Annotated in this window: 52 protein-coding genes, 2 riboswitches and 1 other annotated feature (2 of these 55 cut by a window edge); of the genes, 17 read left to right on the forward strand and 35 right to left on the reverse strand. The window is 45.2% G+C overall.

From position 1 onward, the window contains the following. From ACE3MQ_RS19180 to ACE3MQ_RS19195, 4 genes are all read right to left on the reverse strand, one after another. Window positions 1-75: the beginning of a hypothetical protein gene (locus tag ACE3MQ_RS19180; RefSeq protein ID WP_379395607.1), read on the reverse strand. 996 nt of this gene lie to the left of the window's left edge; only the first 75 of its 1,071 coding nucleotides appear in the window; it begins with the start codon at window positions 73-75; its stop codon lies beyond the left edge, outside the window. Beyond that, entirely contained in the window at window positions 53-2,449 is a 2,397-nt protein-coding gene (locus ACE3MQ_RS19185) for a C39 family peptidase (RefSeq protein ID WP_379395609.1), read from the reverse strand. The genes ACE3MQ_RS19180 and ACE3MQ_RS19185 overlap by 23 nt, the downstream gene beginning before the upstream one ends. A 41-nt stretch (window positions 2,450-2,490) precedes the next feature. Further along, the gene (locus ACE3MQ_RS19190) at window positions 2,491-3,063 is read right to left on the reverse strand and encodes a DL-endopeptidase inhibitor IseA family protein (protein WP_379395611.1); all 573 of its coding nucleotides are present in this window, start codon (window positions 3,061-3,063) and stop codon (window positions 2,491-2,493) included. Between the two features lie 359 nt (window positions 3,064-3,422). Beyond that, window positions 3,423-5,123, reverse strand: a complete 1,701-nt coding sequence (locus ACE3MQ_RS19195; protein ID WP_379395613.1) for a hypothetical protein — start codon at window positions 5,121-5,123, stop codon at window positions 3,423-3,425. 344 nt (window positions 5,124-5,467) lie between these two features. Between ACE3MQ_RS19195 and ACE3MQ_RS19200 the strand changes: the two genes are divergently transcribed. Beyond that, complete coding sequence (locus tag ACE3MQ_RS19200) at window positions 5,468-6,046, forward strand: Uma2 family endonuclease (RefSeq protein WP_379395615.1); 579 nt, start codon at window positions 5,468-5,470, stop codon at window positions 6,044-6,046. A 194-nt stretch (window positions 6,047-6,240) separates the two neighbouring features. On the opposite strand, the gene ACE3MQ_RS19205 is transcribed toward ACE3MQ_RS19200, so the two are convergent. Together ACE3MQ_RS19205 and ACE3MQ_RS19210 are read right to left on the reverse strand one after the other, a co-directional pair. Further along, a complete protein-coding gene (locus ACE3MQ_RS19205; protein ID WP_379395617.1) occupies window positions 6,241-8,691 on the reverse strand; it encodes a DEAD/DEAH box helicase family protein in 2,451 nt (816 codons plus the stop codon). Next, window positions 8,675-9,001 (reverse strand): phosphoribosyl-ATP pyrophosphohydrolase, encoded by a 327-nt coding sequence (locus ACE3MQ_RS19210; RefSeq protein ID WP_379395619.1) that lies wholly within the window; start codon window positions 8,999-9,001, stop codon window positions 8,675-8,677. Before ACE3MQ_RS19210 ends, ACE3MQ_RS19205 begins: the two co-directional genes overlap by 17 nt. 752 nt (window positions 9,002-9,753) lie before the next feature. Here ACE3MQ_RS19210 and ACE3MQ_RS19215 point away from each other — a divergent pair. Further along, window positions 9,754-10,095 (forward strand): helix-turn-helix domain-containing protein, encoded by a 342-nt coding sequence (locus ACE3MQ_RS19215; protein WP_379395621.1) that lies wholly within the window; start codon window positions 9,754-9,756, stop codon window positions 10,093-10,095. Between the two features lie 484 nt (window positions 10,096-10,579). Here the strand turns inward: ACE3MQ_RS19215 and ACE3MQ_RS19220 are convergent, their stop codons facing one another. The 6 genes from ACE3MQ_RS19220 to ACE3MQ_RS19245 all read right to left on the reverse strand — a co-directional run bounded on the left by ACE3MQ_RS19220 (window position 10,580) and on the right by ACE3MQ_RS19245 (window position 18,086). Then, the gene (locus ACE3MQ_RS19220; protein WP_379395623.1) at window positions 10,580-12,970 is read right to left on the reverse strand and encodes an NACHT domain-containing protein; all 2,391 of its coding nucleotides are present in this window, start codon (window positions 12,968-12,970) and stop codon (window positions 10,580-10,582) included. A 262-nt stretch (window positions 12,971-13,232) separates the two neighbouring features. Next, window positions 13,233-14,492: a tyrosine--tRNA ligase gene (gene tyrS / locus ACE3MQ_RS19225; RefSeq protein ID WP_379395625.1), complete on the reverse strand. Its 1,260-nt coding sequence runs from the start codon at window positions 14,490-14,492 to the stop codon at window positions 13,233-13,235. A gap of 59 nt (window positions 14,493-14,551) precedes the next feature. Then, window positions 14,552-14,782, reverse strand: a binding site (T-box leader). A 54-nt stretch (window positions 14,783-14,836) separates the two neighbouring features. Then, window positions 14,837-15,415 carry a hypothetical protein gene (locus tag ACE3MQ_RS19230; RefSeq protein WP_379395627.1) on the reverse strand — a complete coding sequence of 193 codons (579 nt, stop codon included), beginning with the start codon at window positions 15,413-15,415 and terminating at the stop codon, window positions 14,837-14,839. Window positions 15,416-16,010: 595 nt separating this feature from the next. After that, the gene (locus tag ACE3MQ_RS19235) at window positions 16,011-16,457 is read right to left on the reverse strand and encodes a GyrI-like domain-containing protein (protein ID WP_379395629.1); all 447 of its coding nucleotides are present in this window, start codon (window positions 16,455-16,457) and stop codon (window positions 16,011-16,013) included. A gap of 83 nt (window positions 16,458-16,540) precedes the next feature. Then, entirely contained in the window at window positions 16,541-17,443 is a 903-nt protein-coding gene (locus ACE3MQ_RS19240; protein WP_379395631.1) for a helix-turn-helix transcriptional regulator, read from the reverse strand. Between the two features lie 109 nt (window positions 17,444-17,552). Then, window positions 17,553-18,086 carry a CDP-alcohol phosphatidyltransferase family protein gene (locus ACE3MQ_RS19245; RefSeq protein ID WP_379395633.1) on the reverse strand — a complete coding sequence of 178 codons (534 nt, stop codon included), beginning with the start codon at window positions 18,084-18,086 and terminating at the stop codon, window positions 17,553-17,555. Window positions 18,087-18,255: 169 nt separating this feature from the next. Here ACE3MQ_RS19245 and ACE3MQ_RS19250 point away from each other — a divergent pair, with 169 nt between their 5' ends. After that, the gene (locus ACE3MQ_RS19250; RefSeq protein WP_379395635.1) at window positions 18,256-20,637 is read left to right on the forward strand and encodes a polyprenyl synthetase family protein; all 2,382 of its coding nucleotides are present in this window, start codon (window positions 18,256-18,258) and stop codon (window positions 20,635-20,637) included. On the opposite strand, the gene mutT is transcribed toward ACE3MQ_RS19250, so the two are convergent. Both mutT and ACE3MQ_RS19260 read right to left on the reverse strand, forming a co-directional pair. Next, the gene (mutT, locus tag ACE3MQ_RS19255) at window positions 20,621-21,004 is read right to left on the reverse strand and encodes an 8-oxo-dGTP diphosphatase MutT (RefSeq protein ID WP_379395637.1); all 384 of its coding nucleotides are present in this window, start codon (window positions 21,002-21,004) and stop codon (window positions 20,621-20,623) included. The two genes, ACE3MQ_RS19250 and mutT, sit on opposite strands and share 17 nt — an antisense overlap. Window positions 21,005-21,177: 173 nt before the next feature. Continuing rightward, a complete protein-coding gene (locus tag ACE3MQ_RS19260; protein ID WP_379395920.1) occupies window positions 21,178-22,152 on the reverse strand; it encodes an EamA family transporter in 975 nt (324 codons plus the stop codon). 83 nt (window positions 22,153-22,235) lie between these two features. Beyond that, a riboswitch (purine riboswitch) is annotated at window positions 22,236-22,348 on the reverse strand. A 259-nt stretch (window positions 22,349-22,607) separates the two neighbouring features. On the opposite strand from ACE3MQ_RS19260, the gene ACE3MQ_RS19265 reads away from it, so the two are divergent. From ACE3MQ_RS19265 to ACE3MQ_RS19280, 4 genes are all read left to right on the forward strand, one after another. Beyond that, window positions 22,608-23,204 carry a sigma-70 family RNA polymerase sigma factor gene (locus tag ACE3MQ_RS19265; RefSeq protein ID WP_379395639.1) on the forward strand — a complete coding sequence of 199 codons (597 nt, stop codon included), beginning with the start codon at window positions 22,608-22,610 and terminating at the stop codon, window positions 23,202-23,204. Between the two features lie 5 nt (window positions 23,205-23,209). Next, window positions 23,210-23,401 (forward strand): YvrJ family protein, encoded by a 192-nt coding sequence (locus ACE3MQ_RS19270; RefSeq protein ID WP_379395641.1) that lies wholly within the window; start codon window positions 23,210-23,212, stop codon window positions 23,399-23,401. Continuing rightward, entirely contained in the window at window positions 23,382-23,633 is a 252-nt protein-coding gene (locus ACE3MQ_RS19275; protein WP_379395643.1) for a helix-turn-helix domain-containing protein, read from the forward strand. The genes ACE3MQ_RS19270 and ACE3MQ_RS19275 overlap by 20 nt, the downstream gene beginning before the upstream one ends. Window positions 23,634-23,911: 278 nt before the next feature. Beyond that, a complete protein-coding gene (locus ACE3MQ_RS19280; RefSeq protein ID WP_379395645.1) occupies window positions 23,912-24,700 on the forward strand; it encodes a phosphodiester glycosidase family protein in 789 nt (262 codons plus the stop codon). Window positions 24,701-24,757: 57 nt separating this feature from the next. Here ACE3MQ_RS19280 and ACE3MQ_RS19285 read toward each other — a convergent pair whose 3' ends face one another. From ACE3MQ_RS19285 to pyk, 3 genes are all read right to left on the reverse strand, one after another. Beyond that, window positions 24,758-25,237, reverse strand: coding sequence for a hypothetical protein (locus tag ACE3MQ_RS19285; protein WP_379395647.1), 480 nt, complete (start codon window positions 25,235-25,237; stop codon window positions 24,758-24,760). 277 nt (window positions 25,238-25,514) lie between these two features. Next, window positions 25,515-27,686, reverse strand: a complete 2,172-nt coding sequence (locus ACE3MQ_RS19290; RefSeq protein ID WP_379395649.1) for a glycoside hydrolase family 88/105 protein — start codon at window positions 27,684-27,686, stop codon at window positions 25,515-25,517. A 224-nt stretch (window positions 27,687-27,910) separates the two neighbouring features. Next, a complete protein-coding gene (gene pyk, locus ACE3MQ_RS19295; RefSeq protein ID WP_379395651.1) occupies window positions 27,911-29,332 on the reverse strand; it encodes a pyruvate kinase in 1,422 nt (473 codons plus the stop codon). Window positions 29,333-29,715: 383 nt separating this feature from the next. Here pyk and ACE3MQ_RS19300 point away from each other — a divergent pair, with 383 nt between their 5' ends. The 4 genes from ACE3MQ_RS19300 (at window position 29,716) to ACE3MQ_RS19315 (ending at window position 32,374) form a co-directional block, all read left to right on the forward strand. After that, entirely contained in the window at window positions 29,716-29,979 is a 264-nt protein-coding gene (locus ACE3MQ_RS19300; RefSeq protein ID WP_379395653.1) for an AbrB/MazE/SpoVT family DNA-binding domain-containing protein, read from the forward strand. Continuing rightward, window positions 29,976-30,374 (forward strand): type II toxin-antitoxin system death-on-curing family toxin, encoded by a 399-nt coding sequence (locus ACE3MQ_RS19305; RefSeq protein ID WP_379395655.1) that lies wholly within the window; start codon window positions 29,976-29,978, stop codon window positions 30,372-30,374. The genes ACE3MQ_RS19300 and ACE3MQ_RS19305 overlap by 4 nt, the downstream gene beginning before the upstream one ends. A 172-nt stretch (window positions 30,375-30,546) precedes the next feature. Continuing rightward, window positions 30,547-31,098 carry a sigma-70 family RNA polymerase sigma factor gene (locus ACE3MQ_RS19310; RefSeq protein ID WP_379395657.1) on the forward strand — a complete coding sequence of 184 codons (552 nt, stop codon included), beginning with the start codon at window positions 30,547-30,549 and terminating at the stop codon, window positions 31,096-31,098. Continuing rightward, window positions 31,085-32,374, forward strand: a complete 1,290-nt coding sequence (locus ACE3MQ_RS19315; RefSeq protein ID WP_379395659.1) for a DUF4179 domain-containing protein — start codon at window positions 31,085-31,087, stop codon at window positions 32,372-32,374. The genes ACE3MQ_RS19310 and ACE3MQ_RS19315 overlap by 14 nt, the downstream gene beginning before the upstream one ends. A gap of 120 nt (window positions 32,375-32,494) precedes the next feature. Here the strand turns inward: ACE3MQ_RS19315 and ACE3MQ_RS19320 are convergent, their stop codons facing one another. Both ACE3MQ_RS19320 and ACE3MQ_RS19325 read right to left on the reverse strand, forming a co-directional pair. Further along, window positions 32,495-33,523, reverse strand: a complete 1,029-nt coding sequence (locus ACE3MQ_RS19320) for a Gfo/Idh/MocA family protein (RefSeq protein WP_379395661.1) — start codon at window positions 33,521-33,523, stop codon at window positions 32,495-32,497. A gap of 44 nt (window positions 33,524-33,567) precedes the next feature. Further along, window positions 33,568-34,464, reverse strand: a complete 897-nt coding sequence (locus ACE3MQ_RS19325) for a sugar phosphate isomerase/epimerase family protein (RefSeq protein ID WP_379395663.1) — start codon at window positions 34,462-34,464, stop codon at window positions 33,568-33,570. A 128-nt stretch (window positions 34,465-34,592) separates the two neighbouring features. On the opposite strand from ACE3MQ_RS19325, the gene ACE3MQ_RS19330 reads away from it, so the two are divergent. Further along, complete coding sequence (locus ACE3MQ_RS19330) at window positions 34,593-35,495, forward strand: AraC family transcriptional regulator (protein WP_379395665.1); 903 nt, start codon at window positions 34,593-34,595, stop codon at window positions 35,493-35,495. A gap of 161 nt (window positions 35,496-35,656) precedes the next feature. On the opposite strand, the gene ACE3MQ_RS19335 is transcribed toward ACE3MQ_RS19330, so the two are convergent. Together ACE3MQ_RS19335 and ACE3MQ_RS19340 are read right to left on the reverse strand one after the other, a co-directional pair. Further along, the gene (locus ACE3MQ_RS19335) at window positions 35,657-35,875 is read right to left on the reverse strand and encodes a hypothetical protein (protein WP_379395667.1); all 219 of its coding nucleotides are present in this window, start codon (window positions 35,873-35,875) and stop codon (window positions 35,657-35,659) included. Continuing rightward, window positions 35,827-36,168, reverse strand: a complete 342-nt coding sequence (locus ACE3MQ_RS19340) for a DUF1492 domain-containing protein (RefSeq protein ID WP_379395669.1) — start codon at window positions 36,166-36,168, stop codon at window positions 35,827-35,829. Before ACE3MQ_RS19340 ends, ACE3MQ_RS19335 begins: the two co-directional genes overlap by 49 nt. 179 nt (window positions 36,169-36,347) lie before the next feature. On the opposite strand from ACE3MQ_RS19340, the gene ACE3MQ_RS19345 reads away from it, so the two are divergent. Continuing rightward, the gene (locus ACE3MQ_RS19345; RefSeq protein ID WP_379395671.1) at window positions 36,348-36,563 is read left to right on the forward strand and encodes a hypothetical protein; all 216 of its coding nucleotides are present in this window, start codon (window positions 36,348-36,350) and stop codon (window positions 36,561-36,563) included. A gap of 458 nt (window positions 36,564-37,021) precedes the next feature. Here the strand turns inward: ACE3MQ_RS19345 and thiE are convergent, their stop codons facing one another. The 5 genes from thiE to ACE3MQ_RS19370 form a co-directional block, all read right to left on the reverse strand. Then, window positions 37,022-37,681 (reverse strand): thiamine phosphate synthase, encoded by a 660-nt coding sequence (gene thiE, locus ACE3MQ_RS19350; RefSeq protein WP_379395673.1) that lies wholly within the window; start codon window positions 37,679-37,681, stop codon window positions 37,022-37,024. Beyond that, entirely contained in the window at window positions 37,678-38,490 is an 813-nt protein-coding gene (thiD, locus tag ACE3MQ_RS19355) for a bifunctional hydroxymethylpyrimidine kinase/phosphomethylpyrimidine kinase (protein WP_379395675.1), read from the reverse strand. The genes thiE and thiD overlap by 4 nt, the downstream gene beginning before the upstream one ends. Continuing rightward, a complete protein-coding gene (gene thiM / locus ACE3MQ_RS19360; RefSeq protein ID WP_379395677.1) occupies window positions 38,487-39,332 on the reverse strand; it encodes a hydroxyethylthiazole kinase in 846 nt (281 codons plus the stop codon). Before thiM ends, thiD begins: the two co-directional genes overlap by 4 nt. A gap of 49 nt (window positions 39,333-39,381) precedes the next feature. Continuing rightward, window positions 39,382-40,071 carry a thiaminase II gene (gene tenA / locus ACE3MQ_RS19365; protein ID WP_379395679.1) on the reverse strand — a complete coding sequence of 230 codons (690 nt, stop codon included), beginning with the start codon at window positions 40,069-40,071 and terminating at the stop codon, window positions 39,382-39,384. A gap of 193 nt (window positions 40,072-40,264) precedes the next feature. Continuing rightward, a riboswitch (TPP riboswitch) is annotated at window positions 40,265-40,368 on the reverse strand. A gap of 334 nt (window positions 40,369-40,702) precedes the next feature. Further along, window positions 40,703-41,875: an SEC-C metal-binding domain-containing protein gene (locus ACE3MQ_RS19370; RefSeq protein ID WP_379395681.1), complete on the reverse strand. Its 1,173-nt coding sequence runs from the start codon at window positions 41,873-41,875 to the stop codon at window positions 40,703-40,705. 241 nt (window positions 41,876-42,116) lie between these two features. On the opposite strand from ACE3MQ_RS19370, the gene ACE3MQ_RS19375 reads away from it, so the two are divergent. The 3 genes from ACE3MQ_RS19375 to ACE3MQ_RS19385 all read left to right on the forward strand — a co-directional run bounded on the left by ACE3MQ_RS19375 (window position 42,117) and on the right by ACE3MQ_RS19385 (window position 46,484). Then, entirely contained in the window at window positions 42,117-42,944 is an 828-nt protein-coding gene (locus tag ACE3MQ_RS19375) for a methyl-accepting chemotaxis protein (RefSeq protein WP_379395683.1), read from the forward strand. Between the two features lie 282 nt (window positions 42,945-43,226). Then, window positions 43,227-45,761: a DUF2339 domain-containing protein gene (locus ACE3MQ_RS19380; protein ID WP_379395685.1), complete on the forward strand. Its 2,535-nt coding sequence runs from the start codon at window positions 43,227-43,229 to the stop codon at window positions 45,759-45,761. A 168-nt stretch (window positions 45,762-45,929) separates the two neighbouring features. Beyond that, window positions 45,930-46,484: a hypothetical protein gene (locus ACE3MQ_RS19385; RefSeq protein WP_379395687.1), complete on the forward strand. Its 555-nt coding sequence runs from the start codon at window positions 45,930-45,932 to the stop codon at window positions 46,482-46,484. A 1,045-nt stretch (window positions 46,485-47,529) separates the two neighbouring features. On the opposite strand, the gene ACE3MQ_RS19390 is transcribed toward ACE3MQ_RS19385, so the two are convergent. After that, window positions 47,530-48,411, reverse strand: a complete 882-nt coding sequence (locus ACE3MQ_RS19390) for a DUF6612 family protein (RefSeq protein ID WP_379395689.1) — start codon at window positions 48,409-48,411, stop codon at window positions 47,530-47,532. Window positions 48,412-48,629: 218 nt separating this feature from the next. Between ACE3MQ_RS19390 and ACE3MQ_RS19395 the strand changes: the two genes are divergently transcribed. Further along, window positions 48,630-49,262 carry an SLOG family protein gene (locus ACE3MQ_RS19395; protein WP_379395691.1) on the forward strand — a complete coding sequence of 211 codons (633 nt, stop codon included), beginning with the start codon at window positions 48,630-48,632 and terminating at the stop codon, window positions 49,260-49,262. Between the two features lie 82 nt (window positions 49,263-49,344). Here ACE3MQ_RS19395 and ACE3MQ_RS19400 read toward each other — a convergent pair whose 3' ends face one another. From ACE3MQ_RS19400 to htpG, 8 genes are all read right to left on the reverse strand, one after another. Beyond that, on the reverse strand, window positions 49,345-49,845 hold the full coding sequence (locus tag ACE3MQ_RS19400) for a CYTH domain-containing protein (RefSeq protein ID WP_379395693.1): 501 nt from the start codon (window positions 49,843-49,845) through the stop codon (window positions 49,345-49,347). A 23-nt stretch (window positions 49,846-49,868) separates the two neighbouring features. After that, on the reverse strand, window positions 49,869-50,468 hold the full coding sequence (locus tag ACE3MQ_RS19405; protein ID WP_379395695.1) for a response regulator: 600 nt from the start codon (window positions 50,466-50,468) through the stop codon (window positions 49,869-49,871). Continuing rightward, complete coding sequence (locus tag ACE3MQ_RS19410; protein WP_379395697.1) at window positions 50,465-51,601, reverse strand: sensor histidine kinase; 1,137 nt, start codon at window positions 51,599-51,601, stop codon at window positions 50,465-50,467. The genes ACE3MQ_RS19405 and ACE3MQ_RS19410 overlap by 4 nt, the downstream gene beginning before the upstream one ends. Window positions 51,602-51,758: 157 nt before the next feature. Next, window positions 51,759-52,814: a Delta(5) desaturase DesA gene (gene desA, locus ACE3MQ_RS19415; protein ID WP_379395699.1), complete on the reverse strand. Its 1,056-nt coding sequence runs from the start codon at window positions 52,812-52,814 to the stop codon at window positions 51,759-51,761. Window positions 52,815-53,086: 272 nt separating this feature from the next. Further along, the gene (locus ACE3MQ_RS19420; protein ID WP_379395701.1) at window positions 53,087-54,256 is read right to left on the reverse strand and encodes an aminotransferase class I/II-fold pyridoxal phosphate-dependent enzyme; all 1,170 of its coding nucleotides are present in this window, start codon (window positions 54,254-54,256) and stop codon (window positions 53,087-53,089) included. A gap of 61 nt (window positions 54,257-54,317) precedes the next feature. Next, window positions 54,318-55,766, reverse strand: coding sequence for an aminotransferase-like domain-containing protein (locus ACE3MQ_RS19425; protein ID WP_379395703.1), 1,449 nt, complete (start codon window positions 55,764-55,766; stop codon window positions 54,318-54,320). 291 nt (window positions 55,767-56,057) lie between these two features. Next, the gene (locus ACE3MQ_RS19430) at window positions 56,058-56,945 is read right to left on the reverse strand and encodes a putative RNA methyltransferase (RefSeq protein ID WP_379395705.1); all 888 of its coding nucleotides are present in this window, start codon (window positions 56,943-56,945) and stop codon (window positions 56,058-56,060) included. Window positions 56,946-57,235: 290 nt separating this feature from the next. Then, window positions 57,236-57,671 carry the 3' portion of a molecular chaperone HtpG gene (htpG, locus tag ACE3MQ_RS19435; RefSeq protein ID WP_379395707.1) on the reverse strand. It continues 1,445 nt past the right edge of the window, so 436 of the gene's 1,881 nt are visible here — the last part of the coding sequence; its start codon lies off the right edge, out of view; its stop codon occupies window positions 57,236-57,238.

The raw sequence follows: 57,671 nt of genomic DNA on the forward strand, positions 1-57,671 counted from the left end.
ACAACCCGTTAAGAGTATTATGAATGTAATAATAATTAATATTAAACGCTTCTTATCTTTCACTATAGAGTTCATTATAATCTGCCACCGTCCAACCCTTATATTTAGCTCTTTTTGCTGAGCCATTTTTAAGCATATTCTTTAAAGATACCACTTCACCGCCAGCAGGATTAACAATTAACATATCTTTATTTGTTTCGTCATAACCAACTGCAAGTACCCAATGACCCGAACTTGCTTTCAACTGATACTTTGGTTCAGTAATATTAAGAAGCACGGGATTTCCTTTGTCTATGGATGTTTTAGCATAATTAAATAGAACTTCTACACTTTCAGCAGGTGTTGTTTTTTCCTTAAATAATGCTTCATTTCCCATATGACGATCAAATTGTATATTTGGAACAGATTCCATGTATAAACTTGCACCCGAAAAAACTTTCTTCTTTCTCAAATCTTTGTTCAATTGGGATGGATCGATTATTTGACCGTTTTTCCACGATTCTGCCATCGCTATTGCAACCAACGTACACCCTGCCTGATATATATTGGTATTCTTGCTATCACCAAGTTTCTCGTAATACCAACTAGGCGTTGTCCCATCCAAATATTTGTCCTGAGAAAAAATTGGCATCGATTCTAAATTTGGTATCGTATGCCATTGGGTGATACCAACGCTTGCAACTGACTTATACGATCCTAAGTCAGTTTTCTTAGGATTCACAGAAACCTGCTGATCTTTTGTGTCAGAAGTAACTTGATGATCTTTTACTTCAGAAAATACTCCCAATAAAATAGCCGCAATCCCGGGCTGAGCATCTTTTGCATCTTGATCATAATTAAAATCAGAGGTATATTTCCCTGCTGAATTGATAGTAGTTTGATTGAAAATATAAGTTGAGTTCTTACCTTTTAAATAATATCCGAAACCATTATATAACTCAGCAAACACCATCATTGCGGCTAAATCCTGAGAATCATAGGTTAATTTGACTCCAAAATTCATTTTTTTCAGTTGATTCTTTAACACTCGAATTGACTCTTCTTCAAATGTCGTTCCCTTTGGTATTTTATTTTTGCCATCCTGTATTGAATACTCAAATGCTTTACCATTCGAAAAATACATCTGACATTCTCTATAATGAATTGCAAATACTAACTCAGGAGGAATATCGAGTTCTCGACCAATTTCTTGATAAATAGAGTTATATTTTGACCACCATTCTACTAGTAAGGTTCTACTTGAAGCAGATAAATTACTTTTTAATTGTCCCGAATTTAACAGCTCGTAATTCCTTTTATAAGCTTCCCCCGGTTTCGAGTTTGATTTAACTGTGTCTTGGTATATTGTAAAATCAAATCTCGTAATAGTTTGAAGGTTGTTTTTCTCAACATTTGTAAAAGACCGTCCCGCAGGCCCCGCTCCCGTCCACAAATGCTTATAACCCACGCCATCAACCATCGCCGAAGACAAGCCATACTTGTCCTTCAGAATCCCACGAACCTTCTCCGCATAGGCGTGAGCCCCGTCCATTTCTTTCGTCATGCCCTTGGCCTTGTACTCATGCCACGCGACTTGGGCGCGGCCGATTTCACCTAGCTGCTTATGTATTTCATCCAATTGCTTTTGAGCCCATGCGCCTTGAGCTCCGCCCTTCATGACCAAGCCAAGTAAATATTGGTACTGGTTATCTTCCGGCATAAGAACCTGCACGAACTTTCCATCCTTCACGATCTGCATCGAAGGATCGTACGAGCACGCCTCAAGCGGGCTTCCCTTAAAATACTCACTTATATTCACTTTTTCCCCGTAAAGCTCTTCACTAATGCCGTACCCCTTCAAAATCCCCCGCTGCTTCATCGCTTCTTTATGTGCTTGTTCCATCAAATATGTATTGCCAAACGCCTTGTATACGGAATAGGCCACCTGGGCACGAGCAATCGTGTTTCTCGCCTTGAAGATCGCATCAAGCTTCTCCTTGGCCTCCTTCTTCTCTTTCTCCGTACCATGAAGGGCTAACTGATGCAGCTTCTGAACCTCGGGATCTTGAAATAACGCATCCTCTAAATAGCTCGTCAGTCCTTCTCCAGTAAGCCCGCCACTTGCAGAATAATACGTAGATGGGGGGACTGGCTGATACCTCTGCTTCTTCGTGCCTTTTGCGGTCTCCTCATCTTTTCGATAACGTGCCGCGGCCTCTGTAAGTACCTTCGCCTTATCGCGAAGCTCTCCCGTGATGCCTTCCGCTTGCTTCCGAATCTCCCTTAGCAGGCGCTCTACCTCGTTCAGCTCACTCCTACCGTACAGCTCCGGATATTGGCTCTGTGTCTCACGTATTAGTTGGGATATGGTTTGGTAGACGTTCCGCTCCTCCCTTTCAACGAATTCGCCGAATCGTTTCGTTTGTGCAGATAACTCATCTACTTTTTGGGGATCAACCTTAATGCTCATCCATAGCTTCCTTTCAATAGAATCTTATGGCTTCTGGCAATCTAGATGTACTCCCACGGGGCGGTATCCAGCTTCCACTTATCATCGATAGCCTCATATACGGCATCTATAGTAATAACTTCTGTCTCTCCATCGACATCAGGCACTTCAAACGTAATTTCACTCTTTTCCTCAAAATCCATAATGCCAATCACCCTGGCCTCTTCCCATTCACGCAAGGAACCCACTTCATATGGCAAGTAAACAAGCTTGTCGTTGATATTTTTGATCGGGTAGTTATCCAGCATCTCTCTGACCACAGATTCCGTATAGCTCGTCCTAAGATAGGCCGTGATCTTCTCCTTCGTATCCAGATCAATGCAGAAATAATAATAATACTCCTCTGCATCAGCCAACCTCTCCTCTAGAGAAGCAGTGCATTGTTCCCCACCCTCTGCGAGAGCCGTGTATAATTTCGCAATGGCCTCATCTCGCAGTTGAATAGCCATTTGATCATTTAATGAAATCGGCTCACTCTCTTCTGCATCCGTTACAGGCTTGCTGGAATTACAACCTGATAAAAATAGGACCGAGGTCAACCCAATTATGTATAAAAGATTAAACAAACTCCTCAAGCAAATCCCTTCCTTTACCGTTTCACTTTCGATTTGGTGTATAACGAATCGGCCTGCTTTACCACTTACTCTAACTGGAACGTACCATAATTATTGTAAAATATATCATATATTCCTGAGAGTGATTACAATTATTTTCATTAGCAATTCCTTGGTCCCAGGACTATTTTGTCATTTAGGAATAAGGGCTTTTTTTATTGAAAGGCAGCTTTTCAACAAATAAGAAAAAAGTCGCAAATTCTAGATTAAGAATTCACGACTTAAGTTAACTGTTTATTCCCATGACTCGAAGTTCCTTTCGATCATGTAATGAATAAAAAGGCCATAGTCACCATTTCGGTGCTATGACCTTTTCAATTTTATAGCGGAATCGTATAGAAAATACGCTTGCCTTTTTTATCCGCAAACCAAACAATCTTATCATCCATAATGATCGGGTCGCATTCGGAAAGCACAAATTTAGAAATACTGTTAATTTTACCAACAGCATTACCGCTGCCGTCAACTTCTACATACTTCACGCCAAGCGGCATATGCTCATGATCAAATTCCTGCCACAGAACTACGAAACGATCATCGTCCACTTTTACTAATTTGGGGACAGAGCCAATATGATCAGTATCTGATGTATATTTCGCTATAGTAATGTTATTAACTGCACTTCCGCTCAAATTAGAACGAGGAACTACAGCAAGCATGATATCACGAACATCCTTATCAAGCCCGACCATCTCGAAATTAGTATATGATTGCACCTTAGAGTGGTCAACCTTGTTATAGGCAGTTATATAGTGCGTAGAGGAAATCTCCAACCCCCCGAGAGAAACTCCAGTCATATTAGCACCAATACTTCCAGGAATACGAAACAAATCTACTTCTTTATACTGTGAACCGTTCCCTTTATGAAGCACAATCGACCGGGGATACGCATCACCATGATCCACCAGGACATGTTCTTTCCCATCGTATTTAACAAACTGGTCAAAAGAATGGCTCACATGATTCTTCTGAAATTCTCCTGTTGAGTTAGTTATGCTCATATTGGACGTATTAATAATTAAAGTGAGCTGGGATTGATGATTCTTACCATCGGATGCTTTATATCTCAATCGTGACGTATGCAATACAAGTTCATCGCCATTTTCAGCCATCCTGGGGGCTGCTGAACGAAACGGCTCAACTGTAAAACTCTTTCCACCCGTGAGTGAGACACTATCGATCCTTTTAAAATTTTTATCATAGCGTACAACTCGAATTACTTCCTTGCTGTCGTTCTCTTCCTTATTATCCTGTCCATAAGCAATAAAGTTGTATTTCTCCCCACTATAAAAGGCTCCATAGTATTGCAATTCAAGTGGAAGCTCTTTGCTTGATGTTACTTCATAGTCCTTGTTGTATAACTCAATACGCACATGGCCCTCATCTACAGTTATACTGCTGAACGTACCGTCACTATTGTTTATTAAGTGGGAACGGATCGGGTCGCTCCATCTTGAGAAGTAAGACTCAACAATATTATCTTCCCCCACCCCTGTACCTACCGCTTGATATGCATTTTCAGGCAGGTATGGATTTACAACAATACTATTTGTTCCTGAATCAAATGAAACATCAAATTTTAATACCTTTGCCAAATCCCTTAATTGAAAATAGGTATTGTCTTCAATATTATATGCTTGTATAGAATGCAATTTCCCGTCAATAACAATCTTTGCCGTTGATAACTTGGCTTCATACAATTGGTCAGAACTAAAATAAGGGGTACGGAAAGACTCATTGACTGAATAAGCCTTATCTGTAGTTAATTCAATCGCATTCAGTTCCTTATTCCAGGTAATATCAAATCGACTATCCGTTTCTGCCAAATGACTTGCCAAGTCACGTAACCCAAAATAATTGTAATTCTGAATATTAAAGCCGACGCTGCGAACAACCTTCCCATCAATAATGACTTGACTATCGCTGACCGTGGCTTTTACATTCTCTTCTGCATAACTCGCCGATACCTCTATGAATAAAAAGAGACATAGCGCTAACAACAATGTGCAAATCTTTCTCATCTTGGCCTCCACTTTTAAACTATTGTACTCACTATGTAACCATTCGCAGATATTCTGCTCTCCAGTTCTATATTCTCCCACCTCTTATCTCTCAGTCCCTTAGACCTATTTTAAGTTACAATTAGTTCTATCATATCACTATATTATGGATATATCTGCTTGTTTTCGACAAGGAAACTCAAAAAAAGATAATTCGGAAATACGTAATCAGAAGTGTTTCTTAAAACGGAAATTAGCTCATCATACAAGATAATAGGTCGTAGAATAGGGGAATAGCATATTCGCATATTCACTATTCCCAGCCTATAATGGGAATATCAAAATCAGAGGGCGGTGCTGGTGCTATGAGCGAGGATAACAAATCCGATAAGTCCATCACGAGGATTAAAGAGAACCCAGATAATTACATTGTCAAAGAGCGATTTGAAATCATTGAAGGCGTTCGTTATGATTTCCTGTCTTCTCCCAAAATCAATCATCAGATTCTCGTTTCCGAGCTAACAACAGCGATAAATATAACATGCCACACTGAAGGATTGATTCTATTTGCTCCTTTGGACGTTCACTTTGATGAGGCCAACATTCTGCAGCCCGATATTATTTTTATCCGGAACGAGAACCTTCATATTATCAACGACGGATACATCAAAGGCGTTCCCGACCTGCTGATTGAAATTATGTCTCCAAGCTCTGGTGCTATCGACAAGGTGAAGAAAAAAGCCGTCTATGAACAATTCGGAGTAAGTGAATACTGGATCGTCGATCCCCACTATGCCACGGTTGATCAATTTCTTCTCGTTGATGATAAGTATCAGTTAGCCGCAACTTATGATAACTCGGGGAAGGTCGAATCGCCTCAACTGGCTTGCCTGTCTGTGGAGCTTACCAAGATGTTTCAGGCGGCGAATCGGTTTGGGGGTTGAATTTAAATCTTTTTTTGTTATAAATTTTTAATAAAGACCAAGTGTTTTCACACTTGGTCTTCTTTCACATTTTCAGTGAATGGTTACCGTAGCTTCTGCCAAATTCCCCTGTAACAAATACCCAAAGTATCTTTAAATAATATACATTTTCTCTAGCAACTTCCTTTGATCTCGAAAATACAGTGCAAACAGCCTTAATCCCCTACTTTCCTATGCTCTCTCCGTTCAAAATGTACATGCAGCCGGAATTTACAAATATCCTCTGTCCATGCATACAATATCGCCTTGTCCTGTTCCCTCACATCGAACGCAAGCGAGAACACACCGTTTTGGAACCGGGTCATACTCCCCTTGGCTCCAGCCCATTTACTCATAGGCATCTCAGCAATTAGCTTAGATAGCTTGTGCTGCGTAGTCTCATTATGTTCCCATAATTTACGTGAATCTTTATCAGAGAAATCAATACGGCGTCGATATTCCTTTTCCATCAAATAACTGTAGAAGAAAGGAGCAACCTCCTCTGGCGTCACTTGATCACACCAATGTATTACACTTTTTTCCAGCATATAAAGCAGTACAATCATCTTATAACTCTTGGTCATAACCGTTTTCTCTACATCACGCAGCCATGATTCATAACGCTGATATATCTCAACTTCAGACTCGGACAATAGCTCTGCCCAATATAGAAATCCGATATACGAACCAAACTCGTTCCGATACGCGTGACTAGGAGATAAACCGAATAAGTGCAGCTCTAGATAGGATGGAATTCGACCAAGCTCACGTTTCAGCTCCATAAAGTCGTGCAGCAACTTCTCTCGATGCGGAAGTCTTTTTCGACTCAACTCATTCAGAAGGTTAACCACTTGCGTATCAAGCGTAATCTCACAACCCGATGGCACACTTGGCATGATTTCCTTGAACTTGCTCCGAGCACCGTTCACATCATCTTCTTCAAAAAGCCGCAGCTTCACGTCCGCATTTCGATAGTTACCGATCAAATCAATAATAACGCAATGCGTTTTTCCTTCTGATAACCGAAGTCCCCGCCCTACTTGTTGCGTGAACACGGTCAATGATTCCGTTGGACGGACAAACAACAAAGTATCCACACTTGGTATATCTGTCCCTTCATTGAACAGATCCACAGTAAAAATAACCTCAAGACGCCCCTCCGAAAGACGACTAATAGCTTCAGCACGTGACATTTCCACTGTACGTGAGTGTAGGCTCAATACCGAAATTCCACGCCTGTGGAATGCATCAGCCAAGAAATCAGCCTGCCGAATAGACGAACAGAACGCAATCGTCCTAGTTTGTTTATTCTTCATCCATGCCTCATAAATCCGCTCGGCCTGTGACTCCTGAAGCTGTGCTGATAATAATTGCTCTTCATCATAACGCGTACCTAGCCAGCGAATAGCCGAATAATCCGTCTCATCGAACACGCCATAATATTGAAAGGGAGCTAGCCACTGCCGCCGTATCGCCTCGATAAAATGCATCTGGTAAGCTACGTTCCCATCACATAGCGCATACACATCTTTGCCATCCATCCGATCTGGTGTCGCTGTAATCCCTAATAAGAACTTGGGTTGGAAATAATCAATCACCGACAAATAAGAAGCTGATGCCGCATGATGGAACTCGTCCACAATTATAAGGTCGAAAGCATCTTGTACAAAGGACTCACGGTGCTTCCGCATTCCCAGTGTAAAAATTGAGGCAAATACACAGTCTGCTTCCCCTTCTTTGTAATGCCCGTTGAAGATTCCAAGTGAACGTTCAGGCATGACCCGCTGAAAGGATTGACGTGCCTGATGCAATATTTCCTCACGATGGGCAATAAATAGTATTTTGGAGAAACGCTCAGCAAAAAAGCCAGCCAAATAAGTTTTGCCAAGCCCTGTTGCCATGACAACCATTGCCTTGTCGTATTCTTCCTCCAATGTTCGCTCGAGAGCTTCCAATGCTTCTTCCTGGGCAAAGCGTGGACGAATTGACTCAGGTTCCTGTGTTTCTTCATCCAATCGAGGCTCAGTACTTAAGCCCAAATCGGCTTCAGATTCCTCCATCTCCGTAATGCGCTGAATCAGCTCTGGATTCCTCTGATGATACTGGAGATACTCCTCTTCATACATGCGGATAGAATCAGAATTTATCGAAAGCGTGGTTTCGTGATAGAAGCTTTCCATAAACTTATCTAATGCCATTTGAAACGTATAGGGCTCGGCCTGTGCATTCATAGCTAAGTTCCATTCATATCCTGTACGAAGCGCCGAAAATGAGAAATTCGACGAACCTACAATAAGCAGACCTTCGCCTTGATCATAATCAAACAAATACGCTTTAGGATGAAATGAGGAGCCCATACTCCGCCACAATCTTGCCTCAATCCGTTCATCAATGCCGATCAATTCAAGCAATCCCTCTGGCTGAGTGATATACAAATAATCCCCTGCCAGCATTTTAACTTCCGCTCCCCGTTCCAAGGCATTTTTTATATGCGGAGCCAACAGCCGTACACCGGACTGCATGAGAAATGACGTCATAATATATATCCCAGAAGCACTTTGAATGCCAGCAATCAGCTCATCTGCCAAATTATCGGTGATGAGCTTCACATTAAGCTTCGTCGACATCGATCAAGTACACCCTGTCTTGAAATCCGCCCCGTTTCTCGGCCTTATCTACCCGGATTTTCTCCAATTCTGTTGGACTAGATCCGTGAGCTTCCGCCAATGCCCGGATTACTTCCAGCATATCTGCAAGCTCTTCCAGAGCCTCTTTATCATCAGCAGCATTAAAATATTCTTCCGTTTCTTCACGCAGCTTAGTTCGCAGCTCCTGCAAATACTCCTCCTTATCCAGAATCCGTGACCGATATGCCTTTCCATCAGCGGCAATAATCTGTGGAATTTTGTCCCGAACTAATTTGTTATATACAGGCATAAATAGCACTCCTTCTCTTCCTCTTTAGAGAATTATATATGCCGTCATTATATCATTTTCTGGTAGAGAAGAACCGTTCATGGCATTATTTCTAGGCTTAGAAAGCTATTCTATTTAAAAATAGAGTTGTACATTTCTGTAGTTGAGCTAATAGCCCTAGGAGATAGTTTGCATAATAGTTCATCCACCTTTCGGATAAGCATTTGCAAGTGAGGCTTGCTGCATTTCAATACTACGTTATTAGAACTTGTTGAGTTCGCAAGAAACTTAATAGACTGAACTAAGCATAGAGCCTCTATATCAACACCAGATTCATAGCGAAGGAGATTAAGTAAGTCTTCAAGCCACAGAGTGTATGGTGGAAATATGCTCTCACGCTCTTTGACATAAATCGTTTTAAGCATGCTTTCCAGGGCCCAGTCGCAGAGAATAAAGCAAGGCTTGGGAAGGCTATGATTGAGGAATATCGTGGTGAGGTTCATGTAGATTTGGGGAGGATTCTGCCATTTATAAATACCTATTAGTTCAGTTCGATTTAAGCTAGTGAACTTCATATCCTTTGGAGCCATTTGATTATTTGACAGATTAAACACGGCATCCAACACCTCTTTATTTTCTAAAATATTGAAAATGATAGCATTAATACCATTATACACACATTTGATACTTATAGATATTAATTTTAATAATCAAGTATCCATGTTTGCTACTGTCAAACTTGTCTACACTTTTAAGATAGAGAGGTGTGGACTATGACCGAGAAGGATATTCTAAAACTCGTTGGCGCTCGAGTAAAAGCCTTAAGGAAAGAACTGGGTTTGTCACAAGAAGCACTTGGAGAAAAAGGTGGGTTCCACTTTTCATACATCGGACAAATCGAAAGAGGCGAAAAGAACATTTCTTTGTTAAACTTGGCTAAAATAGCCGCTACACTGGATGTCAGTGTCGCCCAACTTTTTGCCTATATTAATGAAGATAGCGAACTGACTAACGCCGACCTTAAAGATATTGTAATGATGCTTAGGAATGCTAAGCCGGAACAAGTTCGTATGGCGAAGAACGTAATTCGGGAGATTGTGAATCCGAAGGGGTAAAACAAGGAACTTAACTGACTCTGGATCGCTTGAGGTATATAATGTAATATTATATTTAAAAAAAATAAATAAGGGACTGGCGGCAGCCAATCCCCTATTCCACAACTTTTAGTTGGATTCCCCTATGGTACTTATTGAATGCTATAACCACACACAATGCAGCTAAATAGATAACTTGAAATGTCAGATATTATACCTTAATCTCTTAACACTCTAAGAAATCAATGTTATGCACAATCGTAATACTAAATTACACTAGAAAAATGATATAACTTATCCTTCACAATATTACGTCCTTGTCATAGAACAACGTAAATTGGAACGATGATTTCACTATAACTTATTTCCCTCCCCCTCAATCTTTTAAATCTTTATTCGAATTCGAATTAGATAAACTTGCTCTTTCAGCAAATTACTAGTAACCCCTCCCCAGTATTATAAAGGATACTTTTTTTCCACTTTATATTTAATGTTGTAATAATTATTAACTCTGTACAAGAGAAGACTTTACTATTTTAGAATATTCTTTTTTTACGAAGCGTCGGATTAATTTTTCATCTTCAGTATCATGTATCTTAATTCTGTTGAAGAATAACTGCTCAATTGTTTGTAAATCATATTCTTCCGCTATTATCATATATATTTTTTCTGTTCCAATAATATATCTCAAATGAATAAATAAATTACTCGGATAGTAAAATCCTTTAAATAAATGAGAGGAGGTAAAAACTTTATCTAAAATTAAGTACAACATTTGAGCTGAAACCAATTCATTTTTGTATAATTCAAAAAATTCTCTTTTTTCAAGTATTCCCTTATTATCTGCCAACATTAAACAATTAAAGATAAACTGAGAAGATCCAGCTTGATCAATTTTTACTAGAATTTTATTAGATTCCATAATTTTTTTCAAAAGTTCATTAAGACAATAAACTTCATCTGATGCATATATCATAATACAACATTTCAAAAAATCTTCTTGATTAAATTTTTCCACCGTATTGCCTTTTAAAACTTCTAATATTAAATCTAAAAAATCATAATAACGATCATAGTGATGGAGCTTAATGATTAAAGTAGTGAGTTCAAACATTTCTGAATCTATATCAAATTTAAGTAGTTCTTTTAGTAAAGATAAGTTATCTGAGTATTCCTTAATGATACATTTAGAATAAAAAAACTCAAAAAATGATCTGTGGTAAAACTTATAATCCCCATCTTTACTAGCAGGTACATACAATTCAGTTCTTTGACTACAAAAATTCAAAAATTCATCAATCGCATTTATAGTTTCATTTTCAGTTAGATAAGATCTTCTATAAAGTGTTGTTAATAAAGGTTTTATCCTATTTTCATTAATCTCAATATTATTGGGTCTTGCTAGCCAAGCCAGCTTTTCAAAGCTCGTGTTATTATCTAAAATTGAACTCATCAATTTGAAATCAAAATTTGTCTTTTTTTGATCCTTTTCACGTTTTTTCGAAATATATTCTATACATTTTTCATACAAATCAATTTTATTCATAGGAAGTTCTTTTTCGGCTTTAAAAATATTAACTAAAAGGGAAACTTGTAACAAACTAGTTAAAAATTGATTATCAATTAATATTATACATTGTGAGATAAAGTCTGCAATATTACTCTCATCGAACAAACCTAATCCACACATTTTTTCTAAATATTCTTTTATTTGTTCAATACTAACCTGACTTACTTGAAATGTAACTCTTGTCTTAGAATGAAAACCAAGTGCTCGAGAGGTAATACAAACTTTATTATGTTTATTAGAAGCTTCAAAAAAGCTTGTTATTAAATTATTTATTTCTTCTCTATCTTCCTTCTCCACCTCATCTAACGCATCAAACATTAAAAGACACCTTCCTGAACTAAGGAAGTAATACAAAAAGTCTCTATTTATGATTTTATTATCCATTCCCGTATAATTTATAATACTGTCAACGAGATAAGCTTCTAGAGAATACGATGAATGCTTCTGAGAAAAAATCTTATATTGCTTCAAATCACAATAAATAGGTAAGAGTTTATCAGACTCAAATATGCTTAAATCTTCATGTTTATTAATTAAATTTTTTAGAAAAAGAGATTTCCCAAAACCTGGTCCTCCAATAATTGAAACAACATTTGATTCATTAAAGATATTAGTCCATGAGATTGGCTTACGCGGGCGTTTCTTTTTATCCTTTTCAAATATCTCAAATGTAGGAAATACATAGAATGAATATAAATCTAATTCATCTATTCCGTAAACATGACTTCTTTTGTTTCTATTTCTAATAATTTTAATATAGTCTTTTCTAGTGTTTTCATAATTGTCATTTTGCAATTTAATAGGCATCTTTAAACTTTGCAATATTCTTTCTTCCATCTCAATTAGACTGTGATTCAGAAAATAAAGAATTACAAAACTATCTTCAGATAATTTGGACACCAGCTTGCTTTCAATGATATAAAGCAATTTATCAAAATAACTAGTTACCAAGCTAATAGATATTTGCTTTCCAACATCAAGTTTTATAAAATCTACAGCATTATTAGCTATTTCTTTAATAAAATCTTCTCGTGATAATTTCAATATAATATTAGTCTTTTCTAGTCTATTTTTGTATGTTGTACGATAAACTATATATTTAATATATTCTTTAAAATTCAATGTTGTTTCAGGCCTTTGGAGAAATTTCACAAAGCTACCTGAGTCTATTTCTGAATCGATAAAAATATCAATAAAATCATTAACATCCTTTGAAATTGTTTTGTCCCAAGGTCTTTTTCCAAAACTTCTAAACAAATCTGTAAGAAAAGTACATGACACATTAACTAAACCAGGCAAAATTAGGTCATCTACGATACTAACCATCCCAAGACTACCTCCATTTTCCATATAGTCATAATTATAGTCTATCAGAACTAGGCATATTGTTCTATCTATTTGCAATAAATTGTCCCGCTTCAGAATTGTTTCTTTTGTAATTATGATAGATACTTTGACTTGTTGTTTTTGTAAAATTAGTTATAACTCATCCACTTTGTTTTGTTTGACCTATATAAACATAAAATTCTAAAACAAAAAAGCACAGCACCCTCCCGCAGGAAAATGCTGTGCCTTATGCTCTTTACTCCTAAACCAGCTTCACCAAATGATACTTCTTCTTCCCTTTGCGGACGATGATGAAGCGGCCTTCGATCGCCAGATCGACCGAGATCTCGAACTCAAGTTCATTTACTCGCTCGCCGTTCAGAGAGATCGCTCCGCTCGTAATATCCTCCCGCGCTTGGCGCTTCGAGGGTTCGATACCTACGTCAACGAGCCAATCGACGATGTTCTTGGATTCCTTGGCCGCTTCGAAGGTCGGCATTTCTTTGAAGCCTTGTTCGATTTCATCGGCGGTCAGAGACTTAATATCCCCGCTGAACAGAGCGGCCGTGATTCTCTTGGCTTGATCCAACGCTTCCTCGCCATGCACGAATCGGGTCATTTCTTCAGCCAGTGTAATCTGCGCCTCGCGCTTATGCGGCTCGGTCTGTACCTTCTCGGCCAATGCGTCGATCGCCTCTTTATCCAGGAACGTAAAGTACTTCAGATATTTCACAACATCTCGGTCATCGGTATTCGCCCAGAATTGGTAGAATTCGTACGGCGTCGTTTTCTTCGGATCAAGCCAGATCGCACCGCCGGCCGTTTTACCGAATTTTGTACCGTCGGCCTTCAGCATCAACGGGATCGTTAAGCCGAAAGCTTGAGCTTCAGGGCCTTCTTTTTTACGGATGAGATCAAGCCCGCTCGTAATGTTACCCCATTGATCGGAGCCGCCAATTTGCAGCTGCACGTCCTCTTCTCGGTAAAGGTGCAAGTAGTCCATCGACTGCAGAATTTGATACGAAAACTCCGTGAACGAAATTCCGCTCTCCAGCCGGCTAGCTACAATATCTTTGGCCAGCATCGCATTGATGCTGAAATTTTTCCCGTAATCCCGCAGAAAATCAATCACGTTCAATTTATGCGTCCAATCGTAGTTGTTCACCATTCGCAATTGATTGTCCCCGTCGGTCAAGAACAGCTTTTTCATTTGCGCGGTTAATGCGTCTACGTTAGCCTGCACCTGTTCCATCGTCTGGAGGGTACGCTCGGATTGACGTCCGCTCGGGTCGCCGATCGTTCCGGTCGCTCCGCCAATGAGAATGACAGGCTTATGCCCTGCCAGTTGAAATCTTTTCAGCATGATAAAAGGAATCAAATGCCCGATATGCATGCTGTCTCCCGTCGGGTCAACCCCGCAGTACAAGGAGATCGCTTTCTCCTCGGTCAGCTTACGAAGTCCCTCTGCATCCGTCTGCTGATTAATCGCCTCACGCCATTCCAATTCATCGATAATGTTCAACCTGTTCAGCCCCCTATAATCTCATAAAATAAAAAAACGTCCCCTAGTCTTTATCAGACTACAGGGACGATTAAATTAACCGTGTTACCACCCAAATTGTACGATGATACTAATGCCGGCCGGCTTCATCATACCACTCTCAGCTCATTATCGTGAGCCAACCCGCTTGGCTTTACCCAAGATACTCCGGAGTGTAATTCGCAAGGTTCAGTAATGTTGCCAGGTTCCATCAACCCCTGGCTTTCTGAGAACAGTGACTGCCCGCTACTTCGTTCCTTCATCGTAATTGACATATAAGTTTACAGAAAGTATAGTGAATTGATTTTCAATTGTCAAATGGTTTGTTAAGACTGCTTGCCGTCAATCGCACATAACAATACGCTTGCAGCAAGTCCAAGGCGGCGATCAAGCGTATGAGACGGGTCGCTGGAGAAATCCACATTGATTTTCGTGACAAACGGATTGAAGTTCTGCTTAAAGGTAGTCACTCTGCTGCCATTCATCTCTACATTATAGCTCTGCGGAATCAAGTTGCTGAGGAACCGGCGCAGAAATGCAAGAAGTCTGCGATCCTCCTTAATCCTTCCGATCTCGGCTTCACCCGCATTCATAATGATCCATTCATCCTTCAAAATAGACTTCAAGCCTTTTCTCCGCAGAGCTCCGACATGCTCGCCCGTACGCGCATCATAAACATCATAAGTCGCTGAAAAATCGATCACACTACGCGCCTTGATCGTCAGCAATTCCTCGCTCATACTCTCATCGCTGTACAGCCGAATGTCCTCCTTTAGCTTAAAGGCCTTCATTTGAGAATACATGACCAGCTCTTGATTGGCATTATAAATATGAAACTTGGCCCCCAATACGGAGATTATCTTTTGTCTAACTAAATATTGATCATAACTGAATTTATTATCCACTTTTCCCGATGGCCTCCTACAAACTTTATTATTTTTTATAATACGGCAAGCTTGGGACACTGTATATAGAACCCATTACCAAATGAAAACAATTCCCTAATTTTCCTTCTAAATTACGAAATTGAATTTCTACAATTTTGTTCTTTAATGGTGGACTATTTTACCAAAATGTCTTTCAAATAGTGGACACTTTTCTGTTCTAGAGATATATTTTCATCATCTGAAAACATCTATATGTAGCATTCGATTATATGAAAATCACAATATGCAGTTCATTCAATAAATTGATTAATAATCTTCTTAGTGTCCACATTTGTATGGACATTTATTGCAAATTCGTCCACGATGAACGTACAAAAACCATATAAATCATTCATAATGAACAGGTTCCTACCCAGCGTCTAAATATCCTCCTTTCCATGAATTCTAGGTAACCTATATGCTAAATCAGCAAAAAAACTGACTACAACGAGCTGCCGTTATAGTCAGTTCATATTTAGTTGGTACGGTAAAATCGTAGCCCTATTCATGTGGTCAATCGACCGCCGTCATGAAGCGAAACTCCGCGCGCCAGGAGCTACGCACGGTGCGAGAGTTAATTCAATGCTATATAAATGTGGATTTCTGCGTTCTCCATGTCTCCACCGCTTTGGTACTCTTCAAAATCACTAGTGAATTTTCTATCCAGCTCCATGGACCACAGCTTCGTCCAAAATTCAGCGACTGCCTGCTGCACATGACCTTGCACAATAAACTTAGCATATTTCCCAGCGGGGATCGTTTCTTTTTGAATCTCTGCAGAGCTTTCAACTTCACAGCATACCATCACATCATATGCGCCGTTAACATCCGTCTCATAATGGGTGTATAAGCCAATGCTTTTATCATTCCGTTTGCCAGGTATAGAGTAATAAATTCCATCCTGATAAAACCGCTGCCAGAGCTCGCCTATGCTTCGGCTCATATTCGGGTCATTGTTGCTGGTTCTGATCCGGAGTCCTGCAACTGTTTTTTCTTCTACATGCACGATTTCATAATTCATGTGCTATACCTCTTTTCATATTATCTTGAGGTCAGTATAGCAGTACTAATTAGACAACAGCGTGTCATATTATAAAAGCCAGCTCATAAATATTTTCGTAAACTCGCCTCCAGCTTTTTCTGTATAATATCCCGAACATGCTCGGGCTCTATAACCTCTGCATCATTACCGTATGACAAAATATAGCCATACACCCACTCATCCTCGACATAGTTCACCCGTACAATAAAGCTCCCGTCTGGATTTTTAGCAATACTGTCTTGATCAAATTCATCATAAACCCTATACGCCATTCTAGACTCGATTTTTAAAACAAGCTTCACCGTTCTATTGTTCATGTCCAGAGGATCGCTCCAAATATCCCCTGGTATCTCTCTTGCAAAAGTTTCCATAGAGCAAGTTAAATTTTTGATTCGGGTCACTTTAAACATTCTAAAATCATTTTTCGACCTGCAAAATCCATAAATATACCAGCCTTGCCCTTTAAAAATCAGCTTTACAGGCTCTACGATTCTCTCGGTTTTTTCTCCATAGGAACTAAAATAGTCAAAGGTCACTACATTTCTATTTAAAATCGCCGCTTTCAGCATGTTGAACTTTTCCTGCTCCGTAGAATCAGAGCCCCACCTGGAGAAATCGACATCAATCCAGCTCGTGGAATTTTTGTTGAAGATCGCAGCGAGTTTATTCAGCACGGGCTCAACATCTGGAACATTTAAAGCATTCAAGCCTTGAAGTGATGAGAGAATATCCATCTGCTCCTTGTCTGACAGCATCGATTTGCCCAGCACAAATTGATCAAGCAGACGAATACCACCACCTTTTCCTTTATTCGTATACACGGGTATTCCCGCCGCGCTCAGTGCATCTATATCCCGATAAATCGTCCGCTGGGATACTTGAAACTGCTCCGCTAATTGTTTGGCGGTTACCTGCTTTTTATCCAATAAAATATATACAATTTCAAGCAGCCTGTTTATTTGCATCTCTACCACCCCAGCTTATTTTACCAAAATGTATGATACAGACTACACTCAAAAACGCACGCCAATTACAGACAGTATCCCCCGGGAATTTAGGACAGGATGATCCTTATCATTTCTTCGCTAATATACTTTTAACGTTTCTCGACAACTCTTTAGATGTTATTTGTACGATCAATTCCTCAATAGCCGAAAGGCTTGCTACAGTACACATGATAACTCCTAAAATATTAATATTTATCCAATCGAGAAAAAAAGGAACTCCGAACAAAAGCAGCCCCGTTACTTTATTTGCATATGTATGAAGACTAGCAAAAGAACAATATTTATAGAATCCTACTAATAATGCCGCAACTCGAATAACCCCAATCACTGCTATCCATATGTATATTCCTATAGAGATCGATAATATGGGAACAAGAACTACTATCATTACAACGACAAGCACCATATCGGCAATACTATCAAGCTTTTCTCCAAGCTGACTTGTTAAGTTGAACTTTCTTGCAAGATATCCATCGATCATATCGCTGAATCCACAAATGAAATAAACAACCCATAATGTAATGCTAAAAGGCTTTACAAAAAGCAGAAATACAGATAAAAGAAGTCTTAATATGGATATCGAATTGGGGATGTTTTTCATCTCATACCTCACATATTAAAAATTATCGATTTAAAGAAATACTATTTAGCAAACAACATTTTGGCAATATATTACTCCGCATCACGATTTGTAACCAATAAATTTCTTTCACGTATAAAGATGTAATCATAATCTGTTAATCAACCATAGAAATTGAGGGGATCCAACGATGATTGAGGAAATTACGGTTCAAGCCAATATATGGTACCAGAAGGCGGAGCAAAAGGCAGCTCAGTATTTGGCATCCCTCCAACAGCGGCTTATCGAGCAAACTGCTCTGCAAACCCTGACAACAGATATTCAATTGTGGAAAAAGAACCATATTCATCACTTCTGGCATGCTCTGCTCCCACGTGGCAACAAGACTGCCGACACCTTGGGCTATCACAAATATATCGGATGGCTGAATCATACTGGCAAATTGGACGATTATCTGGATCGAAGCATTTCCTATATTTACATGCGCGATCTGGGCAAAGCTCTGGACTCTCCCGATACCCGAGCCCGCATTGAACGAACAACGGCGGATGTTAAAAAATACTTGCTTCGTTCCACCGGAGCAAATCAAGGAGACCAGCCTGACTTTATGAATTTGGCCGGGCTGTATCGGTGGGCTCAGAAGGAAAATATCGAAAGCGCCATAATCTGGCTGATCAACAAGCTGAACAATGTATCCTCCCACATTCCCGAGGGAATGGACGCAGAGCATGCCCAGAGAAAGTTGATGAAGATCATCCTCGGAGTAGTTCTTCATGTTATGGAAGAGATGAACGACAGCCTAAGGCCTGACGAGCGCTCCAGGCGACTGGATAAAGCGATCCGGCTCGGCTACTCCTATGGCTTGACCTATCCTTTTATAGACGATCTTCTGGATTCCGAAATTTTGAATCCCCAAGAGAAGGAACAATATTCCCATATGATAAGAACCGCGCTGCTTACCGGCTCTGTTCCAGAATCAGGAGAGTGGAGCGGAGAACACAGCAATTTCATCCATTACGTGTATTCGGAGCTTCGGGATGCTTTTGAGTATATCAGGAGCTGCCAGCCGCCAGAAGCAATAAATACTTTTTTTGAGCAATCCTATGTGTTTTTTCATGCTCAGGATCTGGATCGCGTCAAGGAGCTCTCGCATTCGGCATACACCAACGAGGAGATCTACCTGCCTGTTATTTTGAAATCCTCATCTTCCCGATTGATTGTCCGTTCTGTCATCAGTGCACCCGAGGATGAAGGCTTTGAGCAGCGAACGTTCTATTATGGGATCTACAATCAGCTCGCGGATGATTTTGCGGATATGTTCGACGATATGAAGGCCGGAGCGGTAACACCTTATACGTATTATTTAAAATACCGTGAGCAGCGTCCGGATCTGATCAATCCCTATGAATTATACTGGACGGTCATTTCCTACCTGATCCATCACGTGTATCGTTCCGATGCCAAGACCCGCGAGGTCATCCTGGATCGTGCCATTAACGGATTAAAACGCTGCAAAAAACGCCTTGGGGAAGAAAAGTACAACGAGGTCATGGACATTTTTGCCTCCGGAAATCCGGAATTCAATCGGCTCATCCAACGTATCGTTCAAAAAGCAGATGATGTGGATTTCCTTGACAAGCTGCTTCGGGATCAGGTGGTCACCGTTCTAAGAAACAGCCGCAAAGAGAAAGAGAGCTTTATCGATACGATCCATTCTGTCCGTCAGCAGATCAATCAACAATTGCAAATTTCTAAATCCGACGGGATTTCACCCGTCACAGAGTCGCTGATTGATGCTGCAAATTACAGTCTTCAAGGCGATGGCAAACGCCTTCGGCCCATTTTAACCTGGGTCATGGGTGTACACGAATATAAGCTGCAGGCTTCGGCGATCATGCCGCTGCTGAAATCATTGGAATATATGCATACGGCTTCCCTGATTTTCGATGATCTGCCTTCACAGGATAATGCGTCTACCCGCCGGGGGCGACCGACGCTGCATCAGGTTCATGATAGTGCCACCGCGGAATTGACGGGTCTCTATTTGATTCAGAAAGCCGTTGAAGAGCAATCGTCCCTGAGCGGATTCAACGCCGAAGCCGTCCTGGCCTTGATGCGCTATTCCTCCCAAAAAGCAGGCGAAATCTGCCTGGGGCAGGCGATGGATTTGGAGTCCAGAGGGAAGGCATTAACGCTTGAGCAGCTGAATACGATATGTTTTTACAAAACGGGGATCGCCTTTGAAGCTTGTCTCGTCATGCCTGCCATACTCGCTCAGGTCAAGGAGACGGAAATTGCGTCTTTAAAGAAATATGCCTATCATGCAGGCATCGCCTTTCAAATTAAGGACGATTTGCTGGATTGGGAAGGCGAAATAAGCTTATTAGGCAAACCCGTCCGTCAGGATGTTGAAAACAATAATTCGACTTTTGTAACTCTGCTCGGTCATGAAGGGGCCCGAAGAGCGATGTGGGAGCACTACTGCCAGGCCATGGAAACCTTGAATGAAATGCCGCGAAACAACGTTTTTCTTAAGCACTTATTGAATTATATGATTAGCAGGGATAAATGAGGCGTACAAACACCTTATCTGCCTCGGCAAATGCAAATGAGTCCAGCTCACTCTTCCCTACCCAGCGGTATTCATCATGATCGACTAAGGTTATTGTCCCAGCCGTGTATCTTGCCTTCCAGGCAAACAGCCGGATATGCAGATTTCCGTACCAATAGTCATTCGCGCCAACAAATTCGTACGGCTCAATCTCAATATTCATTTCCTCTTTAAGCTCTCGACGAAGGCACTCCTCACCAGTTTCGCCTTCTTCGATCTTTCCGCCTGGAAATTCCCACAGCCCTGCTTGAGATTTTCCTTTTTTCCTCCGTGCAATCAGCAGATGCCCTCGTTCATTCTCGATTATTGCTGCCGCCACCTGGATCATGCTGCTCTCACCTCACATGAATTCTGGGACAAGTGTAAGTACTATTCATAGTGTCACTTTTCCTGGCTTTCAATGCAAATAAAAATACGGGCCACCTCAACAGCAAAAAGCACACCCTCCTCCAATCGAACCAGCCGATCTAAAGAAGGTGTGCCAACATGTGCAAGAAAACGCTAAGTCAGACGCCTCGCCGTTCTTGCTCTCATTTTATAAAGCTCCGGCAGCATGACTCCGAACAGAACGATGATAACGCCGCCCCATTGCAGCATCGTTACGTGCTCGCGAAGAACGAATGAGGAGAGCAGAACGGCAACCGGCAGTTCCGCAGCTCCAAGGATTCCCGCCATCCCCTCGCCAATATGAGGGACGCCGACCGCAAACAGCACCGGTGGGATAAAGGCTCCGAACAGGCCGAGCAGGAAGCCGAATAGCAGCAGCTGGCTCCACAACAAGCCATTAAACAAGAAGTACGGCGGAAACAATATGAACACCAGCACCAGCCCGCCTGTAATCATCCAGGCACTTCGATATGCCGGGTGAACCGACGGTATCGCTTTACCGCTGAATAGAATAAACAGAGTGTAGCTAACAGCCGATAGCAGTCCCAGTGCAATGCCGATCATTGGAAAATTAGCAGCCTTCTGCTCCATAAGGCCAGCGGCAAACAGCGTACCTCCGAGCAGCAGTACCAATGTCAACAGCATGATCCCGTTCGGACGCTGCCGTTTGCTGACCGCTTGAACCAGGACGCTGATCCACGTAAATTGAAAAAGCAGCACGATCGCCAGCGAAGCCGGAATATAACGCAGCGAATGATAGTAGAGCAGCCCCGTGATCGCCGTCGGCGTCCCGGCCAGCATCAGCAGCAACCGATGCTTCCAAGTCAGCTTGGACGAACGGTTCGCTGAAGCCCCCGACTTTGCCGAACCTGCTGCTGGGTCTTCCGCCGTCCCTGATTGCCTGCCCTTGTTGCGCCGCTCTTTCCATGCGGTATACATCGCCAGCAGCCATGCCAATATGCATCCCGTCAACAGCTGCGTCCCGACTACTTCGCCAAGCTGATATCCTTGGCTATAAGCGAGTACAACGATGGTCGACAACACGCCATAGCTGCTTGCTCCAATTAATACGGACAGTAGGTATTTCATTTTCATTCCTTGCAAATCCTCCTCAATTCAAACCGAAATAATCCCAGAAACGCAAAAAATCCTAGCTACGAAATAAGAATTTATAAAATCATTCTCATTCTCGTAGCTAGGAAGTTACGGCTTCCAGTAGAAACCCTCGCACCGTTCTATTATGCTAATTCAGCGAGGTTATACGAAAATCTATGTGATTGTCACACTCGTTCTTGGCAGCTGCAGCAAACCACAACGAAATAGCCAAGACACATCTTACACGACAACCACGACGCTGTCAATCCTTCGGGCTAGATCTCATACTCTCTCAATTATAGAATAGGAACTATTTATCTACAAAAATGGTATAATATGCACAAGAACGCAAGTTCCTATTTTGGAAAATATTTCAACCAGGTTGATTTCAGGACTGGAAAATACACTTTAATTGTAAATGGGATTTAATTAAAGGGGGGCGGAGGTTGATGTCAGAAAAACAGATACGTAATTTTGAAGAACTTAGTAGTAAATATAAGTCAATTTTTTCTAATCGAATAGTGCGAGACTTTTTTCAAAATACTGAAAACATCGATTTATTGTTAAGGGCACTAGATGGTCACGAAGATAGTAAGCGAATACTTGAGGATAATTTTCGAAGACATTTTTTCCGCATACGCTTTGTGAAGTATCTTAGTTCTACAATAAATTATAGTTCAATTGATTATATGCGTATCACTCAAAAAAGGACTTATCGCAATCCGCTTATTTTTGACAGTCCAGTTTCTTACGATGGAAACTTATCTACAATCGGCGATTTGTTAATGAATCAAAGAGAATTATTAATTGCTGAAAAGGTCTATTCAGATCCGATAAAATTTCAAGATTCTATTAAAAATGAGGATCTAGCTCTTGCTTTTAGTTTACTAACTCATAAACAAAAGTTAATAACTACTCTATATTATGCGATGTGTTATCAAGATAATGAAATCGCCAATTTACTTGGAGTATCCACACAAGCCGTTTGTAAAACCAGAAACATGGCTTTAAAAAATCTTAGATTGGCAATGAAGGAAGGGAGGTGATTCACTTGGACAATTCCCAATCCCTGACCTATTTATTAACTGCAATCAGTCAAGTTGGTTTTCCTATTGTTCTTACTGGCTATTTACTCATCCGTTTTGAAAAAAAACTCGAAATTCTAACAGAATCAATTTTAAAGCTAACGGAAGTAATTAATAAAAAGATGAGTGGGGATATTAATGAAAAAAGAGCTATTTGATCTAGTATATCATGCCCAAAATGGAGACCGCGAGGCTCTATACCAGATAATAGTAGCTTTTACGCCAGCTATAACAGGCGCTCGACAAAAAGTAAAATATGACAGGCAAGAAGATCTTGAACAAAGTATTATTGAAATCGTTATCAAAAAGATATTGTCCTATGATTTAGATCAAGTTCCAGACTTTTCAAAATTTTCTTCTCTCTTTACAAACTTAGAACGGGTGAACTAGTCCTATATGTTGAAAATAACTGACCCTGATGGAAAAGAAGCATTATTACTTTAATAGCTTCTTTTCTTTTTTCATTATTTACATAGAAAATTCTTGCCTGCAAATAAATTAAAAAAATAAAATGGGTTGTTTAAATGAATACAATCTTCACTTTAAATAATAAGACGCTGACGATAGAGAAATTTAGAGAATTGGGAAGATGTTCACTAAATTTCTTCACTTCCCTTTCTCAGTGTCAATTTAAAAAATTTTAAAACAATTATAGTGAGGTGTTTAAAATGTCAGAAGCGAAATATGTAAGTACTACGCATAACAGTAAGGCTGTACGTTATATTGAGGCCGATTTGGACGCAATAAAGGTGGAAAGTATCAGTGGAAAAAGCGTTGAAGAATCCGGTAAATACGGTATCAATGGTACTTTTTTTTCCGGTACCACCTTAACGGGTATAGCTGTTAATCGAATGGCTAACGGATTGAGTGCAAAGGTTGCTAATAATGGCGATACTACCACTGGGGTAACTTATGAAGGATCGGTTTATTCTTCACAGAGGGGAACAATGTACTATTTTGATCCTGCGGCAGGTATCCATTTCTTTGATACGAAACCCGTTAAAAGTTATCTGGATTATCCAAATTCCTCCACAAGTAATGTGGTATGGGCAATTGGAGGATATAGCTTGCATCCAACAAAAGCATATAGTTCATCGGATGACTACTATAATGATATTAATGGCAGTGGGGCAGTTGATAAAAAACCTACTGCTAATTCCGAAAATGCTTATCGATTCTCTCCAAAAAGCGCAACTGCAAGAACCGCAATTGGATATCGATATATTAATCAAAAAAGAAAAATTATCCTAGCAGTATTCGACAATCAAACAGCTTGGGCTGTAAGAGAATTTATGGCAGGTCTTGGTTGTACTTTTGCAATCATGTTGGATGGTGGAGGGTCATCTCAGATTCGTTATAAATCTGGGGGATCAAATGGATTTTGGTGTCCAAAACCAGATACCACAATGCGAAAAGTGCATAGCATGGTTACTGTAAATGCTACAACTTGGCTATAAAAAAAATACAAGCAGAGGGCCCTCCCTCTGCTTGTATTTTCTTATTCAAAGTGCAGCTTAATTTTGAACAGATAGAATTTTCCACTCGTTATTTTCTTTTACCATATTATAAAGCTTGGTAGTCGACGATACGGTTGCTTCAGGATCATCTACAGTAATTTGGGATTGATCGATAAAGACTTCTGCACTAAAATCTGATAGGAAATTAAATTTTGGAGAACCGAGGGATACAATAATACTCAGAACTTTTTTATTCTCTGTGTTTTCATATTTACCTGGATGCTCAAGCGACAATAAGCTTTTGTAACCATCTAAATTATTATCAAGAGAGTATTTCATTGCTGTGTTTAGAGTTCTAACAATCTCAGATTCATCACCTGAGTATTTTGAAGCATCTATAAAGTTAGGAAACACACCAGCCTTATTTAGAATTTCTTGAGAAAAAGAAGATAATTCTTGAGGCATTTGACTTTGACTCATAGTATCACACGCTGTAATAATAAATAAACAAAGTATGACACTGATAATTTTTGACATCATAATACCGCCTTTATTGTAGATTTATAAAACTGAAGCTTTCTGTTAAGGAATGTTGTACAACTAAAGTATACCATTTAATTCTTTTTATGTAATATTTTATTTCCGACAGTATGAAGCTTTGAATATCCATTGCAAAACTTAAGTAAGCCTCGCAACGTTCTATCATAAAATAAAGACATGACAAATAAAGGAGCTTCCATCTTTGGCATTACGATGTGAGCTTATAATACATCACCAATGAAGAAGCTCCTTTAGATTATTTTATTCCACCCGGTTATTCCACGCCCGTATCCATCCATTCCATCAGTCGCAGCAGCTCCACGCCGGCCAGCATAACAATGCCAATACCATGCGTATCGTTCAGCTGCGGAAGCAAATCATATTTATAATAATGGCTGGAATGGGAATATCCCGATCCCCGGCAAACGCCGTACAGATTCCCTTGGACATCGATACTATGGCGGGTCAAGCCTTCCCATGCACGAAATGTACTTTCCGTAAACGCAGACCGATCTGTTAACCAGCCGTTCCGGAGGCCGCGAGCATAAGCGTAAATGAACATCGCGGTACAGGATGTCTCCAGGTAGGCATCAGGTTCGTTGATGACCTGACGCCATAAGCCTTCTTCACTTTGGTGAACAAGGTACCCTGCGCTGAGCGTTCGGAACATTTCCAGCAGCGCCTCTCTGTCTGGATGCTGTTCTGGCAAGTACGTCAATAATTCGGATAAGGAGAACAGCACCCAACCGTTGCCTCGGCCCCAGGGCACTCCCGTTGCCAGTCCTTGCTCAAAGTCGTACACATGAGACATCAGCTTCTCTTCAGGGATGTAAAGATATTTGCGGAACAGCAGGAACTGACGGGCTGCATCATCGATATACCGAACTTCACCAGTTAACTGGTAATATCGGCATAGAAAAGGAACGCTCATATACAAGTCATCCGCCCACATCGTATGCTCACCCTGGGAGTGTTTTCGATAAAAAGCTCCATCAGGCAGCCTCTCCTGAACTTCCCTAATATAAGTCCCAATCTCGTGCGCAAGTGATTCCACATCTGTCATTTGCTTGTTATCCCGGTATATCTCAAGCATGGTGGATCCAAATGATCCGCAGTCGTCCAGACTGTCGATATCTGCAATCGACTGATTAATGCCTGTGGCCTTATACTGATCATAATCCCATTTCGTATAGGAATACCACTTCACGGCTTGAGCTACATGTTCCGCTGCATAAGCAACAAGATCCGGCCGCGACAGCATTCTTCCCGTCTCCGCCAATCCGTACAGCGTCACTCCTACAGGGTAGTTCCATTTCCCGAACAGCGGAGCCTCCAGGTAAGGACGAATCCATATTCCCGGCAAATCCCCACGCCAATACGTTCCTTCCCCGCCGTCAGCGTGAACCCGGGACAAATCCGCAAGTTCGCCTACCTCGGGAAGCCGCGCTTCATCAAATGAGCCTATATATAACCATGCTCCCGTATACCCTCGAACAGGAACCGGTGGCAAAAAGGGAACCCTCTCGTCTCCCGACCATACCGTTGCCGTAGTCCCCCAGGATGGCCCATACGTATCACGAATCATCAACTGATGCGACCCGAAGGATAATTCCACCTTGAACTCAAATTTTCCAGGTTGTTCGGAATGATACACCTCTTCCCCATCCAGGAACAGAGTGGTTGGACCAAGATGATTTCCTGTGATCCGATAAATCCGATCCTCCATCCGGCTAGCGTGAAATTTCGTCCATGCAAAGGCGGTTTGTCCATGAGCCGTACCGAACAATCGCTCCATCGGCGTCAAAAGCTGCTGCTCGTCTGTCCAGTCCGGTCGCGGACACCATTTCAGTACTCCGTCTCCGTCATATTCAGATTGCCCGGCTTGCGGCAGCTCTTTCACCGCTTCATCCAATGGCTCGCTAAACAGCCAGCCCTCTTGGCCGCTTCTCTCTTGAGAGGCTATAATGGCGTTGAAAATCACCCATTTGCTGCTCGTCGTTCCAAATCGCCCGCCAAATCCGGCCCGCGTCTTCGTAAATTTCAGCACGATATCATTCCAGCCTTCGCTTAACAAGGCACGGCATTCCCTGTTAACCTTAGGCCGTTCCTCCTGGGGCAGCGAGCGGTAAATGCTGCGGCCGTTCACGAATACTTCCAGCGGCCCCCATGCCGTGGCGAGCCAGGTCATCTCCGCCTCTGCCTTGTCGCTCCACACCATCCCCCATGCGTAGCAAATTTGCCCCACTTTCGCTTCAGGAAACCGCTCCGCCAAATCGAAGACATAACGAAAGTCATTGTCTCGCTGGATACCTTCCCGATTAAAAGCGCGATAACTGAACGGCGCTGCAGGTTGGTCAGCTACATACCGATTCGCAAGCGCTTTCAATACAGAATTGATATCTGTTCCTGTTCTCTCATAAATACTGTTCTCATGTTGTTTAAACATCGCACTCATTCTCCTAATTCAGCTAGGTTTTACTAAAATCGTAGCATAAGCTTACAGAGAGTGTGAATGCGAATAATGCGCAAATGTTTTCAATTTATTATGAATCCGATTAAAAATCCCCCAAGACGTACACTGGATTCTAAAACCAATGCCTCGCCTTGGAGGATTTGCAATTTGCCTGGAATAATTCCTTCATGCACCATCCAGGCTTAATGAAGAATTCATCAAGCCTGAACCTGCTGAATCTGAAGCAGGTTGGTCGTACCTGCCTGACCCAGCGGCAATCCGGCAGAGAGTACGATGGTGTCGCCCGGGTTCACATAACCTGTCTTCAGCGCCCGCTGAATGGCTGTTTCGACCATTTCATCCACAGTGGCTACATGCTCTCCCAGGAAGGGAAAGACGCCCGACAGCAGGCAAACCGCAGGCAATACATGCCGATCATAGGTAATCGCTAGAATCGGGGCCTTGGGACGATACTTCGATACCATCCGGGCCGTAAAGCCGCTCTCGGTCGAAGTAATGATCGCTTTGGCATCGAGCTCCAGCGATGCGCTTACAGCGCCTTGACTGATGACCTCCGTAATGTTGGTGGCATGCTGGGCTCTTTTCCGGTTAAATTGCTCCCGATAGTCGATTGTAATCTCTGCCTGCTGAGCCACCCTGGCCATCGTCTGCACAGACTGAACCGGATATTTCCCTGCCGCGGACTCTCCCGAAAGCATGACCACGTCCGCACCTTGAATCACCGCATTGTAGACGTCGCTGACCTCAGCGCGCGTTGGGCGCGGATTGACCTGCATCGACTCCAGCATATGCGTGGCAACGATAACCGGTTTGCCGGCCAAATTGCATTTGTCGATCATTTCCTTCTGCATCGCCGGGACGTTCTCCACGGGAACCTCTACGCCGAGATCGCCCCGCGCTACCATAATGCCGTCGGATGCCTCAATAATATCATCCAGCTCTGCGACGCCCTCTTCGTTCTCGATTTTGGAGATAATCTGCACGTGCCCGGCGCCGCGCTCCTCCAGGATTCTCCGCACTTCACGGATATCATCGCCCTTGCGGACGAAAGACACCGCGATCATCTCGATCTGCTGTTCCAGACCGAAGCCGATATGGCGAATATCCCTTTCCGTCACCCCCGGCAGAGTCGTATGAATTCCCGGCAAATTTACGCCCTTCCGCGGTTTAAGCAGGCCCCCGCTCTTGATAAGACAACGAATTTCATTTCCTTCAACGTTGATCACGCTCAGCTCGATCAGGCCGTCGTCAATCAGAATGCGGTCATTCTTCCGCACGACTGAGGGCATTTCCGCATAATTGACCGAAATCCGGCGCGAATCGCCTTCCATTTCCTCGGTCGTCAGGATCAGCTCCTCGCCAGCCGTCAATGTGCAGGACGCTTCCTTCAGCTTCCCGATGCGCACCTCTGGCCCCTTAATATCCATCATAACCGGGATATACGCATTCAACGCCTTCGCTGCCTCGCGAAGGCGCTGGATCCTGCCCGCATGCTCCTCCGGATCCCCATGCGCCATATTCAAGCGGGCCACGGTCATGCCAGCCTGAATCATTTCCTTCAAAGTCTCTATCGTATCGCAAGCCGGCCCGAGCGTACAAATGATTTTTGTCCGCAGCATGAAATTCCTCCTTCTTCTGAAATTGCCATATTATATTCATTACCCTAAAAACCCCTGCTTTTGGTCGCTAACATGCCTAATTTCGCCTCTTCTTTGTTCGGAGTACCTCAGACAAGCCGCGCTGTGCTCTCCCTAAATTACAAATGAATTAGGCATAGTATTCCGCCGCGAGGGGTTTTCATGAATTATAATGAAGAAATATAGTAGGTTACTCCTCAAGCTTAATGATCCGGTTTGTCCTCTTTCCTGAAGAGACAGAAGATTTAACCCTGGATCAACTGATTATAAGCGATCATTTGCTCTAAAAGTATTTAATTTTGGTAATTATTAAAGTATAATTGTTATAACAATTGAATAGTATAATAAGGAGGGAAAAACACAATATGAGCAAGGTGAGTGACATGGAGCGGAAAGTAACCAAATTCGGAAACAGCCTCGGGATTACAATGACAGATGCTCTGAAACAAATCGGGCTTGAGCAGGGTGATACCGTACAAATCGACGTTAATCAAGATCATGGCGAAATCGTAATTAAGAAGGCCAATAAAGTCGCCTTACCGGAGGGAATCAGCAATGATTTCTTTGATCAACTGTCGGAGGTAATGAGTGAGTACGACCAAACCTTAAAAGGGTTAAAAGATAGATGAATCCACGCTACTTAACCGTTCAAGAGGTTATAGCCATTAACATGGCCATGATCCAAAAGTATAGTCCAGGAGAGAAAATTGGCGTCAAAACCTCCAATTTGCTCGAGTCAGCTGTCCTTCGGCCTATGTCCTCAGCATTTGGCGAAGACGCTTATCCTTCGATTTGGGACAAAGCGGCGGCGTTATTTGAATCTCTTGGTCAAAATCATCCCTTCCATAACGCTAACAAGAGAACAGCTTTTACGGCGCTTCTTATCTTTCTCAGATATAATGGTTATCACTTCAAAATGGATCAAAAAGCCGCAGAAGATCTAACAGTAGATATGGTCAATCATAAATATTCCTTTGAACAAATCGCTGCTATCATTCAAGCCCATTCCATTAAAGTTGAATAAAGTAGAAAAAGCGACATGAAGGTCTCGAGTGATTGTCATCAAGCGCCTCGACTTCAAAATATCCGCAGCCCCATTGGGTTGTGGATTTTCTACATTTTCCACAATAATTTGTCCTAATCAGAATGAACTTTTCCCCGGGGTCATGACTCTTATAGGGGAGTGAGGTGAAGCAATGAATGCGGTTCGATACGTGAAAAAAGCAAAAAAGGGGAACAAAGAAGCGCTGCTCCAATTGATTATGGCCGAGAAAGACGACTATTACAGGCTTGCGCTCACCTACATGGGAAATTCGCATGATGCGATGGACGCCATGGAGGAGATGATCGTCAGATTATACGAGAACATCGGCCAGCTCAAGAAAGCGGAATCCTTCTATAGCTGGAGCAGAACCATTCTGGTGAATAGCTGCAAAGCGTTGCTTCGCAAGCGGCAAAAGCTGGTGCTGCTGGACGATGTCGGGTCGGACGGCGAATCGGCGATGGATCATGCCCCGCCCAGCGATCCCTATCGGCGCAGCGATCAGCAAATGGATATAAGGCAGATGCTGCTCCGTTTAAACGAGCAACAGCAGGAAGCCATCCAATTGAAATATTGGCATGATCTCGATTACCAGACGATCGCGGATATTACGAACGTGCCCGTGGGAACCGTGAAATCCCGGATTTTCCAAGGATTAAAGAAGCTGAGAGAGCTCTATGGGGGTGAGGCTGATGAATCACGTTGAAGAAAGATTAACGGAAGAAAAAAAGCGTATAGACTCCATAACCGCACCGGAGGAGTTGGAAGCGAAATTAAGAAGCGCTCTGCTTGTGGCTCGTCCGACAAGAAGACAACGGATTGCCCCGGTCTGGAAGGCTGCGGCAGTCGCTTTATTTTTGATCGTGATCTTTGGATATCATTACAATGCTTTTGCTTATTACGGCAAAAAGCTGCTTGGATTCGATGAGCTGATCAGCGGCACGCTGCAGGAGCTTAATGAGCAAGGCATGGGACAGGTCGTAGACAAGAAGACGACCCTAAGTGACGGGACGGAGCTCACCATTAACGGAATCATGGCCGATGCGAACCAATTGATTATGTATTACACCTTAACGAATCCCAAGGGGATCAAGGATGACGGCGGTCATATTTTCTGGCCAACAAAAATTACCGGTTTCTTGACGAACTCCAATCCGGAAAGCGGTACATCGCTCCAAAATGAGGAGCATACAGAGGTAAAGGGAACGATGTCCTTCGAGCCCGTAAGTCCTTTCTCCAAAAAGCTGACTCTAAATTATTTTGATAAGAACCTGAACGAACAACTTATTGAGCATAGCATCTCCTTTCCCTATGATCCGAACCAAGCGATGCAAACCGAAGTGAAGCAGTCGATTCGTAAAACGGTAAAAGTCGACAAAGGCACGGTGAACTTCCAGTCAATCACCGCCACACCAACGATGACCATGATTAAGGGAAAGCTAAACGTTGATAACTTTGATCGGCTTCCTTCAGCATTAGACGGAATAGAATTAATCGCGAACGGAATGCCTGTAGAAATGTTAGGGGGCGGCCATGAATCATCCCCGACAGGCAGAAAATTTGACATCCGTTACGATGTCTTGCCCAAGCCCTTGAAGTCTCTGGAGCTTGTCATGAAAGAGTTTGTAGGCTATCAGAAGCTGGAGCAGCGAATCGCCCTCTCTTCGGCTGGCAAAGAGCCCTTCTCTCTGGAAGGCAAGGAACTGTGGGTGAAGAACGTTTCTGTCACCTCTGAAGGCGTGGAGATTACGATTGCTACCGAGGATGACATCCTGCTCGACGGCGTCTCGATCGAAACGCCAAGCGGGACGATTACTTTAAAAACGACCATCAGGCAAACGGAAACCAAGCTGGACGACGGAACCATCCTGAAGGAGCGTACCTTGTTATTCGATTCGCAAGCAAAGCCGGAATACATGCACATCAAAGGAATGCATTATATGAAGGTATATAATGAAACTATTGAGATCCCCGTGGATTAACCGCCGCTTTTGGCGGTTTTTTTCTTTGGTGCAGAACAACAGGACAATTCCAACTTTTTCTCAAAATAAAGAGGAGAGGGTATAGCTGCCCCCTCCTCTTATCAAACTGAATAACTTTCCTTATCCCAGCATGACCTTCTGCCCGCTCTTCGCACTCTCGATCGCGCCAAGCACCATGGCCATGCTGTGGATGTTATCGCGGCTATCGGTCTCTGCCGGACGGCCTTCCCTCAGGGCCAGGAACATTTCGTCCAGGCATCCCTCATGCCCTGGCTTGCCGTTCCAATCCATTGGCGCCTCTATACGCGCCACATCTCGAATGAACTTCTTCTCCGCCGAATCATCAGCCAACAGAACCTCCGCATAAGGCGTATGTACGCCGTCCCAAATCGCCGTTCCCTTCTCGCCGATGATCCGCCAATCGGCTTCCCAGGACGTCGGGGCGCCTTCCGCACACCAGGAGCCGCGGTAGCAGAATACGGAGCCGTCCGACATTTCATAAATGCAGACGGCGGAGGCATTCCCCTTGTACCATGACCCTTTAGGGTTAAATTCATGGCAGTATACCGACACCGGATCTGCCCCAATAATAAACCGGGCCTGATCGAAGGTATGGATCGCCATATCCAGAATCAGCGGGCTCTCCATCACATCGCGGAAACCGCCGAAATGAGGCCCAAGGAAGAAATCCGCATTGATCATACCGGGGCTGCCGATCATACCAGATGAAATCAGCTCCCGCAGGGCACGGATATTGGCATCATAGCGGCGATTCTGCATAACTGACAACGACCTGCTCGTGGCATCCGCCGTCTCGATAATCTTTCTGGCTTGATCCATCGTGGCCGCCATCGGCTTCTCGCCAAAGACATGGCAGCCGTGCTTCATCGCATTCGTACTGATTTCAAAATGGCTATCCGGGATCGTCGCGTCAATGACCAAATCCGCACCCGTATCGACGATTGCCCGTCCCAGTTCGGTATTTACGCCGCATTCCAGCCCGTAGGCGTCGCGGATCTTCTCAGCCTGGCCGATATGCACATCGACAAGCCCGACGATAACGGCATCGTCGCGCTTCAGCAATGCCTTGATCCACACATTCGCCATCCCGCCGCAGCCGGCAACCACAATGCGATACTGCTTATTCATTTTCTCCACCACCTGTTTTCCATCGCTTACAGCCCTATTAAATTTCACACCGGGTTCGGCACGAATGCTCCGCCGCGGCACTGCTTCAAGTAATTCAGCGCATGCACTTGGCCGGTCATTTCCAGTTCGTCGCGGTAGACCGGGTCATGCCAGCCCTCGATATCGATCGTACCTTGATATCCGGCTTGACGTAAAATCGTAATAACATCCGTCCAATTCGTATCGCCGAACCCCGGCGTACGATGCCAGACGAACTCCTTCGGGCCATGAATGCCGTGTTCCTTGACAATATCCCAAGCGATCGTCGCATCCTTGCCATGGACGTGGAATACTTTGTCCACCCATTTCCGCAGCTGCGGAATCGGATCGATCAGGCTGACCATTTGATGGCAAGGCTCCCATTCGAGGCCGAGATTGTCAGCCGGAACCTCGTTGAACATCATCTCCCAAGCCTGCGGATTATGGGCGATGTTCCAGTCGCCCTTCCACCAGGTGCCGCCCATGTCGCAGTTTTCGAACGCGATCCGCACACCGCGATCGGCTGCCCGCTTGGCCAGCTCCCCGAACACTTCCTTGAAGCGCGGCAGCGATTCATCGATCGGACGATCCGTCAGCCGGCCTGTAAAGCCGCTTACGATATCCGCTCCGAATAAATGCGCGTGATCGATGGCCCGCTCCCAGCTTGCCAGCGTATCGGCATTGTCCCCCTCCCCTGTCAATGGGTTGCCGAACACCCCGATGCTGGAAATGACTACGCCATGCTCATCCACGATTTCACGAACCTGCTTAGCAAGCTCTGCCAAATCGATGCCTCCCGTCGTTTGCCAAAAGGTCAGGCTGAAGGACTCAAAGCCATGAGGCAATATCTGCGGAATGACCCGTACCGCATCCTGTCCGCCAACGAGCGTGCCTATACGTAAAAAATGATTGCCGTTTTGCATTTGCCAACCACTCCTATATTGAGTATATTGTGAAGCATAAGCCCATTGTATAGTGCTTCTTTGAATATATCTCTATACAATCTTGTGCTTTTTTGGTTCTATATTGCGTTAAAGGAGCTGTCTTTAAGATGACGCACCCCCAGGAGTTACGGGAGCATACGTATTTTAACGATCCATCCTATCCTTTTAATATATTTCGCTTTCGCCAGGAACAGCTGCAGAAAGGCATTCCTTCCCTCTACATGCACTGGCATGATCATTTTGAAATTCTGCTCATGGTTGAGGGAAAAGCCGTCTTTTATATCGACAGCAAACCCTGCGAAGCAGAGGCCGGCGATATCATCATCGTGCCGTCCGGTGCTCTGCATGCCGGTTACTGTGCTGACGAAGGGCCGCTGGAGTACTACGCTCTTGTTTTTAACGCGGCTCTGCTCAGGCATAGCAAAACCCCCGACCCCAAGCATACGCTCTATATTTCGCCATACCTAGACGGAGGTCTGCTATTTCCTATTAAATTAAGCCATCTGGATGCTGCGAATCTACAATTCAAGCATATTCTGGAGGAGGCTATACAAGAATATGAAGACAAGCAGCCCGGTTACGAGTTGATGGTCAAAAGCCAGCTGTACATGCTGTTCACGCTGCTATCCCGCCGCTTTATGCCGGGCGAGCAGCAGGGGCGGGCTACTCTGGCCCACACGCGAAATGCGGATCGCTTTAAAAAGCTTCTGCTGTATATCGATGCGCACTATGCCGAGCCGATCACTGTGTCCAAGGCGGCAGCGATGATGAACCTCAATCCCTATCATTTTTGTAAAATATTCAAAAAAACGACCGGCTCCACGCTCATTGAATACGTGAATTTTATTCGCATCAACGAAGCTATGAGACTGCTTAGCGGCAGCGACCTCACCGTCACAGAAATCGCCGAGCGGATCGGCTGCGGCAATCCGAACTACTTCACCAAGCTGTTCAAGCAATATAAAGGCATCACGCCATCCCAGTGGCGAAAGGAAGCTGCCGGAGCATGATGACTCTAATAACGGGTCAACATTTACGATACGCTTTTTCAAGCTCCCAACTATAAGGGAAAATCGACCCCGGCCATTACAACCGCTCCAATAAAATTTCTATCAAGAAAAATAACGCGACAAAAAGAAAAAGAGGCAGTCCCTTAACGATAAGGGATTGCCTACTCCTTCTGCTCCTTAATCAATTCCAGAAACTCCAATATAATATCTGAAACGGCATCTTCCTCCGACGTGTGAATAAACTTGCTTACCCTGAGAATATCCCCTTTGTAAAGCTCAATGAGCTTAAGGGTTGATTCAACGTCATTTTGCCTTGCTTTATACAGCAGGTTCAGGAACTCACCATCCGGGACAATTCTTTGATCATCTTTCGCTTCCATTTGTTCACCCCTTGCTGACTCATGTTCAACTCACGGGCAACCTCATGCTCTGTCTTATCTTGTATATAGATCTTGAAGATAATCGATCTACCCGTGTCAGATGGGAGGGCATTAATCAACTGTCTTACTACGATCTTGTTATCAGAAGATGAGGTGAAACTGGTTGTGGCAGGTTCTACTCCGCCAAACGAACACTCCCGCTTCCGCACGACCTTTGCTCGATACTGAATCCGCCAAGCGATCCGATAGACTTCTTTCCGATATTGCTCGTACACGGTTTGTTGTTCTTCCAAAGCTACCTCCCCCTTTCAATTTCATCTTCTACCTATAGGGAAAAATCCACATAAATTTAACAACTAAAAAATCAACTTATTTATTGAAATTATAACATTTATTTCTAATCTATGGTTGTAAAGCCCCTGGTTTATTTTCTCTATATAGTGAAAGGACATTTAAAAGAAAGGAGAGAGCGATGATGCAGGTTTCAGATATGGTTACACTCATTACCAATGTCGGTTTCCCCGTTACTTTGAGCTTTATTCTGATCAAATACGTGCTGCAAACGATGGGCGAGAAGCTGGATAAAATGGACGACACGATACATCTCTTAAGCCAGCAGGTAAAAAATATAGAAGCTCACAAGGAAGCTGCAAAAGCTGCAGATCAAGCTGACTCGAAAGCTAAATGAGGCAAACAGCACATGAATCAGTATTAGATCAACGAATCTGCTGCACGGAGGCAATCCCTATCCAGCATCGCTCCAGTCGGATTGCTTCCCTTCAATTCATCTTGACAATAAGCTTCTTAATCTAAAAAAACGCCATAGGATGCAGAATGATATGGTTGTACCGAAAAAAGGGGCATCTGTTTATACATCTTATGCGGGTTAGGGCCAAATCATTACTCCAGCCCACAATTAGATAAAAAAATTAACCATCCCAGCGAACTGCGTAACCCAGGTTTTGATACTAGACATACTGGAACTATCTTGATTAAACTATTAGACGTATTTTTCCAGTTTTTGTTGCTAAGACTAAATTCCTGGATATGCTTGGGTCATTTAATATATTTGATTCTTCCATTACGAACAGGCCGCAGATTCTTATATCGAATCTGCGGCCTGTTTATGGGCGCGTGTTAGCTTATTTATTTCTGAGTTGACTGATTTAAGAGCGACTCGACTGCTTCTCGCACGTTTTCCGCTTGCGTCACCGCAGAGATAACGGCTATGCCGTCTGCACCTGCCCGAACCACCTCAGGGGCACGATCTGCCGTAATTCCTCCAATTCCGACGATCGGCAATTTAATCCCTTGCTCTCGCATCTCCTTGATCATCCGGGTGCCCTGCACCGGGCGTGCATCATCCTTGGAGATGGTCGGGTAAATCGGGCCGACGCCGATGTAGTCGGCGCCATGCACAAGCGCCGTCCGCGCTTCCTTGACCGTATGCGCGGACACGCCGAGGATGCGGTTGCCGATTCGGGAGCGAACGGCACCCGCAGATTCATCGTCCTGCCCGACGTGAATGCCATCCGCCCCGATCCGGGCGGCGAGCTCCACGTCATCGTTGACGATGAACGGCACTCCGGCGCGGCGGCAGGCTGCTTGCAGCTCCAGAGCCAGCGCAAGCTTGGCCTCTCCGGTCAGCGCGCCCGGCCCCTTCTCGCGGAACTGGATCATCGTCGCGCCACCGCTTAACGCTTCCTCTACAACGCGAAGCGGCTTCTCCCGGCAGTTCACGCTGCCGATAACCAGATACATCCGCAAGTAGCGGCGCATCTGCTCGGGAGAGATACTGCCGCTCATCGGAGCTGCTCCCTTCTCCGGCGGTAAGCCCAGTGGTTCGTTGGGCCATGCCCCCCGCCCAGCTCCAGGCTGTCCTCGATCGCCGCCTGAATGTACGCCCGGGCCGTTTGCACGGCCTCCAGCACCGGCAACCCCTTCGCCAGTCCGGCAGCAATCGCAGCGGAATAAGTGCAGCCCGTTCCGTGCGTATGCACGGTATGAATCCGCCGATCCCTCAGCTCCGTAAACGCGTCTCCATCATAGAGCAGATCTGCCACCTGCTCGCCGTCTTCATCGTGTCCGCCCTTAATCACCGCGACCGCCGGCCCGTAGGCACAAATACGCTTAGCAGCCTCCCGCCGATCCTCCTTGGAGCGGATGCTCATTCCGGCCAAGGCCTCGGCTTCCGGGATGTTCGGCGTAACGATGAGCGCCAGCGGCAGCAGCTGCTCCTTCAGCGCCTTTACGGCTTCCGGCAGCAGCAGATCCGCCCCGCCCTTGGCGATCATCACCGGGTCGACGACGACATTGCGCCAGCCGTGCTCCCGGATGCGTCCAGCCACCGCTCCAATAATATCGGCGCTGAACAGCATCCCCGTCTTTAAGGCATCGACGCCAAGATCGGTGCTGACCGCATCGATTTGCTCCGCGGCGGCTTCCGGCGGCAACGGATATACGCCCTGAACCCCTAGCGTATTCTGCACCGTGATGGCCGTAATGGCTGACATGCCGAAGACGTCCAGCTCCTGGAATGTCTTAAGGTCGGCCTGTATGCCCGCTCCGCCTCCGCTATCCGAACCTGCAATCGTAAGCGCTCTGGCTACGCTCATATCAACGCCTCCCCTGTGGCCGACGCCTGAAATTCGCGCACGCTCGCATGACCCTTAAGCGAGTGCGGATGCAGCTTGGCGAGCTCGTCGAGGAAAGCAATCTGGAAGCTGCCTGGTCCGGCGCTTGAGGTGCGCTCGGCCGCGCGAGAGGCAGCCGCGCCGTAAAAGGCCAGCCCTGCGGTGCCAGCCAGCAGCAGATCCTTCTCCACCGCGGCAAAAGCGCCCAGCACCGATGTCAGCAAGCAGCCCGCCCCGGTCACCTGCGTGAGCAGCGCATCGCCTCCGCTGATCACCCGGCATAGGCTGCCATCCGTGATGACATCTTCCTTTCCCGTAATGGCTACGACCGCATTCAGCTCGCGGGCTGCCCGTAATCCAAGCTGTGCGTTCTTCTTGTCGGCGCCGTCCCCTGCGTCAACGCCTTTGATCTCGCGCGACTCGCCGATGAGGTTGGCGATCTCAGCCGCATTCCCCCGCACTACAGACACCTTCACCTCGCTGAGAATCCGCAGCGCCGACTCCGTGCGGAACCGCGTCGCCCCTGCGCCGACCGGGTCTAGCAGCACAGGAACGCCATGCTCGTTCGCAGATCGGCCGGCGATGATCATCGCCTCAACATGCGGGGTCGATAGAGTACCGATATTAAGCACGAGCGCCCCGGCGATTTTGGCCATGTCCGCGACCTCCTCGGGTGCATAGGCCATAACGGGCGAAGCCCCCAGCGCATACAGCCCGTTTGCTGTAAAATTAGTAACTACGACATTGGTTATATTATGAATGAGTGGTTTGGATCTCTGAACCTTCGTTAGAAGAGCTGTAATGTCATTTTCAAGCGTACTCATTATGAACCTGCCTCACTTCTTTTTAAGATGATAGAATCCATGATTCAGCTTACAGTGCATACTCCGCAGGCTGCATCGGAACCGGCCAATCCTGCACTTTATAAGCCATATCCCAGAACATATACTCAAGCTGACAGCTGAGCAAATAGTGCTCCGTCATCTTCCGGCGCTCAAGCTCAGTCGTGATTTCCGCCCACTTGTCCAGACGCTCGCAGAACATGGCTGTCGTATTCGTACGGGTCGCATAAAAATTGATCCACTCATAGAATGGATGAGCCTCGGTTGGCTGCACTTCTTTCATCAGCTTCTCGCCGATCTCCAGGTAAGTCCACGGACATGGCAGCAGCACCGCCATAATTTCAGCCAGGCTTCCTTCATGCGCAACGGTCAGCATATGGCGGATATAATGATTTGCCCCCGGAGCAAGCGCATAGCCCTGCATTTGATCATAAGTGACTCCGGCAACCGCACAAAAGTTATTATGCGGATGGACTTCGCTGTTCAGGATAAATGAAATTTGCTGGTTAAACATTTCGATTTCATTTCGATCCGAGCATTTGGATATGGCAATGCCATAAATCCTCATAAACGCCGTTAAATACTCATGATCCTGCTTGACGTAATGGATCAGCTGCTCCTTTTGCAAATCTCCATTAGCGATTCCTCTCACAAAAGGGTGTTCAAAAATAGCTTGAAAAATACCGTCCGCCTTCTGACGGAGCTCCTGCGTAAAGCTCATCGTTCTCCACCTCCGAATATAATGTGAACATGATCAGGAAGCCATAGGGATGACGCCGCGATAAGGGGATGCTCCAGGTCAGACGTTTCTCGCTGCGAAACGGTCGGCATACATCAAAAAAGCCGCTCCATATATGGAGCGGCTTCATCAACGTCACCTTAACACAGGTAGTAAGAAAAATAAGTGTCAGGCATTGGATCCGACTCCACTTTCCTACGCTAGTACGAACTAGATCAGGTTCAAAGGGTCCAAGATACGATCTTGTCTCAGCCGCTGACGGCTCCCCTAGTGGACTTCCTATTCATTTTCACTACTACTGTAGCTGTCTTTGCAATAGTTGTCAAATTATTGATATTACATCGCATTCTTGAACACTAAGATTCTATGGCACGGGGCAGCGCTTCAAGACCGGTTGCTGCTGTGAGAAATGGCGGCTTTTTGATCATGAGAACCGGGTCATTGATGGATACCTTGCCTCGCCCAAATAGTTCACAGCTGGGATAAAAATTCACTCGTCGCATTTTGCATTCGAAAGACCTCCTACATGGATATTGTATATCACAAAAAAACCGCTAATCCACTATGGATTGCGGTTTTTGAATATTTCCCTAACCTGCGAAAGCTAATTATATTATTTTCCGCAGCATTTCTTGTACTTGAAGCCGCTGCCGCATGGACACGGCTCGTTTCGGCCGATTTTTGTGACGGATACCTGGTTTTTATTCAAAGGGCTAAGCTGGCGGTTCGCGGCTCTCAGCTCGACATTGCCGGAAATCCGATTCATTTCAACCGGCGTATGGCCGCCGTAAATCCATAATCTCGTGTGATTATAGACGTCATTCATCAGAGCGACAACGATATCCGCCTGCTCCATGCTTTGGAATTTCAATCCTCTTCTTTCAAATTCAAAAATCAAATCCGCCGATGCCGCCTGCATAGTGCAAGCCAGTTGGATATCGTCGATGAGATGCTCGACCATCTCCGCATCACGGCAAATTTCCTTCAAAATGTACGCTTTCAGCTTAATTAGCTGCGGCGTCATCTCAAAGTAGTCTTCATCAGCATATTTCAGCAATTCCTCGCGTTTCGGAATATATTGCTGCTTGCCCTTCATCTGAAGCAGCAGCTGCTCCAACTCTCCTGGCGATTGCTCTGGCCACAAATAACTGTCCACAATATAACCTTTTGCTTTAGCATAGCTTTGGTTTCTACTTATCAGCTTTTCAAACAACCGCATGAATTGTTCTTTATCTAAAGGTTCGCTGTTCTGCGCATTATAGATTTCTATAAGCTTGTCCGGCTTAATGGCCCCATACAAATGCGTCAAAGCTAATATATACTCATTAACGAGCTGTACGCTCATCCGTTGTTGGTGAAAATTCGCGTTATCCAGCTGAGCATAAGCGCTTCTAATCTCATCCGGAAGGACGACATATAGCTGACCGTTGCTAAAATAAGTAAATACGAGACCGCGATTCATTAAATACCAGTAATGCTCAAAAAGAATGAGATTGTTTTGCAGAACAGGTTGGCGAAGAAGCGATTCAAACAATTTCCATTCCAGTCCACCGGTAATCAGTAAGGCGGATTGCAAATGCTCTGCATCGGTCATGTATGCTGTCAGCGCATCTATTAATTCCTGCTTTTTCATTTTGGAGCGTCCAGGCAAATTGCAAGCGGAAGCGAGCGAAGCTAAACGAACCTTCGTCAAATCTTGAAGGATGTCAGGCAGGCTTGTCGTCACGTCTCCAATGATCGCATGCTGGATATTCATTTGTTCAAGCATTTCATTATACTCTTCCAAGTTCAGTTCTCCTCTTTCAATTCCTTGTTTCCTTATTCTTCCCTTGCGTCACATCAACATAATCCATTTGGCATTCGGTATTCGGCGCTTCCCCTATTCGGACTCAACTACATATACTACCACACAAATACGATCAAGGAGAGGGCTTGTTTTCAATTTTCACAAAATTAATACGCAGAAAATATCTTTAATGATAAAATCATCTGTGTATATACTAAAAAAATAATAGGCGGTGTTCACCATGAATATGCTCGATACCCTCATCGCAGCAATTCCTTACATCAAGCAAATCTTAAGAGAAGACACGATGATCGGCATTACCGATCGGGACAAGTTCCTATTCTATGAACCCTCTGCACAAATTGATTTAGGCATCAAGCCGGGAGACCCGATCCCTTCTTCGGATGAAAATCTTCGCCAGGCCTTAAGCGGCAATTACTCCAATACGCTGATTCCGCCCCATATCTATGGCTTACCAATCAACGCCATAGCCATTCCCATTAAAGATGAGGCAGGGGAAGTCATCGGAGCTATCGCTACTGCACAGTCCCTGGAGAACCAGCAGGAGCTGGAAGCCAAAATGAGCAGCTTGGATCAGATCACCAATCGCCTCGTAGACATGGTTCAGACCGTAGCCGCTCATTCCGAGGAGTTGTCTGCTACAAGCGAGAATATCCTATCCAATACAAAGCATGCCGTGGACAATTCAGCCAACATTAACAAAACGATTGAATTCATTCATGAAATCTCCAACCAAACGAACCTGCTTGGTCTCAACGCAGCCATCGAAGCGGCAAGAGTAGGTGAGCTCGGAGCGGGCTTTGGAGTTGTTGCGAAGGAAGTTCGCCAGCTGTCCGTACATACGAAAGAAGCTACAACGAATATTTCAGAGACCCTAACCAGCGTTCAGCAATCGATACGCCAGCTTGAAGCCGATTTCGCGCAAATTGTGCAATCCTCCCAGGAGCAGGCCGTTCTGGTCACCGATTTCATGGAAACTATCGAACTGCTTAATCAGACGAATAAACAGATGAACGCTTTTGTTGAAAAACTGCTCCACTCGAACTAAAACATCTCGCAGCATCCTGAAGCTGCATTCAGACGGCAAATCCTAAGCCTCACTTACCTTTCGACGGAGCCGCAGAAGTCAATTCACTAATCAGCAAAGAATAGAAATTTCTCCGTTCGCATTATATTTACTAGGGGTAATTTATAGCATATAATCCCTTTAAACCCAAGATAACCGCTTCCAAATTATGGGCTTGGAGGCTTGATGACCGTTCGTTAATTTGTTAATCATGTATTTTTGTCGTTGGACTAACATTTTAGAAAAGTCAGAGGTGACTCAAACTTGGAGAAAGACAAAAAGATCAGTGAACTGGAGGAAGAGTTAAGAAGACTAACCCAAAAATTGTCTGAACTAAAAAATGACAATGAACATTCATCAGAATCTCCAGATCCACAATCATCGGAAAAGAGAGATACTCACGGTTCCACACCAGAACAGATGCTGAACGCTCAACAGCAAGGGCAGCCGTCAGAACCACCGGCCTGGAATCCTCAAGCGGTGCCATCACAGCAATCGGGGCCGCTTGCGTGGAATCCTCAAGGGAAACCGCAAGAACAGCAGCACCAGCCGCATGGTCAGAATCAGGCACCCATGAATGAGGCACAGCAGCAATACCAGCAGCACCCGGGGCCGCCTGCGTGGAATCCTCAAGGGAGACCGCAAGAACAGCAGCAGCACCAGTCGCATGGTCAGAACCAGGTACCCGTGAATGAGGCGCTGCAGCAATACCAGCAATACCCTGGGCCGCCTGCGTGGAATCCTCAAGGGAGACCGCAAGAACAGCAGCAGCACCAGTCGCATGGTCAGAACCAGGTTCCTGCGAATGAGGCGCAGCAGCAGTATCAGCAGCACCCGGGGCCGCCTGCGTGGAATCCACAAGGAAGACCGCAAGAACAACAGCAGCACCAGCCGCATGGTCAGAACCAGGTACCCGTGAATGAGGCGCAGCAGCAATACCAGCAGTACCCTGGGCCGCCTGCGTGGAATCCACAAGGAAGACCGCAAGAACAACAGCAGCACCAGTCGCATGGTCAGCACCAGGTACCCGTGAATGAGGCGCAGCAGCAATACCAACAGTACCCTGGGCCGCCTGCGTGGAATCCACAAGGGAGACCGCAAGAACAGCAGCAGCACCAGTCGCATGGTCAGAACCAGGTACCCGTGAATGAGGGGCAGCAGCAATACCAGCAGCAGCATTTTCACCCTCAGGGGCAACCTATGAGAGAGCAATACGGCCAGCAATATTACGCCCAGCAACCAGACACCGCTCCCCTCTCCTCTGATAGGATACCGCCGATGAATACATCAAGTTCATCTCGCGATTGGGAATACACGATTTCGCGGGTATGGCTGCCGCGGGTATTCATCGTCGTTTTGTTGCTTGGCGTATTATGGTTGTTTATGGCGGCCGTGAATGCCGGATATCTAAGTGAACCGGTTCGCTGCCTGCTTGGGGCCGTCCTGGCAGCAGCCATGTACTGGTTTGGAGACAAGCAAGTTCGCGGGCAGCGCGAAGCTTTGGGGCAAGTCGTTCTGGGCGGAGCAAACGCCGTATTGGTGTTAACTCTTTTTGCGGCACATATGCTCTATGACTTGATACCGCTTGGCATTGCTTTCGTTCTATACATAATGTCCATTGCCTTTGGCGTATTTATAGCGGTTCATCACCGTTCGCAAACGCTGGTTATCATTGCCATGCTATCGGGCTACCTAATCCCGTTTCTTGCGAATTCCCCGGCCGATCCGTGGATGTTCATCTTGTATGTGGCTGTGTTTTCCATTGCCATGATACTTGTATCCGTCCGCTTTGATTTTCGAGCGGCCTATATCGTTGCCATCGCTGTCCTGCATGTGCCGCTCTTACTTTTGTACGCGCCAGGAAATTACGACAAGAGCAGCTTTCTTTTCTTGATAGCAGTATTATTGCAGCATTTGGTGCTATTTGGAATTACAGTAACTCAGCGATACCGCTACAAGCTCGATCAGATGATCTTGCTGCCGATTAGTTTTTTCCTGCTTTCTCTATGGTTGATTCAACTTTACGGCTATGAGGAAGATTACACGTTTACAATAACTATTGCTCTATTATCTATTCTGTACAGCATTGCCGCCGTCAAAAATTTTAAGCAAAAACAAATGTCCGAGCTATTCGCTTCCATCGCTACGTATGGTTGGGTCGTATTCATTGTCGACAGCGTAGGATATGACTATAAAATCAGCGTACTGCTCATACTGGGCATGCTGTCCTTCATCCTCGGCATTAAGCTGAGAAGCTTATTACAGCAAATTGTCGGCTTGACCTTATATTTATTCAGTGCCTTTCTGACTCTATTCAGCTTGATACCTGAGTTTTTTTCCACGGAGACGCTGGCCTGGTTGTTGCTGTTAGTTAGTTTTCCGATTCCTTACTTCATTACAAAAAAACAACAGGAACCCAAATGGGTACTTTCTCTCTGGGACGTCTTTAACTGGGTTGAAGCCGTACTTGGCCTCATTTTCCTGACTCAGGTCGCCCATGTGTTAACCAAGTCATTAAGCAGCGATATCCAGCATTTGACCTTGTCCGGGGTATGGATTTTATATTCTGCCGGCTTAATTGTCTTTGGACTCGTAGCGAACAGATCTCGCGTTAGGCTCGCTGGGGTTATCTTCTTGTTCGTGATCCTGCTTAAGGTCATAATTATTGATCTGCCGTGGGTATCCATTGGCGTAAGGGCCGTGTTGTTCATAGCCCTAGGTTTGGCAGGTATAGCGACCTCGAGGTTGCTCTATAAGAAAAAACAGGATGAGGATCAGCCGGTGTCCCCTGATGCATAGCCGGATTCTTTGCAAACGGACATAACAACCTTATCCTTTTCGATTGCTTGGAACCGTCTTTCAGACGGTTTCTTTTTTTATTTCACAGACATGCTCCGCATATAACTTTCCAGTTGGATTATGATATAATCACGGCACAATGAATAATCGTAATTAGGGAGGCTATACATGCTCACGTTTCAGCAGAAAATTCATATCCTCGAATCATTCCCTCAGCTTGAGCGCAGGGACGTATCTTTAGGACGCGTTAACTTCCATTTTGAAGACAGCATTCACGATAAAAGAACCGTCGGATATCATCTGCATCCGAATGGCAACGGCTTTATTTATGCCGGGCTGCTGAATCGCTCCGATGTTAACGATAAAGGCTTCATCAATATTCGGGATTACTCCGAAGCGGAGCTCCGCCAGTTAATTCAACAATCCATTGACTCCCTGTCGGCTCCATATGGAGGTCATTCCAGCTTCTCTGCATCGGCTTCCGCATCCAGCAGCCTCGAAGAAAGCCATGAAGACTTGCCCGCTTCAGCATCCGTATCCACCGGCTCTGAAATGGCCGACAAGACTGGTGGGGAGGTTTGGCATGACTCTGATGGCGATTCCCTGCTGCTAAGACCTGAGGATGATTTATGGTACGTGTATGCCGGCTCCAGCATTGAAATGGTTTTTGAAACCCGTGAGGAAGCGGAGGATTATTTGCGCGAGGAAGGCTTCGCCTCTTAGAAGCGAATTCGGCGCATAAGCCCCATGCATTCTTAATATAAGTTGAACTAACCTTATTTTCATGCCCGCCTTATGGCCATCGCTATCCTTCTCCACGCTATTCAACGGATGGTTATACGGTTATACAGTGGTTATACGGAGGCAAAAACAAGCGGAATCCGCCCTTGTCGGCTGCAGCAACAATTTTGAACGAAAAATCGTACAAAAGTGCTCACGGGCGGTCAGTCGTGGCTGCTTTGTACGAAAAATCATACAAATGCGTCCGCAAGGCGGTCTGGCACTATAGTTTTGAACGAAAAATCAAACAATTGCGAAAGAATAGTTTACACGACTGCTTTTACCGTAAAATCTATAGTTCAACTTATATAGTGCTATACCATTTAAATAAGAAAAACCTCTACCGATGTACTTTCTAAGTAGACAACCGCATTAGCGGTAGTTTTTATTACGACGATTTAGAATTCAGAATTCTTCAGCTCGGCTGAAAAATTATTCATTCGTCTAAAAACCTAAACACAGTGTCGATCCAGCAGGATCAACACTGTGTTTATTTGTGTTTTATCACTAATTGTCAAGATGAAATAAAAAATGTTTGAATTTAGACACAAAATGTTTAATAATATGTAATAAGAGAGACACAATTTGTTCACAAATTGTGATTTCAGCAAGTATAAGGAGCTGATACACATGCAAAAACCTAAAACAGAGTATAAAAATGAAAGCAGCATATTCGCCTGGATTATCGCCTTAGGCACATTTTACACTCTTTTCTATACTACATTTACCATCCTAGCCATCCACGGTTAATACGCTGCGCCAGGGAGTGACTGTCAGATTTTAAAGCAGCATGTCTCATCACCTGGCCATGGGCAGAATTAGAGAATCAGGAAGCTTTAGGCCTTTCTGACACCGGAAAGGTCTATTTTGCTTTACGGCTGGTATTAGCGTGATATCCCGGTGCTTACGGGATCCCTCGCTTGCAAGAATGCTGCAAAAAAACAACCGCCAAACCCGTAGGTTCGGCGGTTGCAGGTTATCGAAACGATTAGCCTTGAATCGCGCTATCGATTACGTCTTGTGGAACTTTAATTTCTTCCAATTCATTTTGCTTTGAAATCGTGCTCTTCATAACCATAATCATGGAAACTGATTGACCCTCGATATCCATGTCCATTTCCATATGCACAGCGCTATTTGTTGGAAGGTATGTTTCTTTATTTACGGCATTGCTGATCTTGATGTTCTTGATTGTCATCATTTCCAGCATCGCTGCCGTTTCCTCCTCGCTGCCGCTGGATGCTTGGCTCATCAAGCTTTTTGCTAATTCCTTAAGTCCATCTCCAGACAAGTCGGCAGACAATATGTATTCATCGCCTTCTTCAGTTACCGTGCTGTCCTTGGCAATCGACTTGAATTGCTCCAGCTGAGCTTCCGGATTTGCCGCTGCTTCCATTTGTGCAACGAGATCAGCCTTCTGCTCGTCTGGAAGCTTAACCCATGTACCATCTACTAGAGTATAAATGCCATCATTCGTAATATATTGCTTGATCTCAGTCTTGCCTTCCGCGCCCATATCCATCGTCATCTCTTGATACATAGCGACTGGATCCTGCTGAACATCCATGGTCATAGCGATGTTAATATCCTGAGTCATCTCTTGGTCGCCTTGCTTGATCGTCATTTTCTGTTCGATATCCGCATCCATAGCGAAGCTTTTTAATTCTTTGCTAGCTTCAGTAGATTTCGTGATCAGCTCATCTACCGTTGGCAGGGTACCTTCAGCTTGAGCTGACGGCGCTTCGTTTACACTTGCGTTAGAGTTTGTTCCTGCTGGCGTGTTTGCGTTTGGCGCTTCTTTTTCCTTTCCGCAAGCCGTGATGCCTACTAGTAAAACTGCCCCCAATAATACTGCTGTTAATTTCTTCAAGATGTTTTCCTCCTAATATGTGTAAGTCTCCTTAATCATATTAACCAAATTGCTCCATTAGTCAACAAGGCACATAGACCCGTATTATTTCATTTCCACCCTAAAATACCCAGGATTATAGAACCATTCCCCCTTTCAGATAGCTATCTCTTGCAGGCTAATCTATTATTATAATGAGTCTTTCATTTTCAATCATTTTTTAATGAAGGAGTTTTCCATTGAAGAACTTATTCGTCACCGGTTACCGAGCTCATGAGCTCGGCATATATAACAATAAACATAAAGGAATTCCCTATATTCAGCAGGCGATGCGAAATAAACTTATCCCTCTCCTGGAGGAAGGACTGGAATGGGTGATTACCCCTGGACAGTACGGCGTTGATTTATGGGCATGTGAGGTCGCCATCTCGCTCAAAGCGCAATACCCGCAACTTAAATGCTCCATCATTACAGCCTTCAGCAATCCTGAGGAAAAATGGAGTGATGAGAAAAAGATTTACTACGAGGAGCTGTTGCGCAGCATAGATTATTATGCGGCAGTCAGCAAAGAGCCGTACCTGGGCAAGTGGCAGTTCATCGCAAGGGACGAGCTGCTCTTACGCAAGACGGACGGAATTCTTCTCGTCTATGACGAAGAGATGGGCGAAGCCAGCCCAAAATTCATTAAGCAGCAAGCCCTTCGCAAGCAAGCAGAGGACGGGTATTCCGTCCTCACCATAAGCGCAGAGGAAATCCAATCCATTGCCGACGAGGAGGAATTTCAATTTGAAGAAGCTCAATTCCAAGAAACGGAAAATGAAAATTTTCCTGACTATGACATGTCCGAACCGAAAGATTCGAGAGAGTCGTAAGCATGTAAACTCTACTTGCTTGTGTAGCCCGTGAGGAATTCTCCTCATTTCAAGCCATTTCTTCTTTTTCTTCATCCCTCGATTAAAAAGAACGCTCCTGGAGCTCTCTCCATACTTTCTTGTTGCTGTACTCCTTATTCGTACTAATATCGAGGCCGAACCAATCTGGAGGCTCGAATTGCAGTGCTTCCTCTTCCGTTGCAAACTCAACCTCCAGCACCATCAGTTGGATTTGATCATACAAATCCAACTCGATCGTCCTCCCGCTCCAAATTGCCGTAATCCGGTTCTTGGTTAGCGGGATCGCTTGATGTATCTTCATCATCTGCTCATAGATTCCTGCGGAGATGGCATACTCCACTTCCTCGCGAAGCAGTCCATGCCCCTTTTTAAAAGTATGCGTGTACGTAATTTCCCCCGTGCTCATATCCTTGATTTTGCGCACGCGCAGCTCCTGGTCGCCAGCCAGCGCCAAGTAGGTCTGCTCGATCCGCTCCTCCGACTTCAGCTTGATTTGGCCGCTTTCGATAAGAGCCTGAGGATAAGCAGGCAGCAGAAATTTGCGTTCGATTTCTAATGACATGGTGACCATCAATCTCCCTTAATTTATTTAAACCAACCCTTCTCTCGAAACCGGGTAATGGCCTCGATCCGGTTACTTACCCCGAGCTTGTCAAGAATAACGGAGATGTAATTGCGAACCGTACCTGTCGTAATGAACAGCTCACTGGCTATCTCCTTCGTATTCTTCCCGTTCGCGACGAGCTCCAAAACTTCCTTCTCTCGTTCGGTCAACGGATTTTCTTCCCCATAAGCTTCATCCACAAGCTCCGAGGCATAGATTCTCCGGCCGGCCATAATGCTCCGGATCGATGTCGCAAGCTCCTCGCTTGGGCTGTCCTTCAGCAAATAACCGCTGGCCCCGGCCTTGATCGCCCGCTCGAAATAACCGGATCGGGCAAAGGTCGTTAGAATCATCACTTTACAGCCTGAGCCCTTTAGCTCCTCTGCAGCATCCAGACCATTCTTCACGGGCATTTCAATATCCATGATGCAAATATCCGGCTTATGCTGATGCACGAGCCGGATCGCATCCTCTCCATTGCTTGCCCTGCCGACTACCGTCATATCCTCCTCCAGGTCAAGGATCGAAGCCAGTGCTCCAAGCAGCATGCGCTGGTCTTCAGCAATTACAATACGGATCATAGTGGTGCCTCCTTTTCCGGTTGTTTTAATGAACTGGGCACTTTAATCGTAAGCTGCGTTCCCCCATTGGAGGCGATCTCCATGCTCCCATTCACAAATTCAAGGCGTTCCTTCATGCCCCGCAGGCCATTGCCCTTGTAATAAACCGACTCCGTGGGCACACCTACGCCATTGTCTTGTATTCTGACGACAACCTCGCCGCGAGCCGGTTCCATCACGATGGAGCAAGCCGTCGCGCTGCTATGCTTAACGATATTCGTCACGGCTTCCTTCAGGCACATGCCAAGCACATTCTCATTCATGAGCGAGATGTCCAGTTGATCGGCATTGCCCACCAAAGTAAACTCAATTTGGGCAGCCTTTAAAATTTGCTTAATCCGAAACAGCTCATCCTGCAGTCTTGTTCCTCTCATTTCCGTAACCAATTCACGGACTTCCTTCAACGCCGTTCTGGCAGTCTGGCGCACATCGTCCAGCTCAAGCTGGGCCCGTTCAGGGTTCTCAAGGATTAAACGGCTGGCGAGGTCACTCTTCAGACCGATTAGGGACAGCTTCTGGCCAAGCGTATCATGCAAATCACGGGCAATCCGCTGCCGCTCCTCCAGCTTAACAAGCTCCGATATCCTTTTATTCGCATCCTCCAGCTGCACCTGCAGCCGATCACTCTTATTGCGGTTATATGTCGTAACGGGAAGCAGAATTACGCCAATCAGACTGACGAGAACAAACGGAAGCTGCGTAATGAACCATGAGGTTTTCGTCACAAATCCCCAGTTGATGGTCACTACCGTCGTCACTAAATGAATCGTGTACAATGTAATAAATCCGATCTTGTTCTTGATATTCCCGATAAAAAAAGCAAGGAACAGCGAAAAGTAGACGTAACCGAACAAGAGTGTCATCGTGATGGAAATGGCAATCTGCAGGCTCGTCCAGAAGTATACCTGCCAGCCTTTGGAAACGAAGGACAGCACATAGCAAGCAAAGAAGGCGACAATCATCGAGCTCCCCAGAACAACCTGGTAGGGAGAAGAGGAGCGGAATATGAAATAGAAGGGCAGAATGTAGAAAACGACCCATATATATGGACTTAACCCGGTATTCCTATGAAAAATCTGATACCATTTCTGCATCATTGTCCCCTTTTTTTGACTTAAGCTGAGTATGGCTACTTCACTACATTTTACCATGAAAAGCATCTGTCGACGCACTTTCTAAGTAGACAGACCGCTTTTAGCGGTTTAACAAACACAAGCCCGTTACGAAAAAGTAATGGGCTTGATCTCTCGATTATTTTCCTTGAATTCCTTGCACGCTCGGGATCTTTGCCGAGCTTAGGAGGCTTTTGCGCCGGACAGCCTTCAGCTCCTTGAAAGAAATAAATGTCTTATTCTGCTCGTCCCATAGACGAAATCGCAGCGATCTCAGACTCGTTCTAATCGTGATCGTCGTTGCTTTCTGCAGCGGCGGCGTAGCCTCGTGGGCTTTCTCCAGATTATAGTTCGGCACCTTCGGGCTCAAATGGTGAACATGGTGGAAGCCGATATTCCCGGTAATCCATTGCAATACCTTGGGCAGCTTATAGTAAGAGCTTCCTTCAACGGCCGCGTTCACATATTCCCATTCCTCGTCATGCTCAAAATAGGAGTGCTCGAACTGGTGCTGGACATAGAACAACCAAATTCCCAGCATCCCGGATATGAAGAAGATCGGAAGCTGCACCAGCACAAAGGCCTGCCAGCCGATCGCCCATATCAGCAACGCATACAGACTGATTAAAGCGACATTTGTCACATAAGTACTGATTCTTTCTTTTCTCCGTGCGCCCTTGCGATTAAAACGATAAGCTACGAGAAAAATATAGATCGGCCCGATTATGAGCATCATGACCGGATTGCGATACATCCGATAGACGAACTTCGTCCAGGTCGAAGCGGCCATATACTCATCAATCGTCAGCAGCCACATATCCCCAACGCCGCGCTTATCGAGATTGCTGCTCGTTGCGTGATGGATCGAATGAGTATTTTTCCATTGCTGATAAGGACAAAGCGTGAGAACGCCAGTAATCGTCCCTAATATTTCGTTTGCCAGCCGACTCTTAAAAAAGGACTGGTGACAGCAGTCGTGGAATATAATGAAGGTTCTGACAAGAAAACCACCGGCAATGATGGTGATCGGCAGGGTCAGCCAATAGGATACCGACAGGCTCATATACGCGCCATACCATAAAAGAATGAGAGGAAGCAAGGTGTTGACCAGCTGACGGACACTCGATTTTGTATCGATTTCCTCATAGGGAGCTACGTTTTTCTTCAATTCGGACAGACGGTTGGACTTGATCATCTATAATTTCCCTCCCGGGTGTGACGTGCCAATACTTCGCTGGAACGATTGGAACGCCGATTTCTTTGATGTACTTTTATTATAGAAAATACAGCCCAGGCCAGACAGAGATATCCGTCAGTACTTGAACGTGATAAATGTCATATACCACTCCTAGTTATTTCCTGCTCATTGGAAGTACATGCAGAACATCTGCGGATAAGAAGTCACAAATGTACTATTCAGCACAACAACGCTCGCCTTCCGGCGAGCGTTGCTGATAAAACGAAGTATTAAGAAGTTTGCCGCAGAGGCATTCTCATAAACCGTTCGATTCGCTCCAGAGCTTGTTGCAGCTGTGGCAGCCCTGTGGCATAGGAGCAGCGGATATACCCTTCTCCTCCCGCTCCGAATATATGTCCAGGTACGGCCGCTACGCCCGCCTCCTTCAACAGGCGCAGCGCGAACTCCTCCGAGCTGAGTCCCGTTTGGGCAATCGACGGAAATACGTAGAAGGCTCCGGCCGGTTCATGACACGGCAGTCCAATATCCCGGAATGCCGTAACCAGCCATTGTCGGCGTTGATTGTAGAATTCGATCATCTGACTCATGTCGCTTAATCCGTTGCGCAGCGATTCGATCGCCGCCACTTGTCCCAGCACCGGCGCACACATTGCGGTATATTGATGGATTTTCAGCATGGCAGCGATCAGTTCGGTATTTCCACACACATACCCGACCCGCCAGCCTGTCATCGCAAACGCTTTGGAGAAACCGCTGATGACGAGCGTTCGCTCCTTCATGCCGGGCAGCGAGGCAATGCTCGTGTGCCGCCTTCCATAGCTCAGTTCAGCATAGATTTCATCCGAAATGACGAGGAGATCATGAGTAATGGCAAGCTCGGCAATCGGCACCAAATCCTCTCTCGTCATGACCGCCCCTGTCGGATTGTTCGGGTAATTCAAAATTAACACCTTAGAACGGGGCGTGAGATGACGCTCTAACTCCCAGGCTCGAAGCTTGAACTGCTCCTGCTCAGAGGTCTGTACCTCTACTACCTTGCCTCCATGCAGCTGTGCCAGCGGCGTATAAGCTATGTAACTCGGCGTTGGAACGATGACTTCATCACCCGGCATGAGAATCGTACGCAGTGCCAGATCTACTGCTTCGCTGCTGCCCACAGTGACGAACATCTCCGTAGAAGGACTATAGCTCAAACGGAAGCTCGTATACAGATAGCGTGCAATTTCTTCACGCAATTCCATGAGCCCGGCATTCGGAGTATAACCCGTCGCTCCCCGGTTCAGCGCCTCGATGCAAGCCTCGATGACAGGTCTAGGCGTTACGAAATCCGGTTCCCCTATCGCCAGCGATATGACATCCTTATCGACAGCTCCTACAAAAGCTCTGATCCCCGAAGGCGGTATTTCCTGTACCACCGGGTTTACCCAATCCTTGCTCATTTCAGCCACTCCCTCTCCCCATGTTGTACGATACAAGCACTCTCTCATATCGCAAGCTTCACTATGCTAACAGCTCTTTGGCGGCCTGCCCAATGATCTTAATCCCCGTTTCAATATCCTCATCACTCACGCGGGAGAAGCCAAGCCGCATCGTGTGCTGCCCGCTTCCATCCGTATGAAAAATATCTCCCGGCGTAAAAATGACGCCTCTCTGCTTGCAGAGCTCCAATAGCCGTCTCGTATCAAATCCTTCAGCAAAGGACACGAATAAATGCAATCCCCCGTCTCCGGTAAGCTGGCTGTAAGGCATATGCGTCTCGCAGCACTGCTTCGTCCATTCGTACTTCCGTTTATATTCCGCCCGGGCTTTTCGCAAATATTTATCCAGGTTTCCATTTAATAAATACTGGTACAAAATGGATTGATCTAGCGTTGATGTATGAATACTGCGAGCCCGCTTCAGGCTTTCCAGGTAATAGATCAGCTTTTGATCCGCTAGCACCCAGCCTACCCGGAGGCCGGGAAACAGCACCTTCGAGAAGCTTCCTAGATAGATCACTCCGTTCCCCTGGCCAGCCGTTGCGATGAGCGGAGACACATGGGAGCCCGAATAACGAAGTTCTTCATTGAACCCATCCTCGATAACGGGAACCTGATAGCGGGTCATCAGCCTTATAAGCTCCAGTCTTTTCTCCGGGGACGTAACGATTCCTGTTGGATTATGGTAGGAGGGCACCAAATAAGCACAATCAAAGGACTGGCGCGATAGCATCCGTTCGAGCTGTTCCAAATTCATGCCGTCCCTCTCCATGCCGATACCCGTAATTTCATACCCATGCAGCCGCAAGTTTTTGATCGCCGTATGATGGGTCGGATTCTCGCAAATGACAGCTCCGCTGCGCTTCGTCAGGGCGGACAGCACCAGATCCAACCCCTCCGTAAAGCCGTTCGTGATAAGTAAATCCTTGCCTGATAAATCCACGCCTTTCTGCTCCATATATTGCTTTAAGAAATCAATTAACGGCTTATATCCCTTGGCATAGCCGTAATTGAGCAGGACTTCCCCTTCCACCGCCATCCGGTCAAGAAATGCCCGTTTCACATTGTCCAAATCAAACAGCTTCTCATTCGGCGCGATGCTTGTAAATGATATCGTCCCTCTTTCCGCCCGTATACCGTGCTTCATTAAATCCATTTCTTCGGCCAGCAGCGCTTGGCTGTTCATTCGCTGCCTCCAATCCAGCTCCCAGGGGGAGGCCGTGACACGGGGCGTCATCTTTGCAATATAACTGCCCTTTCCCTTTCGGGTGTAAATCATACCCTCTTCCTCCAGGCCGATATAAGCCGAAATAATCGTGTTGCGGCTAACGTTCATCAGCTCGCTGAGCTCCCGCGTAGAGGGCAGCTTCTGATCGGTTTGAAGCACTCCTTTTAACATCATTCGCTTCAAATACTCTTTCACTTGAATGTAGACCGGGCGGTCTGCTTTAATTTTAAAATCCTGATACATATCTATCGCTCCTATCCCCATCATGGCATAGAACTATTGCCTGCAAAAGAACCACAGCCTCATGTTGTTCCTCTAGTCGTGGTTCCTATCATCTAAAATCATGTTAAACGGAATGGATTAAATTAACCATCCACTTTTGCGCGCTTTGGGCAGAGTCCCGGAATGAAGATTCTCTATAAATCGTCACGGAGCTTAAAACGAGAGTCACTGAGCAGCAAGCAGCTGACGGCCCAAATGAACAAGCAAGGGAGCAGACTCTTCGTCTGCTCCCTCTTATTTTGGTTAATGAAGCTATTTCTTCTTGCCCATTAAAATATCGAAGTCGAAGGTCACGGCCACTCCCCCGCTTATCTTGGTCATCTGCCGAATTTGCTCCTCAGATGCCTGCCATGCTAATGGAGTCATCCGCAGCAGGTGCATGAAATGCTCCTGATCCAGATTCACCTCGTACTTTACCCGCTCCATGTCCGTGAGCTCAAAATGACGACGAAACAGCTCGATCGTCCTGTCATTGGAATATAACCTCCGCTCGGTCTTATCATATAGCGCCTGCCGTATCTCCTGCAAATACTCCTTGCCGGGAATGACTTTCAGAACAAATCCCTCGGACGTAAGCATTCGATGGAACTCCGCGTAATTGGCCGGCGATAGGATATTAATGATGAAATCAAAGGATTGCTCCGCAAATGGGCATTTCGCCAGGTCAGCAACCCCCCACATCACTTCGGGGTTACTCTTCGCCGCCATTCTGATGCCCTCTTTGGAAATGTCGATCCCTGCCGCAAAAAGCTGGCTCCCGCTCCTCCCGGCAAACTGCCGCTGCAGCGAGGTAAGATGAGAGCCTTCCCCGCAGCCCGCATCCAAAATCGCGATAGCATCGCGCCCGTCAGCCCGGTGCCGCTGCGGATTTTCTAGCTGCAGCTTCTGCTGCAGTATCTCGCCCAAGCGATCGGTAAGCCCCCTAAACGCCCCGGCCTGGCTAATTCTGGCGCGGGATTGGAATAAACGCTTATCATATTTCGCCTTAGGAGCTTGCAGCAGGAAATTGACATATCCCTGCCTCGCTATATCAAAGCAATGGCTATTACGGCAAACCAGACTGCTGCCTTGTTGCCGCAGCTTTTCCGCACAAATGGGGCAAATCACCTTATCGCCTGGCATGACATTAAATTTTGACACACTATAGCACCTCATTCATTCGTATTTGGGTGAATGAAAAAAGGCACAGATAAATAAGCCCAGGCATCCTTTTTCTAAAAAAATAAAAAGCCTGAGATTACCCTTCTGTACCCCTCATTAACGCAAACGAATGAATTTGATGATCATTTAGCAACGGCCTCTCTTCTATAAATAGAAATAGGAGGAGCCCTGTAAGCTCCTCCTATCATTTTAACCGATATTCGATTGGAGGTTCAAATGGAGGTCTTTCCCTGCAGCCTAACCCGAAAAACCGAACCTTTCGCTTCCCATTACACCATGATCTTGCAGATACTATTCGTGAACTCCACCGGATCTTGAACTGGCAGGCCTTCGATCAACAGAGCCTGGTTGTACAACAGGTTCGTATAAAGACTGAGCTTCTCCTGATCACTATCATGAGCAGCCTTAAGCGATTGGAACACCTCGTGATTCATGTTGATTTCCAGCACCTTATCGGCCTGCACATCCTGACTGTTCGGCATCGATTTCAGGATTTTCTCCATCTCGATCGTCAGCTCGCCTTCCGTTGACAAGCACACCGGATGGGATTTCAGACGCTTCGACGCTTTAACGCTCTTCACTTTGCCGCCCAGGATGCCCTGCATCGCTTCGAACAGCTCCTTGTTGCTGCTCTCGTTCGCTTCAGCTTCTTTATCTTTATCGTCCGGCTCAATGCCAAGGTCGCCGCTGGATACCGATTTGAAT

It is taken from the genome of Paenibacillus lentus (genome assembly GCF_042714055.1).
GTDB classification, from domain to species: Bacteria; Bacillota; Bacilli; order Paenibacillales; family Paenibacillaceae; genus Fontibacillus; species Fontibacillus lentus_A.

Bases quoted from the DNA above. Each gene is read 5' to 3' on its own strand.
- ACE3MQ_RS19345 (WP_379395671.1), top strand. From the start codon at position 36,348: ATGATGCAGGTTTCAGATATGGTTACACTCATTACCAATGTCGGTTTC.
- ACE3MQ_RS19185 (WP_379395609.1), bottom strand. From the start codon at position 2,449: ATGAGCATTAAGGTTGATCCCCAAAAAGTAGATGAGTTATCTGCACAA.
- ACE3MQ_RS19275 (WP_379395643.1), top strand. From the start codon at position 23,382: ATGAAAAAAGAGCTATTTGATCTAGTATATCATGCCCAAAATGGAGAC.
- ACE3MQ_RS19220 (WP_379395623.1), bottom strand. From the start codon at position 12,970: ATGGTTAGTATCGTAGATGACCTAATTTTGCCTGGTTTAGTTAATGTG.
- ACE3MQ_RS19205 (WP_379395617.1), bottom strand. From the start codon at position 8,691: ATGTCGACGAAGCTTAATGTGAAGCTCATCACCGATAATTTGGCAGAT.
- ACE3MQ_RS19325 (WP_379395663.1), bottom strand. From the start codon at position 34,464: ATGCAAAACGGCAATCATTTTTTACGTATAGGCACGCTCGTTGGCGGA.
- ACE3MQ_RS19315 (WP_379395659.1), top strand. From the start codon at position 31,085: ATGAATCACGTTGAAGAAAGATTAACGGAAGAAAAAAAGCGTATAGAC.
- ACE3MQ_RS19375 (WP_379395683.1), top strand. From the start codon at position 42,117: ATGAATATGCTCGATACCCTCATCGCAGCAATTCCTTACATCAAGCAA.
- ACE3MQ_RS19250 (WP_379395635.1), top strand. From the start codon at position 18,256: ATGATTGAGGAAATTACGGTTCAAGCCAATATATGGTACCAGAAGGCG.
- ACE3MQ_RS19385 (WP_379395687.1), top strand. From the start codon at position 45,930: ATGCTCACGTTTCAGCAGAAAATTCATATCCTCGAATCATTCCCTCAG.
- ACE3MQ_RS19330 (WP_379395665.1), top strand. From the start codon at position 34,593: ATGACGCACCCCCAGGAGTTACGGGAGCATACGTATTTTAACGATCCA.
- ACE3MQ_RS19240 (WP_379395631.1), bottom strand. From the start codon at position 17,443: ATGCAAATAAACAGGCTGCTTGAAATTGTATATATTTTATTGGATAAA.
- ACE3MQ_RS19245 (WP_379395633.1), bottom strand. From the start codon at position 18,086: ATGAAAAACATCCCCAATTCGATATCCATATTAAGACTTCTTTTATCT.
- ACE3MQ_RS19265 (WP_379395639.1), top strand. From the start codon at position 22,608: ATGTCAGAAAAACAGATACGTAATTTTGAAGAACTTAGTAGTAAATAT.
- ACE3MQ_RS19305 (WP_379395655.1), top strand. From the start codon at position 29,976: ATGAATCCACGCTACTTAACCGTTCAAGAGGTTATAGCCATTAACATG.
- ACE3MQ_RS19215 (WP_379395621.1), top strand. From the start codon at position 9,754: ATGACCGAGAAGGATATTCTAAAACTCGTTGGCGCTCGAGTAAAAGCC.
- tenA (WP_379395679.1), bottom strand. From the start codon at position 40,071: ATGAGCTTTACGCAGGAGCTCCGTCAGAAGGCGGACGGTATTTTTCAA.
- ACE3MQ_RS19290 (WP_379395649.1), bottom strand. From the start codon at position 27,686: ATGTTTAAACAACATGAGAACAGTATTTATGAGAGAACAGGAACAGAT.
- desA (WP_379395699.1), bottom strand. From the start codon at position 52,814: ATGATCAAGTCCAACCGTCTGTCCGAATTGAAGAAAAACGTAGCTCCC.
- ACE3MQ_RS19260 (WP_379395920.1), bottom strand. From the start codon at position 22,152: ATGAAATACCTACTGTCCGTATTAATTGGAGCAAGCAGCTATGGCGTG.
- ACE3MQ_RS19320 (WP_379395661.1), bottom strand. From the start codon at position 33,523: ATGAATAAGCAGTATCGCATTGTGGTTGCCGGCTGCGGCGGGATGGCG.
- ACE3MQ_RS19335 (WP_379395667.1), bottom strand. From the start codon at position 35,875: ATGGAAGCGAAAGATGATCAAAGAATTGTCCCGGATGGTGAGTTCCTG.
- ACE3MQ_RS19420 (WP_379395701.1), bottom strand. From the start codon at position 54,256: ATGAGCAAGGATTGGGTAAACCCGGTGGTACAGGAAATACCGCCTTCG.
- ACE3MQ_RS19285 (WP_379395647.1), bottom strand. From the start codon at position 25,237: ATGTCAAAAATTATCAGTGTCATACTTTGTTTATTTATTATTACAGCG.
- pyk (WP_379395651.1), bottom strand. From the start codon at position 29,332: ATGCTGCGGACAAAAATCATTTGTACGCTCGGGCCGGCTTGCGATACG.
- ACE3MQ_RS19425 (WP_379395703.1), bottom strand. From the start codon at position 55,766: ATGTATCAGGATTTTAAAATTAAAGCAGACCGCCCGGTCTACATTCAA.
- ACE3MQ_RS19300 (WP_379395653.1), top strand. From the start codon at position 29,716: ATGAGCAAGGTGAGTGACATGGAGCGGAAAGTAACCAAATTCGGAAAC.
- thiM (WP_379395677.1), bottom strand. From the start codon at position 39,332: ATGAGTACGCTTGAAAATGACATTACAGCTCTTCTAACGAAGGTTCAG.
- ACE3MQ_RS19200 (WP_379395615.1), top strand. From the start codon at position 5,468: ATGAGCGAGGATAACAAATCCGATAAGTCCATCACGAGGATTAAAGAG.
- thiE (WP_379395673.1), bottom strand. From the start codon at position 37,681: ATGAGCGGCAGTATCTCTCCCGAGCAGATGCGCCGCTACTTGCGGATG.
- mutT (WP_379395637.1), bottom strand. From the start codon at position 21,004: ATGATCCAGGTGGCGGCAGCAATAATCGAGAATGAACGAGGGCATCTG.
- ACE3MQ_RS19400 (WP_379395693.1), bottom strand. From the start codon at position 49,845: ATGTCATTAGAAATCGAACGCAAATTTCTGCTGCCTGCTTATCCTCAG.
- ACE3MQ_RS19405 (WP_379395695.1), bottom strand. From the start codon at position 50,468: ATGATCCGTATTGTAATTGCTGAAGACCAGCGCATGCTGCTTGGAGCA.
- ACE3MQ_RS19310 (WP_379395657.1), top strand. From the start codon at position 30,547: ATGAATGCGGTTCGATACGTGAAAAAAGCAAAAAAGGGGAACAAAGAA.
- thiD (WP_379395675.1), bottom strand. From the start codon at position 38,490: ATGAGCGTAGCCAGAGCGCTTACGATTGCAGGTTCGGATAGCGGAGGC.
- ACE3MQ_RS19410 (WP_379395697.1), bottom strand. From the start codon at position 51,601: ATGCAGAAATGGTATCAGATTTTTCATAGGAATACCGGGTTAAGTCCA.
- ACE3MQ_RS19195 (WP_379395613.1), bottom strand. From the start codon at position 5,123: ATGAGAAAGATTTGCACATTGTTGTTAGCGCTATGTCTCTTTTTATTC.
- ACE3MQ_RS19235 (WP_379395629.1), bottom strand. From the start codon at position 16,457: ATGAATTATGAAATCGTGCATGTAGAAGAAAAAACAGTTGCAGGACTC.
- ACE3MQ_RS19210 (WP_379395619.1), bottom strand. From the start codon at position 9,001: ATGCCTGTATATAACAAATTAGTTCGGGACAAAATTCCACAGATTATT.
- ACE3MQ_RS19280 (WP_379395645.1), top strand. From the start codon at position 23,912: ATGTCAGAAGCGAAATATGTAAGTACTACGCATAACAGTAAGGCTGTA.